Genomic DNA, 57,671 nt, shown 5'->3' with positions numbered 1-57,671 from the left:
GCGCACACCCGTATGTATCTGGAGGAAACGCCATGACCACCTTCGTGGACCGCGTCGAGCTGCATGTCGCCGCGGGTAACGGGGGCCATGGCTGCGCCTCCGTGCACCGGGAGAAGTTCAAGCCGCTGGGCGGGCCGGACGGCGGCAACGGCGGGCGGGGCGGCGACGTCGTCCTGGTGGTCGACCAGGACGTCACCACGCTGCTGGACTACCACCACAGCCCGCACCGCAAGGCCACCAACGGCAAGCCCGGCGAGGGCGGCAACCGCTCCGGCAAGGACGGCCAGGACCTGGTCCTGCCGGTGCCGGACGGCACGGTCGTGCTGGACGGCAATGGCAACGTGCTGGCCGACCTGGTGGGGGAGGGCACGTCCTTCGTCGCCGGGCAGGGCGGCCGCGGCGGCCTCGGCAACGCCGCGCTGGCCTCGGCCCGCCGCAAGGCGCCGGGCTTCGCGCTGCTGGGCGAGCCGGGTATCGCGCGCGACGTGGTGCTGGAGCTGAAGACCGTCGCGGACGTGGCGCTTGTCGGCTACCCGAGCGCGGGCAAGTCGTCGCTGATCTCGGTGCTGTCCGCGGCCAAGCCGAAGATCGCCGACTACCCCTTCACCACCCTGGTGCCGAACCTGGGCGTGGTGACCGCGGGCACGACCGTCTACACCATCGCCGACGTGCCCGGACTGATCCCCGGCGCGAGCGAGGGGCGCGGGCTGGGCCTGGAGTTCCTGCGGCACGTCGAGCGCTGCTCGGTGCTGGTGCATGTGCTGGACACCGCGACGCTGGAGTCCGACCGCGACCCGGTCTCGGACCTCGACGTGATCGAGGCGGAGCTGCGGGCGTACGGCGGCGGCCTGGAGGACCGGCCGAGGGTCGTCGTCCTCAACAAGATCGACGTGCCGGACGGGCGCGAGCTGGCCGGGATGGTCCGGCCCGACCTGGAGGCGCGCGGCTACCGGGTCTTCGAGGTCTCCGCGGTGGCGCACGAGGGGCTGCGCGAGCTGTCCTTCGCGCTCGCGCAGATCGTGGCCGAGACGCGCGCGGCGCGTCCGGTGCAGGAGTCGACCCGGGTCGTCATCCGCCCGCAGGCCGTCGACGACAGCGGCTTCACCGTGACGGAGGAGGACGGCCTCTTCCGGGTGCGCGGCGAGAAGCCGGAGCGCTGGGTGCGGCAGACCGACTTCAACAACGACGAGGCCGTCGGCTACCTCGCGGACCGGCTCAACCGGCTGGGCGTCGAGGACGAGCTGCGCAAGGCGGGCGCCAAGGCGGGCGACGGCGTGGCGATCGGCGCGGACGAGGACGCGGTCGTGTTCGACTGGGAGCCCACGATGGCCGCCGGCGCCGAGATGCTCGGCCGCCGCGGCGAGGACCACCGCTTCGACGCGCCCCGCGCGGCCGCCCAGCGGCGCAAGGACAAGCAGGCCGCGCACGACGAGGCCGACGACGAGTACCAGGGCTTCGACCCGTTCGCCTGAGCCGGTTCGCCCGGGCCCCGGGCTCAGAAGACGGTCGCCGGCGGCTTGTCCTCGGTGACCTCCCCGGCGGCCTCGCCGGGGACGTCACGGGTGAGGATCCGCCGGGACAGCATGTACGTGAACGGGATCGCTGCGGCCGCGGCGACCAGCGGGGCGATCTTGTCGTTCATCCCGACCCACTCGACGAAGACGTAGACGCCGATGCTGGTCACCACGTAGTTGGTGACGTTGGTCAGCGGGAAGAGGAAGAATTTCCGCCACGTCGGCCGGGTGCGGTAGGTGAAGTACGTGTTGAGGAAGAACGAGCCGATCATGCTCAGCACGAAGGCTGCCGAATACGCCGCGAAGTACGGCATCAGCGGGTGCAGCGCCAGATAGAAGCCGTAGAACGTGGCGGTGTTCACACCGCCGACGAGGGCGAACCGGACTATCTGGAGGAGTTGCGGCGACAGCTTGGGCACGCTCGAACCTAACCGATCCCCAGCGGGCCGGAGCGCTCGGCGGGCTCGGGCGGTTCCGCCGCCGCGGGCCGTTCGCGGCGCAGCTCGCCGTACGGCGCCCCCGCCTGGTCCCCGACCCGGAAGGCGCGCGGCGCGTTGGTCTCCTTGACCAGGAAGTGCGGGCGCCGCTTGGTCTCGTAGTAGATGCGGCCGATGTACTCGCCTATCAGCCCCAGCATGATCATCTGGAGCCCGCCCAGGCCGGTGATCGCGACGAGCAGGGTGACGTATCCGGGCGCGGTCGGGCCCTGGACGATGGCCTGCACGGTGATGACCGCCGCGTAGACGGCCGCGAGGGCGGCGAGGCCCAGGCCGGTGTAGATGGCGATCCGCAGCGGGCGGTTGTTGAACGAGATCAGCCCGTCCATGCCGTAGTTGATCAGCGAGCCGAAGCGCCACTTCGTCTCGCCGGCCTCGCGGGCGGCGTTGCGGTAGTCGAAGGTGACCGTGTCGAAGCCGATCCAGGAGAACAGCCCCTTGGAGAAGCGGTTGTACTCCGGCATCGACAGCAGCGCGTCCACCGCGGGGCGGGACAGCAGCCGGAAGTCGCCGACACCGTCGGTCAGCTCGACGTCCACCCATGAGTTGATCATGCGGTAGTAGAGCCGGCTGACCGCGGTGCGCATCCTCTTGTCGCCCTCGCGTGTGCGGCGCGCGATGACCTGGTCGTGGCCCAGACGGTAGAGCTCCAGCATGCGGCCGATCAGCTCCGGCGGGTGCTGGAGGTCGGCGTCCATGACGACGACCGCGTCACCGGTGGCCTCCCGCAGGCCGGCGAGCATGCCGGCCTCCTTGCCGAAGTTGCGGCTGAAGGACACGTAGCGCGTGCTGTCCGGGTTGTTCTTGGCCAGGGCGCGCAGCCGGTCGAGCGTCGCGTCCTTGCTGCCGTCGTCGACGTAGCACAGCTCGTAGCCGACGTCCAAGGTGTCCAGCGTCTCGCGGATCCGCTGGTCGAAGAGGTCGATCACGGCCTCTTCGTTGTAGCAGGGAACAACGATCGATAGTCGCATGGGGATCACTTTCGGCGCCGCATGTGGGTGTGGGGGAGTGGCGGCGGTGCCCGCACCATACCCCGTTCGATCAGCTTAGCCTCCCGCATTCACGAGTTGCGCCGCCCGGCCTTGAATGCAAAGAGAAAGTGAACCGAGGAATAACGAGGCGCTGCCGGGGGGATACTCGACCGTGGAGTACGTTCACCCCACTCGGTGCCGGCACCGAGTGGGGCGGGTGCGGCGCAGGTGCGGCGGTGTGCAGCGCGGCAGGGCGCGCTGCGACGGTGAATTCGGCGGGGCCCGACTGCCGCGCGGGCCGTGCGCCGGCGGTGAATGAGGAAAATCCCGCCGGCGCCGCCGGGGAAGTCCCGCGGGCGTTATTCAAGGCGGTGTCTTCATTCGGACGCCGGGAGTTCACTGAAGTGATCACGCGGGAAATCGCCGGGCAGCGCGCGTGATCCACTGTTCGGGGCCGTCCGGGCGGCCACGCGGCGGGTGCGGAATGCCGCACAGCCGGTCCGCACGGGCCGGTGCGATTTCGCACGTCGGGCCGCTGGAGCGACTGAGGACCCCTGGTACTGTAAGGGCGCCAGAGCACCCGCCGGCCGTGCTTCCGTGCCGCACGCCGGTACGACGATCGCGGCAGCGGGAGTCTGGAACCGAACGGTCGGTTGCCGTACAGCGCCCGGCCGCGAGGACAGCCGAGCGGCCCACGGGACCGGCCGCCGGAAGAAAACCACACCTCGGGTACGGCCTCCGGCGAGGCGTCCGCACCCGCCTTACGCAAAGTGCGGAAAGGGAGGGAACCATGTCAGGCGCTGAGCCGGCATTCGTACCCGCCGCTCGACCCGTCATCGGTGACGACGAGATCGACGCCGCCGTGCGCGTGCTGCGCAGCGGCAGCGTGGTGCAGGGCCCCGAAGTGGCCGCCTTCGAGCAGGAGTTCTCCGCGCTCGTCGCCGACCGGCACTGCGTGGCTGTGAACTCCGGCACCTCCGCCCTGCACCTGGCGCTGCTGGCACTGGGCATAGGCAGCGGCGACGAGGTGATCGTGCCGTCGTTCTCCTTCGCCGCCACCGCGAACGCCGTCCGCCTGGTGGGTGCCGAGCCGGTCTTCGTCGACATCGAGCCGGGCAGCTTCTGCGTCGACCCCGCCGCCGTCGAGGCCGCGGTCACCGCGCGCACCGCCGCGATCATGCCGGTGCACCTCTACGGGCACCCCGCCGCGATGGACAAGATCACCCCCATCGCCGAGAAGCACGGCCTCGCGGTCGTCGAGGACGCCGCCCAGGCCCACGACGCCGCCCTGCACGGCACCCCCGTCGGTGCCTTCGGTGCCGCGGCGTGCTTCAGCTTCTACCCGACCAAGAACATGCACGCCCTCGAAGGCGGCATGGTCAGCACCCCGGACGCGGAGACCGCCCGCACCCTGCGGCTGCTGCGCAACCAGGGCATGGAGCAGCGCTACGCCAACGAGATCGTCGGCGCCAACATGCGGCTGACCGACGTCGCCGCCGCGATCGGCCGCGTCCAGCTCGGCAAGCTCAAGGCCTGGACCGAGCAGCGCCGCGCGAACGCCGCCTTCCTGGACGCGAACCTCACCGGGGTCGTCGTCCCGCCGGTCGCCGAGGGCGCCCGGCACGTCTACCACCAGTACACGATCCGGGTCGCCGACCGGGACGCCGCGCAGAAGGCGCTCACCGAGCGCGGCATAGGCAGCGGCGTCTACTACCCGACGCCGATCCACCGGCTCAAGCCGTTCTGGGAGCCGGACCAGAAGATCAACCGGCAGTGGGACCTGCCGGAGACGGAGAAGGCCGCGGCCGAGGTGCTGTCGCTGCCGGTGCACCCGTCGCTGAGCCAGGACGACCTGGAGCGGATCGTCACCGCCGTCAACGCCCTGGGGGAGCAGCGATGAGCGAGTCCGCAAGGCTGCGCGCCGGCCTCGTCGGCCTGGGCGCGATGGGCCGCAACCACGCCCGTGTGCTGTCCGGCCTGGAAGGCGTCGACTTCGTCGGCGTCGTCGACCCGCTGGGCGACGTCAACGGCGCCGCGCAGGGCGCCCCGGTCGTCGGCACGGTCGCCGAGCTGCTGGAGATCGGTGTCGACTACGCCGTCGTCGCCTGCCCGACCGCGCTGCACGAGGAGGTCGGCCTGGCGCTGGCCGAGGCCGGTGCGGGCGCGCTCGTCGAGAAGCCGCTGGCGCACACCGTCAAGGCCGCGCAGCGGCTGGTCGAGGCCTTCGAGACGCGCGGCCTGGTGGCCGGCGTCGGCCACATCGAGCGCTTCAACCCCGCGCTGCAGAGCCTGCGGACGCGGCTCGCGGCCGGCGAGCTGGGCGACGTCTACCAGGTGGTCACCCGCCGCCAGGGCCCCTTCCCGCACCGCATCGCCGACGTCGGCGTGGTCAAGGACCTCGCGACCCACGACATCGACCTGACGTCCTGGGTCACCGGCAGCGACTACACCTCGGTGTCCGCGCGGACCGTCTCCAAGAGCGGCCGCGAGCACGAGGACATGGTCGCCGTCGTCGGCCAGCTCGCCGACGGCACGATGGTCAACCACCTGGTGAACTGGCTCAGCCCGCTCAAGGAGCGCACCACCGTGGTCACCGGTGAGCGCGGCTGCTTCGTGGCCGACACCCTCACCGCCGACCTGACGTTCTTCGCCAACGGCGTCATCACCACCGAGTGGGAGGCGCTGCGCGCCTTCCGCGGGGTCGCCGAGGGCGACATGGTCCGCTACGCCCTCGCCAAGCGCGAGCCGCTGCTGGTGGAGCACGAGCTGTTCCGGGACGCGATGCTCGGCAAGGACGCCGACATCGTCACCCTGCGCCAGGGCCTGCGGACGGTCGAGGTCTCCTCGGCGGTCATCGATTCCGCGCAGACCGGCGAGACCGTCCAGCTCGGCCCCGTGGCGGTGCGCGGGTGACCACCCCGGACGTCACCGTCGTGGTGGCTGTCTACAACACCATGCCGTACCTGACCGACTGCCTGACCTCGCTGGTAGAGCAGAGCATCGGCCTGGACCGGCTGGAGGTCGTCGCGGTGGACGACGGGTCCACCGACGACAGCCTGAAGGAGCTGGAGCGCTTCGCCAGTCTCCACCCGGGCACCGTGAAGGTTCTGCGGCAGCCGAACTCCGGCGGTCCGGCGGCGCCCAGCAACAAGGCGCTGGACGCCGCCACCGGCCGCTACGTCTTCTTCATCGGCTCCGACGACCGGCTCGCCCCGTACGCCCTGGAGCGGATGGTCGCGGCCGCCGACGAGCACGGCTCGGACGTGGTCGTCGGCAAGATGGAGGGCACCAACGGGCGCTACGTCCACCAGGAGCTCTACCAGGAGACGCGGCACGACGTCACCTTCACCAACTCGGCGCTGCCGTGGACCGTGGCCAACACCAAGCTCTTCCGGCGCGAGCTGGTCGAGCGGCACGGGCTGCGCTTCCCCGAGGACATGCCGGTCGGCAGCGACCAGCCCTTCACGATCGAGGCGTGCCTGCGCGCGTCCCGTATCTCGGTGCTCGCCGACGGCACGTACTACTACGCGGTCAAGCGCGAGGACGCCGGCAACATCACCTACCGCGCGAACCACGAGGCGCGCCTCGCGTGCGCGGCGCGCGTGATGGACCACGTCGCCGGCCTGGTCGAGCCCGGCCCGCTGCGGGACGCCGTGCTCATGCGGCACTTCCGCTGGGAGCTGGCCAAGCTGCTCCAGGACGACTTCCCGGCCCTCGACGCCGCCGTGCGCGAGCGCCTGGTCAAGGGCATCGCCGACCTCGCCGACCGCTACCTCACCGACGCGGTGCGCGACAGCATGGGCGTCAAGCAGCGGGTCCGCATCGGCCTCGCGCAGGCCGGGCGCACGGCCGAACTGTGCGCGCTCATCGAGGACGAGGCGGAGCACGGCGCCCCGCCGTTCGTCCTGGAGGGCGAGCACGCCTACGCCCGCTACCCCGGTTTCCGGGACGCGGACGCGGTCCTGCCGATGCGCTGGTTCGAGGTCGTCGAGGAGAGCGTCGCGGGCCGGCTCGCCGCCGGTGCCAGGGCGACCTCCGCGGTCTGGGGCCGGGCGTCCGGCCAGGGGCCCGTCCTGGACGTGACCGCGCGTATCGGACTGCTCGGCTCCTACGGGGCCGGTCCCGCGTTCGGCGCCTCGCTCGTGATGGAGGGGCCGGCGGACACCGCCGACGTCGCCGTCGACACCCGGGTGAAGGGCACGCCCAAGGGGGGTGCGGCCACGCTGGTTGCCGGACGCGTCCCGCTGCGGTCGCTGGTCGCCGCCGCACCGCGTACCGCGGTCCGGTGGAGGCCGGTGCTCGCGGTGACGCTCGCCGGCAAGCCCTACCGCGTACGGCTGCGCGCCGCGGGCGTCCAGCGGCAGCGCGTGCTGCTGCGGGGGATGCGCGCGTACGCGGTGTCCCTCACGTCAGACGACAAGGGGCGGCTGGTGTGCAAGGTCGCCCCCATCGGGCTGCGAGCCGTCGCAGCGCGACTGCTCCGACTCAGGAAGAAGTAGCACCCATGAACATCTGCGTCGTGGCCCTGGGCAAGATCGGGCTGCCGCTGGCCGTGCAGTTCGCGTCCAAGGGCCACCGGGTGATCGGCACCGACGTCAACGAGAAGGTCGTCGAGCTGGTCAACGCCGGTACCGAGCCCTTCCCCGGCGAGTTCGACCTCGACGTCAAGCTCAAGGAGGTCGTGGGCTCCGGGCTGCTGACCGCGACCACGGACACCGCGGCGGCCGTCGCCGAGTCCGAGGCCGTGGTCGTCGTCGTCCCGCTGTTCGTGGACGCGGAGGGCGTGCCCGACTTCGGCTGGATGGACGCCGCGACCCGCGACATCGCCCGCGGTCTGCGCCCCGGAACCCTGGTGTCGTACGAGACGACGCTCCCGGTCGGCACCACCAGGGGCCGCTGGGCGCCCATGCTCGCCGAGGGCTCCGGTCTGACCGCGGGCGAGGACTTCCACCTGGTCTTCAGCCCCGAGCGGGTGCTCACCGGCCGGGTCTTCGCCGACCTGCGCCGCTACCCCAAGCTCGTCGGCGGCATAGACGAGGCCTCGGCCGCGCACGGCGTGGAGTTCTACGAGGCGGTGCTCGACTTCGACGAGCGCCCCGACCTCACGCGCGCCAACGGTGTGTGGGACCTGGGCTCGGCCGAGGGCTCGGAGATGGCCAAGCTCGCCGAGACCACGTACCGGGACGTCAACATCGGCCTGGCCAACCAGTTCGCGCGCTACGCGGACAAGGCCGGGATCGATGTCAAGGCCGTCATCGAGGCCTGCAACACCCAGCCGTTCAGCCACATCCACCAGCCGGGCATCGCGGTCGGCGGGCACTGCATCCCGATCTACCCGCGGATGTACCTGTGGAACGACCCGGAGGCCACCGTCGTGCGCGCCGCGCGCGAGGCGAACGCGGCCATGCCGTCGTACGCCGTGGATCTGCTGGCCGCCGCCTACGGCGACCTGACCGGTGTCGAGGTGCTGGTGCTGGGCGCCGCCTACCGCGGCGGCGTCAAGGAGACCGCGTTCTCCGGCGTCTTCGGCACGGTCGCGGCGCTCGCCGAGCGCGGCGCGGTGCCGTACGTCTCCGACCCGATGTACACCGCCGAGGAGCTGTCCGCGCTGGGCCTCACGCCGCACACCGGGCAGCCGGTCACGGCGGCGGTGCTGCAGGCCGACCACGCCGAGTACCGCGATCTGGCGGCCGCCGACCTGCCGGAGGTGCGGGTCCTCGTGGACGGCCGCCGCACCACCGACCCGGCACGCTGGGAGGGCGTCCGCCGGGTCGTCATCGGCGGTTGAAGCTGCGGCACTATGGACCTGTACAACTCCGTACGGGTCCATAGCCACAGTCTTGCTCTCTTGGTGAAACAAAAGGAACAAAAGGAATCCGCATGACAACGCCCGCGCCTCGGCCCAAACTTGCCGTCATCGTGGCAAACCGAATCACCGGGGATTCCCGTGTGCAGAAGACCGCGCTTGCGGCGGCACGGGAGGGCTGGGACGTCACCCTCATCGGCCGTGCCACCGGCAAGCGAACCGAGCACGCGTGGTTCGGCCCTGTGAAGGTCATCCGGGTTCCGGTCGGCCAGCAGATGACGCGGCGGGAGGCCGTCCGCAGCCGGCACAGCACCGCGCGGGTGCGGCTGACGCAGTTCGGTATCAAGGACCGCAGCGAATTCCAGCAGTTGAGGTCGGCCCACCGCTCATGGGTGCGCGAGCAGTCCGCCCGGATCGGCTGGCTCAGCGACAACAGCGTCACCAAGATTCCCGCGGTCGGCCTCAAGGCATGGGTGCGCGCCCGCCGCCAGGCGCACAAGCTGCGCGTGCGCGCGTACGGCTGGGAGGAGCGCCGCCGTCCCGAGGAGCGTCCGAGCACCGGTGACTGGCGCCGCGACTGGCCCGCCCTGCTCGATCTGGATCTGGCGTTCGGCCCGGCCATCGAGAAGGTCGCCCCGGACGTCATCCACGCCAACGACATCACCATGATCCACGTGGCCGCCCGCGCCGCCGCCCGGTTGCGTGCGTCCGGGCAGCGCTGCAACTGGCTGTACGACTCGCACGAGTACGTGGCGGGCGTCGAGTGGCCCAAGCCGCTGATGCGCGCCGCGTACATCCAGCTGGAACAGGAGTTCATACGCAAGGCGGACGCCGTGGTGACGGTCTCGCCGGAGCTGGCCGAGATCCTGCGCAAGGACCACGGCCTGGCCAGGACGCCCCTCGTGGTGCGCAACGCGCCGGTGCGCGAATCCATCGGCGTCTCGCAGGGGCGGGTGTCGGTGCGGGCCGCGTGCGGTCTGGACGACAGTGTGCCGCTGCTGGTGTACGCGGGCTGGATCGACGCGATACGCGGCCTCGACACCGCGGTGGCCGCCCTTCCCGACCTGCCCGACCACCATCTGGCGCTGGTCTCGGGCCGGCGCAGCGCGGGCCTGACGGAACTGCTCGACCAGGCGGTGCAGCTCGGGGTCCGGGACCGGATCCACGTCGTGCCCTACGTCGAGCAGCACGAGGTGCCCGACTACCTGGCCAGCGCCGACCTGGGCGTGATCAGCTTCCGGCGCTCGCCCAACGTGGAGAACTCGCTGCCGACCAAGGCCGCCGAGTACCTGCACGCGGGCCTGCCGATCATCTCCAGCGATGTGCGCACGCTCAGCGCCTACGTCCGGAGCCACGACGTCGGCGAGGTCCACACCGCCGACGACCCGGCCTCCTTCGCGGCGGCCGTGCGGCGCGCGACGGGACGGCTGGCCGCGCTCAAGGCCAACATCACCGAGGAGATCCGGCAGGACCTGTCGTGGGAGTTCCAGTGCCAGGGCCTGATGACCCTGTACCAGGACATGTCGGGCCTGACCCCGCCGCCGCCGGCTGAGCCGGTGTCCTGGGAGGCCACCGAGCACGCGGCCGTCGAGGACGCCGAGGCGGCCCCGGCCGACCACGAGCTGCTGTGGACGCCGCTCACCAAGTCCACACCCGTCCGGCTCGGCATGGGTCCCGCCAACTACGCCGGGCAGCTGGCCACCTTCGCGCAGGCGGTGTGCCGCGACCGCACCGACGTGTCGGTCGAAGTGGTCATGCACAAGGCGCCCACCTCCTTCGACTACCCGGCCGACGTCTACGTGGACCGCGGGACGCTCAAGAACCTGGACGTGCAGCTCGACCAGGTCCACCGGGTCCTGCCGCGGTACACCCACGTCCTGGCCGACGCCTTCCTGCCGCTCTTCGGCGGGCTCAACGGCGACAGCATCGAGGGCGACCTGCCCGCGATGCACAAGGCCGGCATCAAGGTGGCCCTGCTGGCGCACGGCAGCGAGGTACGGCTGCCGCGTGAGCACATGGCGCGCAACCCCTACTCGCTCTTCTTCGACGCTCCCGAGGGCTACGCGGAGCGGCTCGGCGCCATCGCCGAGCGGAACGTCAGGACGGCGCAGGAGTGCGGGCTGCCGGTCTTCGTGACCACCCCCGACCTGCTCCACGACCTGCCGATGGCGACCTGGGCGCCGCTCGTCGTCGACGTCGACTCCTGGGCCTGCGACAGCCCCGTGATGGAGCGCAAGCGCCCGGTGGTGCTGCACGCCCCGTCCAAGCGCTGGACGAAGGGCACCGACCGGATCATGCCCGTGCTGGAGGATCTGCACGAGCGCGGCGCCATCGACTTCCAGCTGGCGGAGGGCGTCAGCTGGACGCGCATGCGCGAGATGGTGCAGAACGCCGACATCGTCGTCGACCAGTTCGCGGTGGGCAGCTACGGCACCTACGCGTGCGAGGGCATGGCGGCCGGCAAGCCGGTCGTGGCCTACCTCGACCAGCAGGTCGCGGACGCGATCGGCGAGGCCCCGCCGATCGTCAACTGCGCGCCCGACAAGCTCGGCGAGACGATGGAGCGGCTGCTGTCCGACCCGGTCGCGACGGCCCAGATCGGCGTGGACTCCGTGAAGTACGTGCGGACCTACCACGACGGCACGGCCACCGCCAGGGCGCTGCGGTCCTTCCTGTCCTCCTGACCGGACGCTCCGTACGCACCGGACGCATCAGAACGGCCCCGGACAGCTTTCGCTGTCCGGGGCCGTTCCCCGTGCGCGGGCCGGGCTACAGCCGCTTGCGCAGCCAGCCGTAGGCCGGGCGCTCCACCCAGCGCTGCACCACGTAGGAGAGCGCCAGCACGAGCACCACCGTGGTGGCGAGCGTCGGATAGGTGCCCATGTGCAGGCGCAGGTGCCGGATGAGGGCGAAGCCCAGCTCCTCGTGCAGCAGGTAGAGCGGGTAGACGGAGGCTCCGGCGACCGTCAGCCAGCGCCAGCTGACCCAGTCCAGCTTGTGCAGCGCGACCGCGAGGATCAGCAGGTAGAAGAGCGTGATGAGGCCGATCACGACGGTGTTGTTCTCGTGCAGGCCCTGGTGGCGGATCTTGAGCGTGTGCTGGCTCATGTCCTGCTGCACGGAGAGCCAGCTGGCGCCGAGCAGCAGCCACAGCTTGAGGTCGGCGCCGAAGCGGTACATCAGGTACATGGTGATGCCCGCCACGAACAGCGCGGTGTTGATCGCCGGGGCGAGGGTCGAGACGATCTGCAGCCCGGTGGGCTGCTGGAAGAGCATCGACGTCACGAGCCAGCCCCAGCAGAAGACGTAGACCCGCTGGAAGTCCAGCTTCTTCGTCAGGACCAGCAGGAAGACCAGGTAGAAGAGCAGCTCGGCGTAGAGCGTCCAGTACGAGCCGACCAGGTGCCGGGCGCCCATCGGGACCTGGAACATCGAGAGGTTCATCAGCGAGTCGCTGGTGCTCGGCGGGGTCCGGTTGTGGTCCGGGACCGCGTGCCACAGGGTGTACGCGACGATGATCGAGAACCAGTACGCCGGGAAGAGCCGCAGGAAGCGGGCCTTCACGAACTGCCCGGGGGTGCGGTTCCAGGCGGACATGCAGATCACGAAGCCGCTGATGATGAAGAAGAGCTGGACGCCGAGCGAGCCGTACTTGGTGAAGCGGAAGACCGTCGGGAAGAGGTGCTTCGGGTTCGCTCCCCAGACGGTGGGGCTGGCCCCGTCGATTCCGGTGTAGTGGAAGAGCATGACGGACAGCGCGGCCAGCACCCGCAGGCCGTCCAGCGCGTAGAGCCGCGTCGGGGCCTTCGCCCGGCCCGTGTCCTGCCCGGGGGTGCGCGGCGCCTCGGCGGGCAGCGTCTCGGGCTCCGGGCGCGGGGCCTGCGACGGTATTGCGGCATGCAGGGCGTCTCCGCCCGGCGGCGGCGGAAGTGCCTCCGCGTTCGTCTGAGTCATGTCGTGTCGATTCGATTCGCTGGAGTGGGGCGCGCGACCGGTCAGCCCGCGCGCTCGGTCAGCACGCCGTCGGCCTCGTCGTACAGTGCGCCGGTCTGCGGGCACTCCCACACGCCCGGCTCGTCCGCCCGCTCGGCCAGGCGCACGCCGGCCCGGCCGACCCAGCCGATGCGCTTGGCGGGGACACCCGCGACCAGTGCGAAGTCGGGTACGTCACGGGTGACGACCGCGCCCGCGGCGACGAGCGCCCAGCGGCCGACGCTGACCGGGGCCACGCACACCGAGCGGGCGCCGACCGACGCGCCCTCGGCGATCGTCACACCGACGGCCTCCCAGTCGCCGCCGCGCTTCTGCTTGCCCTCGGGGTCGACGGAGCGCGGGTACTGGTCGTTGGTGAGCACAGCGGCGGGGCCGATGAAGACGCCGTCGCCGAGCCGGGCGGGCTCGTAGACCAGGGCGTAGTTCTGCAGCTTGACGTTGTCACCGATGACCACGCCGGTGCCCACGTAGGCGCCGCGGCCGACGACGCAGTCGGTGCCGAGCACCGCCTGCTCACGGATCTGGGCGAGCTCCCAGACGCTGCTGCCGGCGCCGATCTGGGCGGTCTCGTCGACCTGGGCGGTGGGCTGGACCCTGTAGTTCACTGTGAGGCGCCTTCCGGTACGGGGATGCGGGAAAGCATACGATCGGCGAACGGAGGGAGACGCTCAGAGGTGGTCTGCCTTGCGACAGGGTTGCTGCCGGTGAGAGCATCGAGCATTCCCTCGTCGCACCGGGCAGGTTTTTCCGTTGTCGCAGCACACCGCCACACCCCGTACCACCGCAGTGATCCTTGCCGGTGGTACCGGTCAAAGGGTCGGACTCTCGATACCCAAGCAGCTGCTCAAGATCGCTGGCAAGTCCGTGATCGAGCACACACTGGCCATTTTCGAGCAGGCTGACTGCATCGACGACGTGCTGGTGCTGATGGCGCCCGGCTACGTGCCCGACGTGCAGAAGATCGTCGCGAAGGCCGGCCTGGCCAAGGTGACACGGATCATGGAGGGCGGGGCCACCCGCAACGAGACCACCGAGATCGCCATCCAGGTGCTCGGCGCCGACCTCGCCGAGGGCGAGGACCGCAACCTGCTCTTCCACGACGCCGTCCGGCCGCTGCTGTCGCAGCGCATCGTCGCCGACTGCGTGGCCGCCCTGGACCGCTACCAGGCCGTGGACGTGGCCATCCCGTCCGCCGACACGATCATCGTCACGCGCACCCACGGTGAGGACGGCGAGTTCATCACCGACATCCCGGACCGCTCCCGGCTGCGCCGCGGCCAGACGCCGCAGGCCTTCAAGCTGTCGACGATCCGCCGCGCGTACGAGATCGCCGGGAACGACCCGAACTTCCAGGCCACCGACGACTGCTCGGTGGTGCTGCGCTACCTGCCGGACGTGCCGATCCACGTCGTCGCGGGTGACGAGTACAACATGAAGGTCACCCAGCCCGTCGACGTCTTCATCGCCGACAAGCTCTTCCAGCTCGCGTCCACCGCCGCCCCGCACCCCGCCGACGCGGAGGCCTACCGTGCCGCGCTCACCGGGCGCACCATGGTCGTCTTCGGCGGTTCGTACGGCATCGGCGGCGACCTGGCGCGGATCGCCGAGGAGCACGGCGCCACCGTCTACGCGCTCGGCCGCTCCACCACCGGCACCCACGTCGAGGACCCGCAGCAGGTGGAGGACGCGCTCGCCCGCGCGTACCAGGAGACCGGGCGGATCGACTACGTCGTGAACACCGCGGGCGTGCTGCGGGTGGGCCGGCTCGCCGAGACCGACGGCTCGGTCGTCGAGGAGGCGCTGCGCGTCAACTACCTCGGCCCGGTGCTGATCGCCCGCGCGGCGCACAAGTACCTCGCCGAGACCGGCGGCCAGCTGCTGCTCTACACCTCCAGCAGCTACACGCGGGGACGGGCCGAGTACAGCCTGTACTCCTCGACCAAGGCCGCGATGGTCAACCTCACCCAGGCGCTGTCCGACGAGTGGGCCGCCGACGGCATCCGGGTCAACTGCGTCAACCCGGAACGCACCGCCACCCCCATGCGTACCAAGGCTTTCGGTCAGGAGCCCGAGGGCAGCCTGCTGTCCTCCGAGGCCGTCGCCAGGACCTCGCTGGACGTCCTGCTGTCCGCCATGACCGGGCACGTCATCGACGTGCGCCAGCAGGACCCCACCCGGGGCAGCGCGGCGGTGTCCGGCTTCGAGGCCGCGCTCGCCCGTACCCTGGCCGACAGCGGCGACGACACCGGGGCCGCGCGCACCTGAGGGGCCCGCCACCACCTCGTCCACGAGCGGCAGCGGGGGGTACTGCCGTTTCCGTGAACCGCAGCACATTGAGGCATCCGAGGAACTGAGGAGCAGCCACCCCGTGATCTCGAAGGTCATCCGCGTAGCCCGTGTGGGCTCCCGCACCGAACTCGCTGCGGCAGCGCTGATGCTGATCAGCTACCCCTGCCTGCTGGTGGCCGCACTGCTGCCGTCAGCCGGTTTCTTCGCGGTCGCGACCGCCGTCGGCTACCTCGCCGACCGGTCCCTGCACCAGCGCCGCAGCTACCTGGTCAACCGGCTGGCGCTGCTCGGCGTCGGACTGCCCGCGCGCTTCCTGGTCCGTGAGCTGACCGTCCTGCTGCTGCTGGCCCGCCTCGGCCTGGGCGGCACCGCCGTCTTCGCCTCCGCCGTCGTGGCCTTCGTCGTCTTCTACGGGCTCCAGGCCCCGCACGGCGCGCTCCTCACGCTCATCGGCAACCGCCGCCGGCTGCCGTACATGACCCGCAACATCGACCTGAGCCGGCTGCGCATCCCGGACGCCCCGCCGCGCCGGCTGGTCGCGCGCGGCCAGGAGAAGATGCTGCACCTGGACGTCTTCGCGATGGCCGGGCTGCTGGCCTACGCGCACGTCGAGACCGCCGCCTACGCCTGGACCGGCCTCGCCGTCACGATCGGCCTCGCGCTGCTGTACGTGCTGCTGGTCGCGCCCTACCTGCTGCTCAAGCGGCGTCTGCCGGCCGGCCGCCCGAAGGCGCTGGCCTTCATCGACACCTGGCTGCGCGAGTACCGGCCCACCACGGTGCTGTACTTCTCCGGGTCGCCGGACTCCGCGTACCAGGTCAACATGTGGCTGACGACGATGGAGCAGCTCAAGGAGCGCCCGCTGGTGATCCTCCGCGAGGAGGTGATCCTGTCCAAGCTCGCCCCGACCGACCTGCCGGTGCTGTGCGTGCCGGGGGCGGTGCACCTGATGAACATGGACCTGTCCAGCGTGCGGGTCGCGCTCTACCCGGCGAACGTCGGCAAGAACATCCACCTGCTGCGGGTGCCGACGATCAAGCACGTCTTCGTCGGCCACGGCGACAGCGACAAGATCGCCAGCGTCAACCCCTTCAGCAAGGTCTACGACGAGGTGTGGACCGCGGGCCGGGCCGGCCGCGACCGCTACGCGCTCGCCGAGGTCGGGGTCCGCGACGAGGACATCGTCGAGGTCGGCCGACCGCAGCTGGACCCGATCCGCACCTGGGACGGCGCCGCCCCCGACGGCATCCCCACCGTGCTGTACGCCCCCACGTGGGAGGGCTGGACCGACGACCCGGGCAACACCTCGCTGATCCTGGCCGGTGTCAACATCGTCCGCGGCCTGCTGGAGTCCGAGCCCCCGGTGCGCGTGCTCTACAAGCCGCACCCCTTCACCGGCACGGTCGACAAGCGCGCCAAGGCCGCCCACCGGAAGATCACCGCCCTGGTCGAGCAGGCCGCCGCCGCCCGCCGCGCCGACCCCGCGTGGGCCGCGCGGACCGGTGCCGGCCCGGACGCGGACGCGCGGGCCGCCGCCCGCGCCGAGGTCGCCCGGCTCGACGCGGAGATCGCCGCGCTCGCCGCGGGCCCGGGCGCGAGGGGCGACGACGAGGCCGTCGCCTCGCGGGACGCGCTGACCGACCCGGCGGCCGGTGAGCGGCTGGCCCGGCTGCGGGTCGAGCGCGACACCGCGTACTGGGCGTCCATCGCGCCGTGGGAGCACACCGTCGTCACCGGCCCCGCGCCGCACCTGTACGACTGCTTCAACCAGTCCGACGCGATGGTCTCGGACATCTCCAGCGTCGTGTCGGACTTCGTCGCGACCCGCAAGCCGTACGCCATCACCGACTCGGCCGGGCTCGGCGAGCAGGAGTTCATGCGGCAGAACACCGCCGCGCGCGCCGCGCTGATCCTCGACAACAGCGCCGCCCGGGTGGGCGAGCTGGTGGCCGCGGTCGTCCGCCCCGAGCAGGACCCGCTGGCCGACGCCCGGCGCGAGATACGCGAATACCTGCTCGGCCCGGACGAGCCCGCGTCGATCGAGCGCTTCGGGCAGGCCGCGCGCGAGCTGGCCGGCCGCGCCGACAGCCGTATCGCCCGGTTGGCGGCCCTCCAGATCGACCTGGCCCCGGAGGACGACGAGGGGGCGCGGGCGGACGGGCCGGAGGGCGCGGACGCCTCGGACGCCGAGGAGGCCTCGGAGGCCCGCGAGGAGGCCGGCGCGGCCTGACAGCAAGTCAGTCGGCACGGGCTCGGCGGCGGGCGATCCGCCGCCGGGTCGCTATGCTCGTGGCGAGGCCATCGGAAGTTGGGTTGGCCGACCACCGCCGTTCCCTTGACAAGGACGAGCAACGTGAAGGCACTTGTGCTCGCGGGAGGCGCCGGGACGCGTCTGCGGCCGATCACCCACACCTCGGCGAAGCAGCTCGTACCCGTCGCCAACAAACCCGTCCTCTTCTACGGCCTGGAGTCCATCGCGGCCGCCGGTATCACCGACGTCGGGATCGTCGTCGGGGACACCGCCGACGAGATCCGCGAGGCGGTCGGCGACGGCTCCGCGCTCGGCCTGGAGATCACCTACATCCGCCAGGAGGCCCCGCTGGGCCTGGCCCACGCGGTGCTGATCGCGCGGGATTTCCTCGGCGACGCGGATTTCGTGATGTACCTCGGCGACAACTTCATCGTCGGCGGCATCACCGCCCTGGTCGACAACTTCCGGGCCGAGCGCCCGGACGCGCAGATCCTGCTCACCAAGGTCTCCGACCCGCGGGCCTTCGGCGTCGCCGAGCTGGGCCCGGACGGGCGGGTGCGCACCCTGGAGGAGAAGCCGGACGTGCCGCGCAGCGACCTCGCGCTCGTCGGCGTCTACCTCTTCACGCCCGCCGTGCACGAGGCGGTGCGGGCGATCCGGCCGTCCCGGCGCGGCGAGCTGGAGATCACCCACGCCATCCAGTGGCTGGTGGAGGAGGGGCGGGACGTCCGCTCCACCACGATCTCCGGCTACTGGAAGGACACCGGCAACGTCACCGACATGCTGGAGGTCAACCGGTCGGTGCTGGAGACCGTGGAGCCGTGCCGCGAGGGCGAGGTCGACGCCGAGAGCGAGATCATCGGCCGGGTCAGGATCGAGGCCGGCGCCAAGGTCGCCGGCAGCCGGATCGTCGGCCCCGCCGTGATCGGCCCCGGCACCCTCATCGAGGGCTCCTACGTCGGTCCCTTCACCTCGGTGGCCGGCGGCTGCGTGATCCGGGACAGCGAGATCGAGTACAGCATCGTGCTGCGCGACTCCTCGGTGTGCGGGGTGGGCCGCGTCGAGGCCTCGCTCATCGGCCGCAACGTCGAGGTGACGCCCGCCCCCCGCCATCCGTCCGCGCACCGGCTGGTGCTGGGCGACCACAGCAAGGTGCAGATCTCCTCATGACCGACCGCGTCCTGGTCACCGGCGGCGCCGGCTTCATCGGCTCGCACTACGTGCGTACGCTGCTGGGCCCGGGCGGCCCCGCGGGCGGCCGCGGCATCGAGGTGACCGTCCTCGACAAGCTCACCTACGCGGGCAACCCCGCGAACCTCGACCCGGTGCGCGGCCACCCCGGCTTCCGCTTCGTCGAGGGCGACATCTGCGACGCCGAGCTGGCGGTCCGGCTGCTGGCCGGCCACGACCAGGTCGTGCACTTCGCCGCGGAGTCGCACGTCGACCGCTCCATCCTGGGCGCGGCCGACTTCGTCCGCACCAACGTGCTGGGCACCCAGACGCTGCTGGACGCCGCGCTGCGCACGGGCGTGCGCACCTTCGTCCACATCTCCACCGACGAGGTGTACGGGTCGATCGACGAGGGCTCCTGGCCCGAGACCCACCCGCTGCAGCCCAACTCGCCCTACTCGGCCTCCAAGGCCGCCTCCGACCTGCTCGCGCTCTCCTACCACCGCACCCACGGCCTGGACGTGCGGGTGACCCGCTGCTCCAACAACTACGGGCACCACCACTTCCCCGAGAAGGTCATCCCGCTGTTCGTCACCAACCTGCTGGACGGCCTGCCGGTGCCGCTCTACGGGGACGGCGGCAACGTCCGCGACTGGCTGCACATCGACGACCACGTCCAGGGCATCGACCTGGTGCGCACCGGCGGCCGCGCCGGTGAGGTCTACAACATCGGCGGCGGCACCGAGCTGTCCAACAAGGAGCTGACCGGTCTGCTGCTGGAGGCGTGCGGGGCCGGCTGGGAGAGCGTCGAGCACGTCGCCGACCGCAAGGGCCACGACCGCCGCTACTCCGTGGACTGCACCAAGATCCGCACCGAGCTGGGCTACCGCCCCACGAAGGACTTCGCCGAAGGCCTCGCCGAGACCGTGCGGTGGTACCGCGACAACCGGCAGTGGTGGGAGCCGCTCAAGGCGCGGGCCGCACTGTGAGCGACGCACGCGAGGCCGCCCGGGTGCGGGCGGGTGCGGGGGCGCGGTGTTGCCGGGCGGGCGGAGAAGCGAGCGGCGGGGTGCGGTGAGCGACGACAGTTCTCGGTGGCTGGTCACCGGTGCGGGCGGCATGCTCGGGCAGGACGTGCTGCGGCGGTTGCGCGCCGAGGCCGGTGCCCGGGCGGTCGGGCTGGATCGTGCGGCCCTGGACATCACCGACGCCGCCGCCGTACGCGCGGCGTTCGCCGAGCACCGCCCTGCCGTCGTCGTCAACTGCGCCGGCTGGACGGCCGTGGACGACGCCGAGGCGCGCGAGGCCGACGCGCTGCGCGTCAACGGCGACGGGCCCGCGCGGCTCGCCGAGGCGTGCGCCGCCGCGGAGGTCCGGCTGCTGCACCTGTCCACGGACTACGTCTTCCCCGGCGACGCCGCCGCCCCCTACGCCGAGGACGCCGCTCCCGGCCCGCGCAGCGCGTACGGCCGCGGCAAGCTCGCGGGGGAGCGCGCGGTCCTCGCGGCGGCGCCGGACACCGGCTACGTCGTACGCACCGCGTGGCTGTACGGCGCGGGCGGCGCGAACTTCGTCCGCACCATGATCAGGCTGGAGCGCAGCCACCCGACCGTCGACGTCGTCGACGACCAGCGCGGCCAGCCCACCTGGACCGCCGACCTCGCCGACCGCCTCGTCCGGCTCGGCTCCGCGGCGCTCGCCGGCACCGCCCCCGCGGGCGTCTACCACGGCACCAGCGGCGGCGAGACGACCTGGTACGGCCTGGCCCGCGAGGTCTTCCGGCTGCTCGGCGCCGACCCCGACCGGGTGCGGCCCACCACGACCGCCGCCTTCCCGCGCCCCGCGCCCCGGCCCGCGTACAGCGTGCTCGGCCACGACCGCTGGCGGGCCGCGGGCCTGGAGCCGATCCGCGACTGGCAGGCCGCGCTGGCCGACGCCTTCGGCACGCTGCGGGCGGCCGCCGATGACTGACGGCACAGGCACAGGCACAGGCACAGGCACAGGCGCGGGCACGGGCACAGGCACGGGCGCGGAGGCGGATACCGAGGCCGAGGCCGGCGCGGGCACCCGCACCCGTACCCGCACCGCGGTGCGGACCTCGCCCGCGCGGCTCGTGCGCGGCGCCGTCGCGATGCTGCCGCCGGGCACCGCGCTGGTCGGCGCGGGCACCGCGGTGCTGGGGCTGGCCGGATATGTGCAGCTCGCGGTCGCCGGGCACGTGCTCAGCTCGGACCGGATGGCCGGGCTGAGCGTGCTGTGGACGCTGGTCTTCTCCGTCGGGCTCGGGCTGTTCTTCCCGGTCGAGCAGGAGATCACCCGGCTGGTCGCGGCCCGGGTCGTGGTCGGCGGCCGGGTCGCGCCGGTGCTGCGCCGCGGGCTCGCCACCTCGCTGCTGCTGCTCGCCGTGGTGTGCGCGCTGTCCGCCACGCTGGCCCGGCCGCTCGCCGACCGGCTCTTCGACGGCGACCTCGCGCTGGTCGGCGCGCTGTGCGCGGCCTTCGCCGGGCTGTCGGTGGCGCACGTCACCCGCGGGGTGCTCGCCGGGACGGGCCGCTTCCGCGCGTACGGCTTCCAGCTCGCGCTGGACGGGACGCTGCGGGTCGTGCTGTCGGTGCTGCTCGCACTGGCGCACGTCCGCACCGTGCTGCCGTACGCGGCCATACTGGCGCTGCCCACGCTGGTGTCGGTGCTGCTCACCGGCCCGACGGTGATACGGGCGGCGGGGTCGTGGAAGGGCGGTGAGCGGCTGCCGTGGCGCGCGCTCGCGGCCGGACTGGCCGCGCTCGTCCCCTCCACGCTGCTGGCGCAGGCGCTCGTGAACGCCTCGGTGGTGAGCGCCAAGCTGCTGAGCGCCGCGGACGCCGAAAACGCGGCGTTCATCACCGCGCTGCTGTCGGCCGTGGTGCTGGCGCGGGTGCCGCTCTTCGTCTTCGGGTCGCTCCAGGCCTCGCTGCTGCGCGGACTGTCCTCGGCGGTGGCCGCGGGGGACCGGGCGACGTTCCGTCAGCTGCTGCTGCGCACCACGGCGTTCACCCTGCTGCTGGGCGGCGCGGGCGGGCTCGTCGCGGTCGTCGCCGGACCGTGGCTGGTGCCGCGGCTGTTCGGCTCGCCGCATCTGCTGGGCGCGGCCGACTTCGCGTGGCTGTCCGGCGGCACGCTGCTCTACATGCTGGCCTCCGTGCACGGCCAGGTGCTCCAGACGATGGGCGGTCACCGGCGCCAACTCGCCGCGTGGGCCTGCGGGATCGCCGCGCTGCTCGTCGTGACGGCGGCCCCCTTCGCGGTGCGCGACCGGGTGGAGATCGCGTACGCCGTTGGTGCGGCGGTCACCGAGGCGCTGCTCGCGGGCATGGCGTACGTCACCTGGACGCAACCGGAAGGCCGGCTTCTCCGTCAGACCAAGTGAGACGTTCGCGCGGCCGGGGGGGCCGGCACGAGCGCCGGAGCCCGTTCTGTGCGGAAGCAACACGAGAGGCTGCGGCATGACGGCAACTGTCACCACGCCGTTGTTGGCGGGGGAACGCGTCGAGGACGTCTGGCTCGTGACCCCGGTCTTCAACGAGGCCCAGGTCATCGGGGAGGTGATCCGCGAGGCGCGGAGCACCTTTCCCCATATCGTCTGCGTCGACGACGGCAGCACCGACGGCTCGGCGGCGCGGATCGCCGAGGCCGGTGCCCACCTGGTGCGGCACCCCGTCAACCTGGGCCAGGGCGCGGCCCTCCAGACCGGCATCGACTACGCGCTCGCGCAGCCCGGCGCCCGCTACTTCGTCACGTTCGACGCCGACGGCCAGCACCGCGTCGAGGACGCCCTCGCGATGGTCGCGCTGGCCCGCGAGAGCGGCGCCGACGCCGTTCTCGGCTCCCGCTTCCTGCGCGGCGAGGGAGAGGTGCCCCGGCTCAAGCGCATCGTGCTGCGCACCGCGGCGGCCGTCAGCCCCACCGCGCGCAAGCTGCGGCTGTCCGACGCGCACAACGGGCTGCGGGTCTTCAACCGCGAGGCGGCCACCCGCCTGGACATCACCATGAACGGCATGGCGCACGCCTCCGAGATCACCGGCTTCCTCGCCCGCTCCGAGCTGCGCGTCGTCGAGGCCCCGGTCGACATCCGCTACACCGACTACTCCCGGGCCAAGGGGCAGTCGCTCATCAACGGCGTCAACATCCTCTTCGACATCTCCCTGAACCGCAGGAGAGGCTGACCGTGCTCATCCAGCTGGTCCTCGTCGGCGCCGTCGTGGTCATGCTGGTGCTCTTCGCGCGTCGTTGGCACACCGCGGGAGTCCGCGCCTGGAAGCGACTGGCCTTTCTCGCGTTCTGCCTCATCAACGCCTACGCGGTGATCCGCCCGCAGGACACCACGCGCGCCGCGCACCTGCTCGGCGTCGGGCGCGGCACCGACCTCGTCCTGTACTTCCTCGTCGTCGGCGTCACCGGGCTCGCGCTCAACACCTACCTGCGCTTCCGCTCCCTGGAGCAGCGGCTCACCGAGCTCGCCCGCGACCAGGCCCTGCGCAGCGCGCACCGCCCGGAGGGCGCCGCGTACGTACCGGCCGGCGCCCCGCCCGCACCGCACACCCCCGAAGGGACCGCTCCCGGTGACCACGATTGACATCATGCTGCCGTACTACGGCGACCCGGAGCTGATGCGGCAGGCGGTGCGCAGCGTGCAGGCGCAGACCGACCCGCGGTGGCGGCTGACGGTCGTCGACGACGGCAGCGAGCCCGGCGTGCCCGAGTGGTTCGCCGGGCTCGGTGATCCCCGGGTCCGCTATCTGCGCAACCCCGTCAACCTCGGCATCACCGGCAATTTCCGCCGCTGCGTCGACCTCGTCGAGCACGACCTCGCGGTGCTGATGGGCTGCGACGACCTGATGTGGCCGCGGTACGTGGCCGTGCTGCGGGCGGCGGCCGAGGCGATGCCGGGCGCCGCGATGTACCAGCCGGGCGTGCGGGTGGTGGACGGCGCGGGCGAGCCGGTGCGGACGCTGGTGGACGCCGCGAAGAAGCGCATCGGCCCGCCCGCCCGCACCGAGCGCGCCCGGCAGTCCGGCGAGGCGCTCGCGGCGAGCCTGCTGCGCGGCAACTGGCTGTACTTCCCGGCGATGTGCTGGCGCTCGCGCACCCTCAAGGAGGTCAGCTTCCGGGAGGACCTGACGGTCGTGCAGGACCTGGCCCTCGTCATGGAGCTGCTGCTGCGCGGTGAGGAACTGGTCACCGACCCGGAGGTCTGCTTCGACTACCGGCGGCACGCGCTGAGCGAGTCGTCCGTCCAGGCCTTCTCCGGTACCCGTTTCGCCGAGATCCGCCGCTACCTGCTGGGCGTCGCCGCCGACTGCGACGCGGCGGGCTGGCACCGCGCCTCCCGGGTCGCCCGGCGCCATGTGACGACCCGGCTGCACGCCCTGACGATGGTGCCGCGCGCCCTGCGGCACGGCCGGTTCGGGGCCGCGCGCAGCCTGACCGGGCACGCCTTCGCACCCGTGCGGCGCCCGGAGCGCACGGGCCCGGCGGAGTCGCCGGAGCCCGCCGGCGCCGCGTCCCCGGCGTCCCCGGCGTCCCCGGTGTCTTCCGCGGTCCCGGCGTCCCCGGCGCCCTCCGCTTCCTCGGCGTCCTCCCCGTCCTCCGCCTCATGACCGCGCCCGCCCTTCGCCGGGTCGCCGCGCCGCTGCGCCGCATACCGCCCCGGCTGCGGCTGCCCGTCGCCGTCTACGCCGGCTGCCAGGCCGTGCTCCTGCTGTGGTGGGCCGCCTTCTACCCCGCCAGGACCAGCGCGGACAGCGTCACGTACACCTACGAGGTGACCGACGGGCCCTGGCGCTCCGACCACTCCGTCGCCTACGACGCCCTGGACTGGCTGTCGCTGCACCTCACCGGCGGGGTCGCGGCCCTCACGCTGCTCCAGACGGCCGCCACCGCCGCGGCCCTGGGCTACGTCTGCCACGCGCTGCGCGCGCTCGGCGTACGCGGCCGGTGGAGCGCGCCCGCCGCGCTGCTGGTCGTGCTGCTGCCCTCCAGCGGCAGCTTCGTGGTCTACGTGTGGAAGGACGTCGCCTTCGCGGTGGCCACCCTGGTCGCCTTCGGCGCGCTCACCTCGCTGACCGCCCGCCGGCTGCGGGCGGAGGGCCCGCTGCCCGCGGACCGGGGGCTGCGCCGCGACACCCTGGTGCTCGCGGCGGGATTCCTCGGTATCGGCCTCTTCCGCAACAACGGCTTCCCGGTGCTGCTGTGCGCCGGGGTACTGCTGGTGCCGCTGCTGCGCGGGATGCGCCGCCGTCTCGCGCTCGCCACCGCCGTACCGCTGGTGGTCACCCTGCTGCTGAACGGCGTCGTCTACTCCGCCCTCGGCGTCCAGAAGCCGCGAGCGGACGAGGCGTACGCCTTCAACTACGCCGACATCGGGGTCGCGTACGGCGAGCGCCCGGACACCTTCACCCCCGCAGACCTGGCCCTCATGCGGGAGGTCGCACCGCTGTCGCACTGGGCGGGACCGGGCGCCGACTGCCACGAGGCCGACGCGCTGATGCGCAAGCCGATGGACCGCCTCAAGGCCGGGCGGATCAATGACCAGCTGATGGACCTGTGGTTCCGCGTCCTCAAGCGCACCCCGGGGCTCGTCGTGCACGCCCGGCTGTGCCGCGCCGACATCGCCTGGAAGCCCTTCGGTACCCACACCGGCCTCTACGCGGCCTCACCGGTCAAGGCCCTCGACAAGTGGCGGGCCGCCGGGCACGACTCCGCGCGCAGCGTCCCGTACGGCGACAACCTCTACCCGCGCCCGCTGTCGTACAGGCTGCACCACCTGGCCGTCGGCCTGCTCCACCGCAGCGAGCGGCACTACGTCCAGCCGGCCGTGTGGCGCGGGGTCAACTGGACGTACCTGGGCTACCTGATCGTGCTGCTGGCGGCGGTACGGCGGCGGCGCCCGGTGCTGCTCGCGCTCGCCGCCCTGCCGGTCGGCCTCCAGCTCACGGTGCTGGTCGCGAACCCCTCGCCGCTGTGGCGGTACATGTCCGCGTCGCTGATCCTCGGGGTGCTCACGCTGCCCGTCGCCGCCCTGGCCTTCGCGCCGCGCCCCGAGGGCGGTGCCGGGACGCGTGCCGCGCCGCCGGATCAGCCCGCCGCGGCACCGGAGGAGGCGACCGCGGCGCGCAGCTCCTCGACGTAGCCCCGGCAGGTCTCGTACGACGGCAGCAGCCCCCGCTCCCGCGCCTGCGCGAGGGTGGGGGCCGCCGCGTCCTTCTCCGACAGCAGCGGCGGCACGTCCTGCGGCCAGCCGATGCCGAGCGCCGGGTCCAGCGGGTTGACGCCGTGCTCGCGGGCCGGCGCGTAGCCCTCCGAGCAGAGGTAGACCACGGTGGCGTCGTCGGAGAGCGCCATGAACGCGTGCCCGAGGCCCTCCGAGACGTAGACGGCGCGGTGCTCCACGTCGTCCAGCCGCACCGCCTCCCAGCGCCCGAAGGCCGGCGAGCCGGTGCGGAGGTCCACGACCACGTCCAGCACCGCGCCGCGCACGCACTTCACGTACTTCGCCTGGCCCGGCGGCACGTCGGCGAAGTGCAGCCCGCGCAGCGTGCCGCGCGCCGACACCGAGCAGTTGGCCTGCGCCAGCCGCAGCCGGTGGCCCGCGGAGGCGAGGAAGTCGCCCTCGGTGAACCACTCGTGAAAGCTTCCCCGCGCGTCGTGGAAGACCTTCGGCTCGTGCACCCAGGCACCGGGGACGGCAAGCTCCCGCATCAGCTCTCCTCTGGTGGCCGCGCAGCCGCGCGTGTCGGGCCGGACACGGCCCGCGCCGCCATCGTAGATCCCACGCCCGCCCCGCCCGCGTCTCGCTGGCCGAGATGATGCGGGGCTCCCGGCGGATTCGGGCCACACTGGGTGCGGCGGAACGGTCGACCCGAGGGACGGACGCAGGTGACGACGGCGGCACGGCAGGACGTGGTGCAGGCCCGCAGAGTCGTGGTGAAGGTCGGCTCGTCCTCGCTGACCACCGCCGCCGGCGGGCTGGACGCGGACCGGGTCGACGCCCTGGTGGACGTCCTGGCCAAGGCGCGTGAGGAGCGCGAGGTCGTCCTCGTCTCCTCCGGCGCGATCGCCGCCGGGCTCGCCCCCCTCGGCCTGCCCCGCAGGCCACGCGACCTGGCCCGGCAGCAGGCCGCCGCGAGCGTGGGCCAGGGCCTGCTCGTCGCCCGCTACGCCGCCTCCTTCGCGCGCTACGGCATCCGGGTCGGCCAGGTGCTGCTGACCTCGGACGACGTCAGCCGCCGCACCCACTACCGCAACGCCTACCGCACGCTGGACCAGCTGCTCGCGATGGGCGCGCTGCCGATCGTCAACGAGAACGACACCGTCGCCACCGACGAGATCCGCTTCGGCGACAACGACCGGCTCGCCGCCCTCGTCGCCCACCTCGTGCGCGCCGACCTGCTGGTCCTGCTCTCCGACGTCGACGGCCTCTACGACGGCGACCCGCGCACCCCCGGCACGTCCCTCGTCAGCGAGGTCAGGGGCCCGGCCGACCTGGAGGGCATCTCCATCGGCAGCGCCGGCCGCTCCGGCGTCGGCACCGGCGGCATGGTCACCAAGGTCGAGGCCGCCGCGATCGCGACCGGCGCGGGCGTCCCCGTCGTCCTCACCTCCGCCCCGCACGCCGCCGACGCCCTCGCGGGCCGCCCCACCGGCACCCACTTCCACCGGACCGGCAAGCGCTCCGCCGACCGGCTGCTGTGGCTCGCGCACGCCTCCGCGCCGCGCGGCTCGCTGCGGCTGGACGCCGGCGCCGTCCGGGCGGTCACCCAGCGGCACAGCTCGCTGCTGCCCGCCGGGCTCACCGGCGTCGAGGGCGACTTCGCCGCGGGCGACCCGGTCGACCTGGTGGACGAGTCCGGCGCCGCCGTCGCCCGCGGGCTGGTCAACTACGACGCCCGCGAGCTGCCCCGGCTGCTCGGCCGCAGCACCCGCGAGCTGGCCGCGGAACTCGGGCCCGCCTACGAGCGGGAGGTCGTGCACCGCGATGACCTGGTACTGCTGCGGCGCCAGGGGCGCGCGAGCTGATCTCGTCCGGGGCTTCTTGCGGAAAACGCCCCCGCGCCCTGCTCGAGCCTGGTCAACTTTGATGAGGATGCGATGCGCAGGTACGTCCCTGCTGCCGCTCCCGTCGCACTGGCGGGACCGGCCGCGGCGGGCGCAACCCACAGGGAGGCCGCCGGTGAAACGAGGGCGCCCGGGGCAACTGACCAGGACGTCGACGGAGCGAGCGCTGGTCAGCGTCGACCGCGCGGCACCGGACGGGAATGCCGTGCCGCACCAGGCCCGACCGCAGGAGCGGGCCGCAGCCCGGCTGTGGCACGTCACGCTCAGCGTCGCCGGACCCCACACGCCCCTGCCGGAGCTGCGGCGGGGCCTCGAACAGCTCGCGAACGACCACCCCTTCCTGCTGACCAGCCGCTACGCCCCGGACCACGCGGAGATCCGCTACTGGGAGGAGGCCAGGGACGTCCACGACGCCGCCGCCCTCGCCCTGCGCCTGTGGGGCGAGCACCGGTCCTCCGCGAAGCTGCCGCCCTGGGAGACGGTGGGCCTCGAGGTCATCGACCGGGTGACGTACCACCAGCGTCTCGCCGCCGGCGCTGTGCCCTCCCCCGTCCCGGCGGGCGTCCACCCGTTCTGACCTCCCTCGCGGGAAGCGGGGCTGCGCCGCGGGGCGAGCGCTTCCGGCGTGCGGCTGCACCGCGGGCCCCGCGCGGCGAGCGCGACCCGGAACGCCCGCGCGGCGAGCGCGACCCGGAACGCCCGCACGGCAGGGCATGCGCGCCGTCCCAGCGGCTGGGCTCGGGGGCGCGAGCCCCCACGGATTCAGTACCCTGCACGCATGGATGCGCTGACGCCAGGCGAAGAGTCCCCCGTCACCCGCGCGGCAACCCGCGCGAAGGCCGCGGCGGCGGAGCTGGCCCCACTGCCCCGCGCGGCGAAGGACGCCGCCCTGCTGGCGATCAGCGAGGCCCTCCGCAGCCGGGCGGCGGACATCGTGGCCGCCAACGCCGACGACGTGGCCCGCGCGGCGGACGCCGGGACGAGCCCGGCGATCATCGACCGGCTGACCCTCACGGCGGAGCGCGTGGAGGCGATCGCGGCCGACGTCGCGCACGTCGCGGGCCTGCCCGACCCGGTCGGCGAGGTGCTGCGCGGCTCCACGCTGCCGAACGGCCTGGAGCTGCGCCAGGTCCGTGTCCCCCTCGGAGTGGTCGGCATCATCTACGAGGCCCGGCCGAACGTCACCGTCGACGCCGCGGCCCTGTGCCTGAAGTCGGGCAACGCGGTGCTGCTGCGCGGCTCGTCCTCCGCGTACTCCTCGAACGCCGCCCTGGTCGAGGTGCTGCGGGAGGCCGTCGAGGGCGCGGGCCTCCCGGCGGACGCCGTCCAGCTCGTGCCCGGCGAGTCGCGCGACTCCGTCACGGAGCTGATGCGCGCCCGCGGCCTGGTGGACGTGCTGATTCCGCGCGGCGGCGCCTCGCTCATCCGTACCGTCGTCGAGGGCTCGACCGTCCCGGTGATCGAGACGGGCACGGGCAACTGCCACGTGTACGTCGACGCGGACGCCGACCTCGACATGGCCGTGGACATCCTGGTGAACTCCAAGGCCCAGCGCCCGAGCGTCTGCAACGCCGCCGAGACGCTGCTGGTGCACCGCGACATCGCCGACCGCTTCCTGCCGCGCGCGCTGGACGCGCTCGCCGACGCCGACGTGACCGTGCACGGCGACCCGCGGGTGCTGGCCGTCGCGAAGGAGTCCGGCACCAAGGCCTCCGTGGTCGCGGCGACCGCGGAGGACTGGGAGACCGAGTACCTGTCGTACGACATCGCCGCCGCGGTCGTGGAGTCGCTGGACGCCGCCGTCGCGCACATCCGGCAGTGGTCCTCGGGCCACACCGAGGCGATCGTGACGGCCTCGCAGCCCGCGGCCCGCCGCTTCACCCGGCTGGTGGACGCGGCCGCGGTGATGGTGAACGCCTCGACGCGCTTCACCGACGGCGGCCAGTTCGGCTTCGGCGCGGAGATCGGCATCTCCACCCAGAAGCTGCACGCGCGCGGGCCCATGGGCCTGCCGGAGCTGACGTCCACCAAGTACGTCGTCACCGGCGACGGCCACATCCGCTGACCTGGGCCGCCGCCCGGACGCCGGCGCACTGGGCCGTCCGGGTGCACAGCCGGTGCACAGGCGGCCCGGATTCCCCTGCCCAAAAGGCCAACTTCCGCATTACTCTGGACAGATGCCGGACGATGACGAGTTCGCCTCCCTAGTCCTCGACGAAGAATTCGTACGGTCTGCCCTGTTCCACGAGCCCTCGGCCCAGGAACGGATGCTCGCCGTCGCCGAAGGTCCCGCCGCAGCGCCCGGTTGGCCGGGGCGGCGCGGGACCGGCCGCCATGACGTCCCCGAGCTGGACGACGAGGCGGATCTCGCCCCCGACCCCCTCTATGCCGCGGGTCACCGCTACCGCGGCAGCAGCACCCGCTGGCACCGCCCGGTGGCCTGGGCCCTCGCCGTGGTCATGGGCATCGGAGTGGTCGCCCTGACCTTCGCCGCGGTCTACCGCGGAGCCGGTGCGGGCGCCCGCCGGCCGGCCGATGCACCGCCGTCCAGCGGCAGTCAGGTGGGGCGGCAGAGCATGCCGCCCGTCGTCGGCGCACCCGCGCCCTGATCCGATGTCAACTCGGCCGGTACGGGGGAGTTTATTCCCGCTCCGGCGGACATAACCTTGTGGTATGAGCGGGCCTGGAGACCCTCCTGAGGGCACGCCCGAGGGCGCCTCAGGAGGCGGTGAGGACGAATTCCGATCCGTCGTCTTCGACGAATCGTTCGTGAGGGCTGCCCGGATCCAGGAGTTTTCCGCGCGCGAGCGGCAGGACGAGGCCGGCCGTGCGGTCCGGGTGCGCCACGCGCTGCCCGGCGGGCTCGCCCGCCAGGCGGTGGCCCTGGTGCTGCTGATCGTGCTGGCCTTCGCCTTCGCGGTCTACATGGGGGTGCGCCACCCCTACCGCTCGCACGACGCGGCCTCCGGCACCGAGCTGCAGGTCACCGTGACCCCGCTGGTGCCCGCGGGGCCGGTGCGCGCGGTGTCGCCCGACGCGCCCTTCACGGGCACCCCCGCCGCGGGGCCCGACTTCCACAGCCGTGAGGAGGGCCTGGCGCTGCCGGAGCACGTGGAGCCGGTCGGCGGCTTCGACGCGGACGACGTGACGGCCGGCTACCTGACCGTCCGGCGCTTCCTCGACGACTCCGGGCTCAAGGAGCAGACGGTCACCGGCGGCGACACCCGGGCCGTGCAGGCGCTGCTGGAGCCCGAGCAGCTCGACCTGTTCAACGGCAGCCTCAGTGCCCCGGAGGCGGACGGTGTGCACGAGGCCACCGGCTGGCTGGTGCGCTTCGACCCGGACCCGGGGGACCGCGTCGAGCTGGCGACCGACGACATCCGCGTGCGCGGCTCGTACTCCGCCCTCCAGACGGCGGACGGCCGGCTGGAGGTCGTCGCGGACCACACCTACGTCTACGCCATCAGGGACGCCTCCGACCCCGACGGCCCGGTGTCGCTCTTCACCGTCCGGCGCCGGATGGCCTTCCACTTCACCCACGGCCAGCTCCGCGAGCACCGCCTGGAGGTCGTGCGCTCCGACGTCACGGCGGGCCCGCTCGCGTGCTCGGCGGAGGTGCAGAGCTACTTCCAACCGATACTGGCCGGCCACTCCGCCCCCGACACCGTCAGCGGCGTCAACCCGTACGAGACGGCCCGCCCGCCCGGCGCACGCTGCGCCCCGCTCACCGGGGTGGACCCGACGGCGGGCACCGGAGCCGCCGCGAACCCGGACACACCGGCGGCCCCGACCGCCACGGGCTCCGCGGCCCCGGCCGCGACGGGCTCCGCGACCGCTACGGACTCCGCCGCCGCTACGGCAGCGGGCTCTCCGGCTGCCCGCCCTCGGGACCGGGATCCGGCTGCGACTCCGAGTCCGCTGCTGACTCCTGCGGGTGTTCCGCGGTCGCCTGCGAACCGGAGCCTGTGAAGCGGTCGCGCAGCCGCCCGCCGACGTCGGTCGCCCCGTTGGTGATGTCGCGTATCAGGCCCATCAGCGGGTCCTTGCTGCGCTTCATCGAGTCGGAGTAGTGGCTCGCGGTGTCCCGGAAGGCGTCGGAGACCGAGGCGTCCTTGTCGGCCGTGCGCTTGGGGTAGTGGCCGTCCATCAGCCGCTGGTATTCGCGGGTGGTGGCCCAGCGGCGCAGCTCGGAGGCCCGGATGGTGGTGAAGGGGTGGCTGCGCGGCAGCACGTTGAGGATCTTCAGGACGGAGTCGCGCAGGTCGCCGCCCGCCTCGTACTCGTCGGCCTGCTTGAGGAACGCCTCGACGTTCATCTCGTGCAGGTGGTTGCCGCCGGCAATCTTCATCAGGCCGCGCATCGACGCCTGGAGGTCCTGGCCGACGAGCAGCCCGGCGCGGTCCGCCGACAGCTCCGACTTGCGGAACCACTCGCGCAGCGCGGTGATGATCGCCAGCACCGCCAGGTTGCCCAGCGGGATCCACGCGATGCGCAGCGCGAGGTTGGTCAGGAAGAGCAGTATCGTGCGGTAGACCGAGTGGCCGGACAGTGCGTGGCCGACCTCGTGGCCGATGACCGCGCGCATCTCCTCCTCGTCGAGCAGCTCGACCAGGCCGGTGGTCAGGACGATGACCGGGGCGTCCATGCCGATGCACATCGCGTTGGGCTGCGGGTCCATCGTCACGTACATCGCCGGGACCTTCTCCAGGTCCAGGATGTAGCAGGCGTCCCGCAGCATCGCGTTGAGGTGGGCGAACTGCTCGTCGCTCACCCGGACGGAGTCCGACAGGAAGAGCAGTCGCAGGCTGCGCTCGGGCAGCAGGCCGCTGAGCGACTTGAAGACCGTGTCGAAGCCGCTGAGCTTGCGCAGCGCCACCAGGGCGGAGCGGTCGGCGGGGTGCTCGTAGGCCCGTGACGAGATGTCAGGGAACCTTCTGCGGGTGCGTCCCGGGAGCTTCTCCGTGCTCACCCGGTCGTCCCCTGATGCGTGCGACTCGGACATACTGGCCCAACCCCCTGGTAGCCCACCGGTACACAAAGCTGGACGCGCGGAGCCTGCGCGAAGTTCCCACGGGCACGCCCGTACCATGTGCCGAGAGTCTTGCCGCCCGTCCCCGACTTCGCAAAGGGTTCCGCTGACATGTCGCCCGCCGCAGTCTCCGCACTGACCACGCTCGCCGAGGAGAACGGGGGCAATCACCCCAGCCTCAGCCCGTACCTGACCGGCTTCGGCGCACTGGGTGCGCTGCTCGTCCTGCTGTGGCTGGTCACCCGCTTCAACCGCGACTAGTCTCGCCATGTCCGACGCCAAACGCCGCATCGGTGTGATGGGCGGCACGTTCGACCCCATCCACCACGGGCACCTGGTGGCCGCGAGCGAGGTGGCGAGCCTTTTCCACCTCGACGAGGTCGTTTTCGTCCCCACCGGGCAGCCCTGGCAGAAGAGCGAGCGCGCGGTGTCACCTGCCGAGGACCGGTATCTGATGACGGTGATCGCCACCGCGTCCAATCCGACGTTCTCGGTCAGCCGCAGCGACATCGACCGCGGGGGTGCGACATACACCATCGACACCCTGCGCGACCTGCGTGCCGAGCACCCCGACGCGGACCTCTTCTTCATCACCGGGGCCGACGCCCTGTCGCAGATCTTCTCCTGGCGCCATGCCGAGGAGCTTTTTGCGCTCGCACATTTCATCGGAGTGACCCGTCCGGGGCATACGCTGTCGGACCCGGGCTTTCCCGAGGGCGGTGCCTCGCTGGTGGAGGTCCCGGCCCTGGCGATCTCCTCGACGGACTGCAGGCAGCGGGTGGCCAAGGGCGACCCGGTCTGGTACTTGGTTCCGGACGGCGTCGTGCGGTACATCGACAAGCGTGCGCTCTACCGGGACGCCTCCGGATAACACGCACCGCGAACCACAGCAGGTGAAGGGGTTCCTCGTGAACGACGCAAACCCCCGTTGGCAATATGCCGAGGGCGGACCAGACGACGAGAGGGACCAGAACCGGCAGGAGCCCTACTACGGGCAGCAGTCCTACGGTTACGAGGGGTACGGCGACCAGGGCGGATACGACGAGTACGGCCGCCCCCGCCCGCAGCCGCCCCGGCAGCCCGTCCAGCAGGCCCGCCCCGTCCCCCCGCAGCAGCAGGCGCCGCCCGGGCAGGCCGGTTACCAGGACCCCTACCAGACCTACGGCGGCGGCTCCGCGCCCCCGCCCCCCGGCCGGCAGCCCGGCGGCTACATCCCCCAGCAGCCGTACTACGAGCAGCCCCCGCAGCCGCAGTCCTACGACACCGGCCAGCACGCGACGTACCAGACCGGCCAGATGCCCGTGTACGACACCGGGCAGCAGCAGGCCTACCAGACGGGCCAGATGCCGGTGTACGACACCGGCCAGCAGCCCGTGTACGAGACGGGTCAGCACCCCGTCTTCGACACCGGCCGGCAGCCCGTGTACGAGACGGGCCAGACGCCTGTGTACGAGACAGGCCAGACGCCTGTGTACGAGACGGGGCAGCACCCCGTCTTCGACACCGGCCGGCAGCAGGCCTACGAGACCGGGCAGATGCCCGTGCAGACCGAGCCGCCGGCCGGGCCGCGGAGCGGGACGCAGGCGGGACCGGGCAGGCCCGACGGGCGTGGCGGCTACCAGACCGAGATGTTCGCCTTCGTCGACGAGGAGTCCGAGCAGTCGGAGGAGGTCATCGACTGGCTCAAGTTCTCCGAGTCGCGCACCGAGCGGCGCGAGGAGGCCCGGCGCCGTGGCCGCAACCGCAAGGCGGGCCTGGTGCTGGTGCTGGTGCTCGCTCTCATCGGCGGCGCAGGCTACCTGTGGCAGGCCGGCAAGCTGCCGGGACTGGGCAAGGACAAGGCCGCGGCGGCGGCGGCGAGCGGCCCGCAGAAGCGGGACGTCATCGTCGTGCACTTCATCCCGGTCGACGGCGGCCCCAGCGACACCGCGCTGCTCGTGGACAACGCCACCAAGAAGCGCGGCACCACCGTCCTGCTGCCGAACACGCTGTCGGTCACGTCCGACGACGGCGGCGCCACCACCCTGGACAAGTCCGTCGACGACGGCATAGGCCCGACGCGGGACTCCCTGAACACCCTGCTCGGCGCCGACATCAAGGGCAGCTGGCGGCTGGACAGCCCCTATCTGGAGCTGCTGGTCGACGCGCTCGGCGACGTCTACGTGGACACCGACACCGCGGTCAAGGGCACCGGCAAGGACAGCGGCAAGACGGTCGTCGCGCAGGGCAAGCAGCAGGAACTGTCCGGGCAGGCGGCCGTCGCGTACGCCACCTACCGGGCCTCCGGGGAGCCGCAGAGCAAGCAGCTCGCCCGCTTCGGGCAGGTCTTCCAGGCGGTTCTGAAGAAGATGCCGAGCGACGCCGAGGGCGCCACCAGGACCGTGCAGTCCCTCAGCCAGATCCTCGACCCGTCGCTCACCGACAAGCAGCTCGGCGCGTCCCTCGCGCAGCTCGCCGACCTCGCGAAGACCGGCCAGTACGACACCACCGTGCTCCCGGTGCAGACGGACGGCACCCTCAGCGCGGACGCCACCGACTCCGTCAAGGAGCTGCTGGGCGGCACCGTCAAGCAGTCCGAGGGCACCGCCCAGCCGCGGGTGCTGATCACCGACGCGACCGGTGACAAGTCCGCCGCCTCGATGGCGCAGGCCGCGATCGTCAACGGCGCCACGTACACCTACGTCGCCGGCGGCAAGGCGAGCGCCACCAAGAGCGCCTCCCAGGTCCTCTACGCGGACGCCGCGCGGCTGGAGGCGGCCAAGGACGTCGCCGCCACCCTGGGCCTGCCGCCGACCGCGGTCGCCAAGGGCAAGGTGCCGTCCAACGCCGACATCGCCGTGACGCTCGGCAAGGACTACAAGCCCGACGTCTCCTGACGGGCGCCGTACCGGCCCGTACCGGCCCGCACCGGCTCGCGCGGGCCGGTGCGGGCCGTGAAACCGGACACCCGGTCGAAAATCCGGTCGGGGGCTGTCGGAGGGTCGTGAGACCCTGGAGGCAGTAGACCCCCGACCGGAAAGCCGTATCTGTGACCGCCACTGACCGCTCCATCGAGCTGACCCGCGCCGCCGCGCAGGCCGCCGCCGACAAGCTCGCGCACGACGTCATCGCCTACGACGTCAGCGACGTGCTCTCCATCACCGACACCTTCCTGGTCGCCTCCGCCCCGAACGACCGCCAGGTGCGGGCCATCGTCGACGCCGTCGAGGACAAGCTGCGCGACGAGCTGGACGCCAAGCCGGTGCGCCGGGAGGGCGAGCGCGAGGGCCGCTGGGTGCTGCTCGACTACGTCGACATCGTCGTGCACGTCCAGCACTCCGAGGAGCGGGTCTTCTACGCGCTGGAGCGGCTCTGGAAGGACTGCCCCGAGATCCCGCTGCCCGAGGACGCGGTGGCCACCCGCGGCAAGGGCAAGGAGCACGCCGGGGCGGCCGACGACGGGATCGACAGCTGAACGGCCGGCGCAGCGGCCGGGGCCGCCGGATCGTGCTGTGGCGGCACGGCCAGACGGAGTGGAATCTGGAGCAGCGTTTCCAGGGCACCACCGACATCCGGCTCACCGCGACCGGTGTCGCCCAGGCCCGCCGTGCCGCCCGGCTGCTCGCCGCCCTCGAACCGGACGCGATCATCGCCTCCGACCTGAGCCGGGCCGCTGCCACCGCCGTCGAGCTGTCCGCCCTCACTGGCCTGCCCGTCACCCACCACAAGGCCCTCCAGGAGACCTACGCCGGCCACTGGCAGGGCCTCACCCACGAGGAGATCGTCGGCCGCTACGGCGAGCAGTACGCCGCGTGGAAGCGCGGCGAGCCCGTCCGCCGCGGCGGCGGCGAGCTGGAGACCGAGGTCGCCGACCGCGCCGCCCCCGTCGTCCTCGCCGCCGCCGACGAGCTGCCCGACGGCGGAGTCCTCGTCGTCGTCAGCCACGGCGGCACGATCCGCACGACCATCGGCCGCCTCCTCGGGCTCGCGCCCGAGACCTGGGAGTCCCTCGGCGGCCTCTCCAACTGCTGCTGGTCCGTCCTCGGCGAGGGCGCTCGCGGCTGGCGCCTGACGGAGCACAACGCGGGCACCCTGCCCGAGCCCGTCCTGGGCGACGACACATAGCCCTCGCCGGGCGGGCGTGTGCACCTTGCGCCTGGGCCGCGGGGCGCCCCCGGGGCGCGGGGGAGCATGCGCGTGCCGCGCCGGGCGAGCGTTTTCGGGGGCGCGTGGGGGGACCGCCCAGGCGAAGCTCTGGGGGAGAACTGCCCGCCCAGCCCCCCGCCGGCCGGCGGTCCTGGGAGGTACCCCCACGCGCCCCTGAGGGGCACCGCCCTGCGCGGCAGAAAGCCGATTTCGTTCCGGTCCGACGACCGGCTATGATTCTGACGTCGCAAGGGGCTGTAGCTCAGTTGGTAGAGCGCTTGCATGGCATGCAAGAGGTCCGGGGTTCAATTCCCCGTAGCTCCACAGCAGCAGGACATGAGGGCGGTGCCCTCCCGCACGAGTGCGGGGGAGCACCGCCCTTCGTGCGTGCGGCTCAGAGTTCGTGGGGGCACTTCGCGGGGCGGCCCGCAGCCTCGCGCTCGGCGAGGATGACGGAGAGCCGGCGCCCGTGGACGGTGCAGCCCACGACGGGGTCGGGGATGGCCCGCAGCGTCTCGATGCGCTGCCGTTCCTCCTCGGTGGCCGGGGTGTACACGACGTAGCGGTGCTCGGCCATGCCGTCGATGCTGAGCGACATCGAGGTCATGGTGATCGTGCCCACGGCCGGGTGCCGGATGGACTTGACGCGGGTGCCGGGCGCGGCGACGTCCCCGCTGGCCCACATCTGCGCGAAGTCCGCGCTGGACTTGATCATGAGCGCGACGAACGACTCCCACGCGGGCTCCCCGACGTGCCGCCCGTAGCTGCGCCGCACCTGCGCGACCATCCACGGCAGTTCGTCCGCGCTGTTGACGAAGGTCTGGCAGCAGCCGGGCACGGTGAAGAGCTTGTAGAGGACGTTGCGCTCCCAGCGCTCCACGAGCGAGGTCATCGGCCACAGCGTGCGGTAGGTCGCGTTGGTGGCCCGGACGTCGTAGCGGCTGTTGTAGATCGCGGCGGGCAGCGGGTCGAGGGCGTCGAGGACGCCCTGGAACTCCTCGCCGACCGCGTCGGTGTCGGCGGCCGGCTCGCGGACGAAGGGGATGCCGGCCAGCCGGTAGAGGTGCTCGCACTCGGTGGCGTCGAGCATCAGCACCCGGGCGACGGCGTCCAGCACCTGGACGCTGGCGTTGATCGGGCGGCCCTGTTCGAGCCACGTGTACCAGGTGACGCCGACCCCTGCGAGCTGCGCGACCTCCTCGCGGCGCAGCCCGGGGGTGCGCCGCCGCAGCCCGGGCGGCATGCCGACGTCCTGCGGGGTGATCCGGGCACGGCGGCTGCGCAGGAAGGCGGCCAGCTCGGTGCGGCGGGCTCCGCCGGCGCGCCGTGACCCGGTGGGGTCCCGGGGCTCGGTCAGGGGAGGGGGCGCTGCCGGTGACTGGGGCATACGCTCATCGTCCCGAACACGCCCGGCGGCTGCCAGGTGCTGGCAGTACCCGTATCACGGGGCTCTCGTTACCCGTATCGCCGCGACCGCAGGCTCGGGCCATGACACCTTCCTCGTCGAACGGCGCGACCGTGACCGGCGCCACTCCCCGTCCCCCCGCGACCGCGGCGGCCGGATCCGTACCCGATACCGGGACAAGCCGCGCGGGCCGGGCGGGTCCGCCGCCCGGGCTGCTGCTCGCGACCGTCCTGACGGGCCAGTTCATGGCCCTGCTCGACGTCTTCATCGTCAACGTGGCCGTGCCGACCATGCGCGACGACCTGCACGCCTCGGGCGCGCAGCTCCAGCTCGTCATCGCGGGCTACTCGATCAGCTACTCCGTGCTGCTGATCACCGGCGCCCGGCTCGGCGGACTGCTGGGCCACCGGCGGCTCTTCACGGCCGGGCTCGCGGTCTTCACCGCGGCCTCGCTCGCGTGCGGCCTGGCACAGGGCACCGGCGAGCTGATCGGCTTCCGCTTCGTGCAGGGCGCGGGCTCGGCCCTGATGATCCCGCAGGTGCTGAGCCTGCTCCAGCTCAACTTCAGCGGCGAGGCCAGGACGCGCGCGATGAGCGTCTACTCCGCGGTGCTGTCGTCGGGCGCCGCGCTCGGCCAGATGCTGGGCGGCGTGCTGGTGAGCGCGGACCTCTTCGGGACGGGCTGGCGGCCGGTCTTCCTGGTCAACGTGCCCATCGGCCTGGCGATGCTGGTGATCGCGCCGCGCGTGCTGCCCGCGGACGGGCCGCGCGACCAGGCCCGCGCCCGCGGCCTGGACCTGCCGGGGCTGGTCGTGCTCGCCGCGGCCGTGACGCTCTTCACCGTGCCGCTGGTGCTCGGGCAGGAGGAGGGCTGGCCGGCGTGGGGCTGGGTGTGCCTGGTGCTGAGCGCGGTGCTCCTCGCGCTCTTCGCGCTGCTGGAGCTGCGGCTGGCGCGGCGCGGCGGCGCCCCGCTGATCGCGCCGCGGGTGCTGCGGGCGCCCGGCATGGTGCGGGCGAGCCTGGTGATCATGGCCACGATGGGCTCCAACGGGGGCTTCCTGTTCGCCATCGCCCTGCACCTGCAGAGCGGGCTCGGTTTCAGCGCCCTGCGCACCGGGCTGACCTTCGCGTTCGCCGCGGTCACCTTCGGCGCCGTGGGGCTGAACTGGCGGCGGCTGCCGGTGTCCTGGCGGCCCTGGCTGGCCGGGGCGGGCCTGCTGCTCGCCGCGGTGTCCTTCGCGGGCCTGGGCCTGGCGCTGCGCGGCGGCGGGGACGGCGGCGCCGCCCTCTACCTGTGGCTGCTGGTGCTGGGCGCGGGGCTCGGCCTCGGCTTCAGCCCCACCCTCACGACGGCGCTGGGCACGATAGCGCCGCAGGACGCGGCGGACGCCTCCGGCTTCCTGTCGACGGTCACCCAGATCGCCCAGCTGCTGGGCGTCGCGGCGCTCGGCACGCTCTTCCTCAGCCGGGTCAGCGGCCCCGGCGCCCACGCCTCGGCGCACGCCTACGCCGTCCTGAGCGTCGCGATGACCGCGGTGTGTGTCGCGGGCGCGGTGGTGGGCCTGGCGCGCGGCCGGGCCCGCAAGGCGGCCTGAGAGCCGCCCGCGGCCGGGGCGCCCGCCTTCCGGAGGGGCACCCGGCCGCGCGGCCTGCGGGCCGCTCAGCCGCCGAGGGCCGGGTAGTCGGTGTAGCCGCGGTCGTCGCCGCCGTAGTACGTCGCCCGGTCCGCGGTGTTGTACGGGCCGCCGTTGCGGAGCCGGGCGGGCAGGTCGGGGTTGGCGACGAAGAGCGTGCCGTACGAGACCATGTCCGCGGTGCCGTCCTCGACGAGTGCCAGCTCCTGCGGGCCGTTGTGGCGCCCGGAGGCCCTGGCGTTGAGGACGAGCACGCCGGGGAAGCGCTTGCGCAGCTCCAGCGTCAGCGCCCGGTCGCCGGACTCCACGACGTGCAGGTAGCCGGGGCCGACCGGCTCCAGGGCGCGCAGCAGCGCGAGGTAGGCCGGCTCCGGGTCGGGCTCGTCGATGTCGCCCAGCGTGTTGCCCGGCGAGATCCGCAGGCCGGTGCGCTCGGCCCCGATCGCGTCGGCGACCGCCCGGACGACCTCGGCGGCGAAGCGGGCCCGGCCCTCCGGGGTGCCGCCCCAGCCGTCGGTGCGGCGGTTGGTGTTGGGGGCCAGGAACTGGTGGGCCAGATAGCCGTTGGCGGCGTGCACCTCCACCCCGTCGAAGCCGGCCGCGACCGCGTTGCGCGCGGCGGCGGCGTGCTCCGCGACGATGCGGGCGATGCCGCTCTCGTCCAGCTCGGCGGGCTCCTCGAACTCCTGCGGGCCCGCCGCGGTCCAGACGCTGCCCTTGGCCCGCACCGGCGAGGGAGCCACCGGCCGCAGCCCGTCCGGCAGCAGCGAGCGGTGGCCGATCCGCCCGGTGTGCATGAGCTGCACGAAGATCCGTCCGCCCGCCTCGTGCACGGCGTCCGTCACCCGCCGCCATCCGGCCACCTGCTCGGCGCTGTGCAGCCCCGGGGTGTCGGGGTAGCCCTGCCCGCCCGCGGAGGGCTGGGTGCCCTCGGTCACGATGAGCCCGGCGGAGGCCCGCTGGGCGTAGTAGGCGGCGGTGCTCGCAGTCGGGCTGAGCCCCGGGCCGTACGCCCGGCTGCGGGTCATGGGCGCCATCACGATCCGGTTGGGCAGCCGCCGGCCGCCCAGGTCTATCGGGTCGAACGCGGTGGTCACAGCGGTCGTCTCCCCTCTCGGCGGGCCCGGCCCTCACCTCGGCCGCCGCCACCGTAACCCGGGGTCGGCCGCCCGATTGTTGCCGCTCCATGAACTTCCCCGCGGCCGCGGATTTGCTCCGGCCACCGGGGGAGCGTGTAAAGTAACCCCAGGTCGCCGGGGGATCCCGGCGGTGTCGCGGGGCTGTAGCTCAGTTGGTAGAGCGCTTGCATGGCATGCAAGAGGTCCGGGGTTCAATTCCCCGTAGCTCCACTCGTCGGACCCTCCGAAGACCGTCGAGGGTCGTCGAAGATCATCTGAAGGCGGGGCCCGGATGCGTAGCGCATCCGGGCCCCGCCTTCGTCGTTTCCGGTGATTGTCGTACCGCCGGGCGTGGGACCGACCGGTCATGGCTGCGTGCGCGGGCGGGGGCGGCGTAGTAGGTCTGGGGTGTCCGTCTGAGGTTCCGTCAGCGAGTGGCGCCTTAGAGGTTTTCCAGCTCCGGGAGGTTCCAGCAGGGACGTTTCCTTGACCTGCTCTTGGGGAAATCGTGGTCCTGGCATGAACTGATCAGCGAAAGAGTGTCGCTTTGCGGTGCGGTGTGTACGCATAGCGGCGACACCGCACGGTCCGCTCCCACCAGGGACAGCCCGACAACGCGACAACTCGCTTCGCATGGGGGTTTCATGAGATTTGAGCGCAAGAGAACGCGCATGGCGCTCGTGGCGGCCACCGCGCTGCCGCTGGTCGCCGGCGCGCTCGCGCTTTCGACCCAGTCCGCGTCGGCCGACCAGCCTTCCGGACGCCAGCTCCTGACCGGCACCAAGCCGCAGTGGGCCACCGCGCAGGCGGACCGCGGTGCCACCGCGGACTCCGCCGCGGTGACCGTGCGGGTCTACCTCGCGGGCAAGGACGCCAAGGGCCTCGCCGCCTACGCGAAGTCCGTGTCGGACCCGAACTCCGCCGACTACGGCCACTACCTGACGGCCGCCCAGACGAAGGCCGCGTACGGCCCGACCACGGCGCAGGTCTCCGAGGTCACCGCCTGGCTGCAGTCGGCGGGCATGAAGGTCACCGCCTCCAACCAGCACTACCTCACCGTCACCGGTGACGTGGCCGCCGCGGAGAAGGCCTTCGGCACCGAGCTGCACAACTACAGCAAGTCGGGCCACGTCTACCGCGCCCCGACCGGCACCGCCACCGCGCCCGCCTCGCTGGACGGCGCGGTCCTCACCGTCACGGGCCTGGACACGGCACCCAAGAAGTCCACCCACGACGACGAGCTGCCGCCCCCCGGCGAGGTCTTCAAGAACGCCGGACCCTTCTCCACGTACTACGGCTCGAAGATCGCCGACCAGTACCCGACCGCGTACGGCGACAAGGCGCCCTACGCGATCCAGGGCTACACCGGCGACCAGCTGCGGGCGGCGTACGGCGCGGGCTCGTACACCGGCAAGGGCGTGACCGTCGCGATCACCGACGCGTTCGCCTCGCCGTACATCGCGCAGGACGCGGCGCGCTACGCCAAGGACACCGGCGGCCAGAAGTACAAGAAGGGCCAGCTCAGCCAGGTCCTGCCGAGCGACTACAACAGCACCGAGGACTGCGACGCGGGCGGCTGGTACGGCGAGGAGACGCTCGACGTCGAGGCCGTGCACGCGGTGGCCCCGGACGCGAACATCGTCTACGTCGGCGGCGCCTCCTGCTTCGACGACGACCTGCTCGACGCCCTCAACAAGGTCGTCGACGGCCACCTCGCCGACATCGTCTCCAACTCCTGGGGCGACGTCGAGGCCAACGAGACGCCGGACATCGCCGCGGCCTACGACCAGGTCTTCCAGACCGGCGCGGTCGAGGGCATCGGCTTCTACTTCTCCTCCGGCGACTCGGGCGACAACGTCGCCTCGACCGGTGTGAAGCAGGCCGACACGCCCGGCAACTCGCCGTGGGCCACGTCCGTGGGCGGTACCTCGCTCGCGGTCGGCAAGAACGACAAGTACCTGTTCGAGACCGGCTGGGGCACCCTGCGCGCCCCGCTGTCCGCGGACGGCAAGAGCTGGACCGGCTTCCCCGGCCCGTACACCTCGGGCGCCGGCGGCGGCACCAGCAAGTACTACGACCAGCCGTTCTACCAGCGCGGTGTGGTCCCGGACTCGCTGGCCCTGGCCAACGGCGGCGGCGTCAAGCAGCGTGTCGAGCCCGACATCGCGGCGGTCGCCGACCCGAACACCGGCTTCCTGGTGGGCCAGACCCAGTCCTACCCGGACGGCTCCCTGCAGTACAGCACCTACCGCATCGGCGGCACCTCGCTGGCCGCGCCGGTCATCGCCGGTGTCCAGGCGCTCGCCGAGCAGGCCCGGCACGGCATCGCCATCGGCTTCGCCAACCCGCTGATCTACTCCCAGTACGGCACGTCGTCCTACCACGACGTGACCGACCACCCGCTGGGCCAGGGCAAGGGCCTCGCCGTGGTCCGCGTGGACTACGCGAACACCGTCGACGACTCCGACGGCACGATCGTGTCGCTGCGTACGCTCGGCGCCGACGCGTCGCTGCACGCCACGGTCGGCTACGACGACGTCACCGGCGTGGGCACGCCCGCGAAGGGGTACATCACCTCCTCGCTGCCGCCCAGGCACGGGCAGTAACGGCATCCGCCACGGCTTCGGCCCCGCACTGGCCACGGTGCGGGGCCGAAGCGCTGTCCGGCGCCCTCCGCGGCCCGGCCGTACCACCGTGCGTCCGGACGGGCCGCTGCGGTAATCTGGGCCCATGCGACGAGCCATGAGCCTCCTGCTTAGCGAGCCGCGCTGACCACGAACCACGTCAGTGCGGCACCCCTCCTGCGCGAGGGGCTTTTTTGTTTGTCCCGTCAATTCGCTCCGCGCGTGACGGGACCGCGTCGCAGGCAGGACCACCAGGCAGCGATGGCCGTAGCAGCCGTCATGACATCGATGGAGTACCGAGGACGATGAGCGACACCACCCCGGCCGCCGAGACGGCTGCGCCGCACCGCTACACCGCACAGCTGGCCGCCGAGATCGAGAGCCGCTGGCAGGAGCACTGGGACGAGCACGGAACGTTCGCCGCCCCCAACCCCACCGGCACCCTGGACGCCGATCCGGCAGTGGCCGCGAAGCCCAAGCGCTTCATCATGGACATGTTCCCGTACCCCTCGGGCGCGGGACTGCACGTCGGCCACCCGCTGGGCTACATCGCCACCGACGTCTCCGCCCGGTACCAGCGCATGACCGGGCACAACGTCCTGCACACCCTGGGCTTCGACGCGTTCGGCCTGCCCGCCGAGCAGTACGCCGTGCAGACCGGCACCCACCCGCGGGTCTCCACCGAGGCCAACATCGTCACCATGCGCGCCCAGCTGCGCCGGCTGGGCCTGGGCCACGACCGCCGCCGCTCCTTCGCGACGATCGACCCCGACTACTACCGCTGGACGCAGTGGATCTTCCTGCAGATCTACAACTCCTGGTACGACGCCGCCGCCGACCGCGCCCGCCCCATCGCCGACCTGGTCGCGCAGTTCGAGGACGGCACCCGCGCCACCCCCGACGGCCGCCCCTGGGCCGAGCTGACCGCCGCCGAGCGCTCCGACGTGCTGGGCGGCCACCGGCTGGCCTACGCCGCCGAGTCGCCCGTCAACTGGTGCCCCGGCCTGGGCACCGTGCTGGCCAACGAGGAGGTCACGGCGGACGGCCGCTCCGAGCGCGGCAACTACCCTGTCTTCAAGGCCAAGCTGCGCCAGTGGATGATGCGCATCACCGCCTACGCCGACCGGCTGCTGACCGACCTGGACGCGCTGGACTGGCCCGAGGCGATCAAGCTGCAGCAGCGCAACTGGATCGGCCGCAGCGAGGGCGCCCGCGTCGACTTCCCCGTGCACGGCACGGCCGAGGACGCCGCGATCACCGTCTTCACGACCCGCCAGGACACGCTGTTCGGCGCCACGTACATGGTGCTGGCGCCCGAGCACGACCTGGTCGACGCGATCGTCCCGGCCGCCTGGCCCGAGGGCACCCGCGAGGCCTGGACCGGCGGCCACGCCACGCCCGGCGACGCCGTCGCCGCCTACCGCAAGCAGGCCGCGTCGAAGTCCGACGTCGAGCGGCAGGCCGACGCCAAGGAGAAGACCGGCGTCTTCACCGGCGCCTACGCCGTCAACCCGGTCAGCGGCGAGCCCGTCCCGGTCTTCGTCGCCGACTACGTCCTGATGGGCTACGGCACCGGCGCGATCATGGCCGTCCCCGCCCACGACAGCCGCGACTTCGCCTTCGCGCGCGCCTTCGACCTGCCCATGCGCTGCGTCGTGCGGCCCACCGACGGCCGCGGCGAGGACCCGGCCGAGTGGGAGGACGCCTTCGCCTCGTACGACGCGGCCATCGTCAACTCCGCCAACGACACGGTCTCGCTGGACGGCCTGGGCGTCACCGAGGCCAAGGCCGCGATCACCCGCTGGCTGGCCGAGCGCGGCATCGGCGAGGGCACCGTCAACTACCGGCTGCGCGACTGGCTGTTCAGCCGCCAGCGGTACTGGGGTGAGCCCTTCCCGATCGTCTACGACGAGGACGGCGTCGCGCACGCGCTGCCCGACTCGATGCTGCCCGTCGAGCTGCCCGAGGTCGACGACTACACCCCGCGCACCTTCGACCCGGACGACGCCGACACCTCGCCCGAGACCCCGCTGTCCCGCAACGCCGAGTGGGCGACCGTCGAGCTGGACCTGGGCGACGGCCCGCGCACCTACCGCCGCGAGACCAACACCATGCCCAACTGGGCCGGTTCCTGCTGGTACGAGCTGCGCTACCTGGACCCGTTCAACACCGAGCGGATCGTCGACCCGGCCGTCGAGGCGTACTGGATGGGCCCGCGCGAGGGGCAGCCGGCCGGCGGCGTCGACCTGTACGTCGGCGGCGCCGAGCACGCCGTGCTGCACCTGCTGTACGCGCGCTTCTGGCACAAGGTGCTGTTCGACCTGGGCTACGTCTCGTCCTTCGAGCCCTTCCACAAGCTGTTCAACCAGGGCATGATCCAGGCCTACGTCTACCGCGACGCGCGCGGCATCGCCGTCCCCGCGGCCGAGGTCACCGAGGAAGACGGTGCGTACTACTACCAGGGCGAGAAGGTCAGCCGGCTGCTGGGCAAGATGGGCAAGTCGCTGAAGAACGCCGTCACGCCCGACGAGATCTGCGCCGAGTTCGGCGCCGACACGCTGCGGCTGTACGAGATGGCCATGGGCCCGCTGGACGTTTCCCGGCCGTGGGACACCCGGGCCGTCGTCGGCCAGTACCGGCTGCTGCAGCGGCTGTGGCGCAACGTCGTCGACGAGACGACCGGCGAGGTCACCGTCACCGACGCCGAGCCCGACGAGGAGACGCTGCGCGCGCTGCACAAGGCGATCGACGGCGTCAGCGGCGACATGGCGGGCCTGCGCTTCAACACCGCCATCGCCAAGATCACCGAGCTGAACAACCATCTGACGAAGGCAGGCGGCCCCGTGCCGCGCTCCGTCGCCGAGCAGCTGGTCCTGCTGATCGCGCCGCTGGCTCCGCACATCGCCGAGGAGCTGTGGTCCCGGCTGGGCCACACCGCCTCGCTGGCCCACGCCGACTTCCCCGTGGCCGACCCGGCGCTGGCCCAGGACCCGGCGGTGACCTGCGTCGTCCAGATCAAGGGCAAGGTCAAGGCCCGCCTGGAGGTCCCGCCGACCATCTCGGACGCCGACCTGGAGACCCTGGCCCTGGGCGACCCGGCCGTCACCGCGGCGCTGAACGGCGCGGCGGTGCGCAAGGTGATCGTGCGGGCCCCGAAGCTGGTCAACATCGTGGTCTGAGCTGCGGCCGTCATCCCCTAGGGGCAGGTCTGCGGGATCCACCGGATCCCCGGCCTGCCCCTTGCCGTTACGGTGGAGGTACGCGTTCTTGCCCTTGCCCCCAGGAGGAGCGGCCTGTGGAAACCGCCGGGATCGTCGTTCTCCTGCTCGTGCTGGCCTTCCTGGTGCTGGCGGGCGTCGTGGCGATACGCACCGTGCGCGCCGTCAAGCGCGGAGTGGCCCGCGGGACCGCGCAGGCCCGCAGGGTCGTCGAGGACACCCAGCTCAAGGCCCGCCGCTTCACCACGCCCGGCCCCGGCGGCGAGGTGGCGCAGCTGCGGATCGACCTGCGGGCCGCGATCGACAGCACCTTCGCCGCACTCGACGCGCGCCGCGCCGACGACGCCGCCCTCGCGGAGGCGGCGGCCCTGCTCTCCCGGCTCAACGACCACGCCCGCGCCCTCGACGGCGAACTCAAGCTGCTCGAACGCGAGCCGGACAAGTCGCGCGTCGCGACCCGCCTGCCCGAGCTGGCCACCCGCGTCCGCCAGATCACCCACTCCGCGGACTCCCTCCGCTGGGCGGCCCAGGACCGCGCCGAACACGCCACCACCGACGACCTGGCCTCCCTGGCCGACCAGATCGCCATGGAGTCCGCCGCCCTCCGCCACTGGACCCCGACCGAGCCCCCGAAGCTGCCGTCATCGGGGGAGTGAGGGTCCTCCGCCTCGCCGGCGGGGGGTGTCCGGCGGGGTGCGCGGCGGGGCGAGGTGCTTGTGCGTGCCCCGCGGGGGGCGGCGCGGCGGGGTGGGGGCGCTCCGTGTGGCCCGGCGGGGGCGCGTGCGGTGCGGCGTGCGCGGCCGGGCGTCGGCTGAGTCGCGGGACCGCGGTGTGGGGGGTGGCGTGTCCGGAGGGCCGGGCGTCGGCCTCGTCGGCGGGGGCGCGGCGGGGGCCGTCCGGCGGGCGGCGCGGGCCAAGCTGTCGCCCCGGCGTGTGCCCCGGGTAATCTCCCGGACATGCCCCCGCACGTCGCCATCGTCACGGACTCCACGGCCTACCTCGGCCGGGACGCCCTGATCCGCCACCACATCACCATCGTTCCCCTCACCGTGGTGATCGGCGACGAGGCCCTGGAGGAGGGCACCGAGATCTCCGCGCCCGCGGTCGCGCGGGCGCTGCAGCGGCGCCGCCCGGTGACCACGTCCCGGCCCGCGCCGCTGGAGTTCACCGCCGCGTACGAGGCCGCCGCCGCGTCCGGCGCGTCGGCGATCGTCTCGCTCCACCTCTCCGCCGACTTCTCCGGCACGTACGACGCCGCGCTCGTCGCCGCGAAGGACGCGCCCGTGCCCGTGCGGGTCGTGGACACGGGGGTGGTCGCGATGGCCCTCGGCTTCACCGTGCTCGCGGCCGCGGAGGCGGCGGGGGCGGGCGGTACGGCCGACGAGGTGGTGGCGGCGGCGGAGAAGCGGGCGGCGGACACGTCCGCGTACTTCTACGTCGACACCCTCGACTACCTCCGCAGGGGCGGCCGGATCGGCGCCGCCCAGGCCCTCTTCGGCTCCGCGCTCGCGGTGAAGCCGCTGCTGCGGCTGGCGGACGGCCGGATCGAGCTGCTGGAGAAGGTCCGCACCGCCTCGAAGGCGATCTCCCGCCTGGAGGAGATCGTCGTCGAGCAGGCCGGCAACCGCACGGTCGCCCTCGCGGTCCACCACCTCGCCGCCGCCGACCGCGCGGCCACGCTCGCGGACCGCCTCCGCGAGCGCGTCCCGGGCCTCGACGATCTCGTCGTGAGCGAGGTGGGCGCGGTGATCGGTGCCCACGCCGGGCCGGGGCTGCTGGGCGTGGTGGTCTCCCCGCACTGAGCGCGGCGGCCCGCAGGCGTCGGGGGCGGCGTGGGCGCCGGCGTCGGCTTCGGCGGGAGAGTTATCCACAGGCTGCGGACCAAGATCATCGCGGGGTGTGCGGACCGGTCCACGATGATCGGTATGAACGTGATGAGCGCGACGCGCGCGACGAAGACGAAGGTGCCCCGGGAAGCGTCCGAGGCGGAGGCACGCACGAGGGAGCGGGCGTCCGCGATCTTCCCGGCGGCGGGACCGCCGCCACCGCCTCCCACGGCGGAGAGCCCACCGGGCGCGCGGTTCACCGGTGTCCGGACATGGCTGCTGCTGCGCTGCGGCCTCGAACTGCGCACGGTCGCCGCGCTGACGGTGGTGCTGCTGGCGGCGACCGGGCTGGCGGTGCGCCATTACATGACGGGCCGTCCGCACACGGTACGGGTCCCGGCCGCCCTCCCGCCGCCCGTCCCCGCTCCCGGCCCCTCACCGGCCCGCCCCGCCCTGACGGTCGACATCGCCGGCAAGGTCGCGAGCCCGGGCCTGCGCCACCTCCCGCCGGGCTCCCGCGTCGCCGACGCCCTCACGGCGGCCGGCGGCCCCCTCCCTGGCACCGACACGACCTCCCTCAACCTCGCCCGCCCCCTGACCGACGGCGAACAACTCCTCGTCGGCCAACCCCCGCCCCCAGCCTCCGCATCCTCCCCACCCCAACCCGGCACCCCCGCAACCCCCCTGAGCCTCAATTCCGCCACGGCCCCCCAACTCGACGCCCTCCCCGGCGTCGGCCCCGTCCTGGCCCAGCACATCCTCGACTACCGCACCCAGCACGGCGCCTTCACCACCCTCCAGCAACTCCGCCAAGTCCCCGGCATCGGCGACCGCAAATTCACCACCCTCAAACCCCTGGTCCACCCATGACCCCGCCCCCCGCCCCCGAAGAGGGGACAGCCACCGCCCCACGCCAAGAGCCGGCGCCCCGCAGCCGCGCGAGAACCCCCACGCCCGGCCCCAACGGCGGAGGGCCGGCGCCCTTCGGGGGCGCGGGGAGCTGCGCGCCTGGCCGGGAGGGCGGAGGGGGCGTCGACTCACGGCGAAGGTCAGCGCCCTTCGGGGGTGCGGGGAGCTGCGCGCCAAGCCACGACGAGGCCGGCTGCCGAGGACCGCGGAGCAAGGGGGAGGCCCGAGCGGACGAAGCCCCCCACACGCGGCGCAGCCCCAAAGCAGCGGTGCACGCCGCAGCGAAATCGCGGCTCGGCGCGGCGAATCCGCGACAGGAAGGACCGCCGGATCTGCGGCTCGTGCCGCCGGCCCTGGCGGCGTGGGCGGCGGCAGCGCTGACACCCACCGCGGGGTGGAGGCCCGTGCTGTACACGGCCGCCGCCGCGGCAGCGGCATACGCGGTCGCGGCGGCGGCCGCAAGGCGGCTCGGGACCGCCCGCCCCCGAAGAAGCACGCTCACCGCCGCGGCAGCGGCAACGCTGCTGAGCCTGGTGGCGGCAGCCACCACCGCGGCTCTCGCGGCGGCGGACCTCCACCGCGGCCCCCTCCCGGAGCTGGCCGCCCGCCGGGCACGGGCGGAAGTGGTGCTCCGGATCACGGGCGACCCGTTCACTACCCACCCCCGAACCCCCGGAGGGCAGGGCGCGGCAAGGGGCCCGACCGTGGTGGTCCCCGCGGTAGCGATCCGCGTCGGCGCCACGAGCACCCGCACGCCCGTCGTGGTGCTGGCGCAGGCGAGCCCGCCGGCGTGGCTGCGGCTCGTCCCGTCAACAACCGTGCGGGTGGCGGCCCGCATCGCCCCCTCCGCCCGCCGCGGCGAGTCAGCGGCGGTAGTGCGCCCGACGGGCCCGCCCCGCGTGCTGAGCCCGCCGAGTACGCCCCAGCGCATCGCGGCCCGGCTGCGCGGCGGCCTGCGCACGGCGAGCGCCGGCCTGCCCGCGGACGCCCGCGGACTGCTCCCGGGCCTGGTGACGGGCGACACCAGTGCGCTGCCCCCGACCCTCAAGGAGTCCTTCGAGGCGACGGACCTGGCGCATCTCACCTCCGTGTCGGGAGCGAACCTCACGATCATCCTGCTGCTCCTGATCGGCCCCCCGGCCGAAGCCGTGCTCGCCGAACGCCGCGGCCTGGCAGCGGCGTTGGGCGTGCCGCTGCGGCTGACAGCCGTGCTGGGCGCAGCCCTGACCGCGGCGTTCGTGCTGGTGTGCCGTCCAGGGCCGAGCGTGCTGCGGGCGGCGGCGTGCGGGCTGATCACCCTGCTGGCGATCGGCACGGGCCGCCGCAGGTCCCTGCTGCCCGCGCTGTGCGGCGCGGTGCTGCTGCTGGTGCTGTGCGATCCGCAGGTCGCCCGGTCGTACGGCTTCGCCCTCTCCGTGCTGGCGACGGGCTCGCTGCTGACGCTGGCGCCGCGGTGGAGCGCGGCCCTGCGGCGGCGGGGGGTGCCGCCGCGGCTCGCGGAGGCGCTGGCGGCGGCGGGCGCGGCGCAGGCGGTGTGCGGCCCGCTGCTGGTGGTGCTGTCGGCGCGGCTCAGCCTGGTGGGCGTGCCGTGCAACCTGCTGGCGGAGCCCGCGGTCGCGCCGGCGACGGTGCTGGGGTTCTGCGCGCTGGCGGTGGCGCCGCTCTCCCCGGCCGCGGCGGCGGCCACCGCGTGGGCGGCGGGCTGGCCGGTGCGGTGGATCGCGGCGGTGGCCCGGCACGGCGCCGCGCTGCCGGGCGCGCAGGTGGGCTGGCCCGGCGGCTGGGCGGGCGCGGCGCTGCTGGCGGGGCTGACGCTCGCCGTGGCGGTTCGCGGGGCCCGCCTGCTGCGGGGGCTCGCGGGCCGCCCGTGGACCGCGGCGGCAGCGGCCCTGCTGGTGCTGCTGGCGCTGACCCGCCCGCTGCCGCTGCCCGTTCCGCTGCCGGGGCAGGCGACACGGTGGCCGCCCGCGGGCTGGCGGTTCGCGATGTGCGACGTGGGGCAGGGCGACGCGCTGGCGCTGCCCGCGGGTCCGGGCAGCGCGGTGGTCGTGGACACCGGCCCGGACCCGGCGCTCGCCGACCGCTGCCTGCGCGATCTGCGGGTCAGCTCCGTGCCGCTGCTGATCCTGACGCATTTTCACGCCGACCACGCGGACGGCCTCAGCGGCGTGCTGCGCGGGCGCGCGGTCGGCGCGATCGAGACGACGGTGCTGGACGAGCCGGCGCCGGAGGCGGCGCGGGTGCGGCGGGAGGCCGCGGCCGCGGGCGTGCCGGTGCTGCGGGCGGCGGCGGGGGAGCGGCGCGCGGTGGGCCCGCTGTCGTGGCGGGTGCTGTGGCCGCCGCCGGACGCGGAAGGGTTGCCGGACGACGATCCGAACGACGCGAGCGTGGCGCTGCTGGTGAGCACGGGCGGCCTGACGCTGCTGCTCGCCGGGGATCTGGGCCCCGAGGCGCAGGCCGAGGTGCTGGCGGCGACGCCGGATCTGCCGCGGGTGGACGTGCTGAAGGTCCCGCACCACGGCAGCGCGTTCCGGGACGACGAGTTCTTCGCCCGGCTGCATCCGCGGCTGGCGCTGATCTCGGTGGGGGCGCGCAACACGTACCACCACCCGGCGCCGGGGACGGTGGCGGCGCTGCGCGCGCTGGGCGCCACCGTCTTCCGTACGGACCGGGACGGCCCCGTCGCCGTCACCGCCGGCCCGGGGGGCCTGCGCGCCGCGATGCCCCGCCGCGGGGGCGGTGGGTTGCTCGCGGCGGGGGAGGGGCGGCGTGCGGTCAGGCGCCGAAGATCGCGGTGGGGTCCCCGGTGTACCAGGCGTTGTCGATGCGCATCCGGCGGATCACCCAGCGGTCGCCGTCGCGGACGAGGTCCACCGCGTAGGGGTTCTTGAGCAGGGCGAAGGTGCCGTGGTCGGCGGTCAGCAGGTGCTGGGCCTCGACGAGGGCGGTGAGCCGCGCGGTGTCGCCGTCGATCGCGATGCGCGGGTTGGTCACCTGGTGGGTGGTGTCCACACGCCCGGCGAAGAGGCCGAGGATCGTGGTGACGATCGTGTCCCGCCCGGCCAGCAGCGGGGCCGTGCCGCCCCACTTGGCGGAGGCCGGGGCGAAGTCCACCTCGGCGTCGGGGGCGAAGGCGGAGGCGAAGAGGGCGGCGTCCCCGAGGTCCTGGCCCAGGCCGAAGCGGAGGAGCGAGTCGAGGATCTCCGTGCGGTCGCGCAGTTCCCGCAGGACGGCCGCGGCGTCGGCGGCGGGGGCGGTGAGGGCGTGGGGTCCGGTGACGTACATCGTGTGCTCCTGGTGCGGGTCGGTCGGGGGCGGTGCTGGTTCGACCCTCGCCGGGTGCGGCGGCCGGATCAATGCCGGGCTGTGCAACGATCGTCAAGGCGGGCTTGACGATGCGGGGGCGGCGCGATGCTGGAGCGGCACGAGCTGGAGGCGTTCCTCACGCTGGCCGAGGAGCTGCATTTCGGCCGGACCGCGGAGCGGCTGCACCTCTCCACCGCACGGGTCAGCCAGACGGTCGCGAAGCTCGAACGCCGGGTCGGCGCCCCGCTGTTCGCGCGTACCAGCCGCCGGGTGGAGCTGACGCCGGTCGGCCGGCGGCTCGCGGAGGAGGTGCGGCCGGCGTGGGCGCGGATCGCGGCGGCGTACGAGGCCGCGGTCGAGGCAGGCCGCGGGCTCACGGGCACGCTGGGCGTCGCGTTCGCCGGCGCCGCGGGTGGCCAGCTCCTGGCGGGCGCGGCCGAGCTCTTCCGGGAGCGGGCGCCCGGCTGCGAGGTCCGGATCCGCGAGGTGCAGCCCGCGGACGTCGTGGTGTGGCTGCGCGACGGCGAGGCCGACCTCGTGCTGGCGGGCCTTCCGGTGGACGCCCCCGGCATCGCCTCCGGGCCGGTGCTGATCGGCGAGGCGCGCATGCTCGCCGTGGCCGCGGGGCACCCTTTCGCCCGCCGCGAGTCGCTGTCCCTGGAGGACCTGGCCCGGGTGACGCTGCTGCGGCTGCCCGACCACGCGCCGCAAGCCCTCCAGGAGGACCGCGCGCCCCGCACCACCCCGGCCGGGCGGCCGGTCGAGCACGGCCCGGCGGCGGCGACGTTCCACGAGCTGCTCACCCTCGTCGGCGCGGGCCGGGGCGCCCTCGTCGTCGGCGCCCAGACCCGTCGCTACTACGCGCGCCCCGACGTCTCCTACGTCCCCTTCCGTGACGCCCCGCCCGTGGAGTGGGCCCTGCACTGGCGCGCCGACGCCGCCACCGCCCGCGTCCGGGCCTTCGCCGACGCCGTCCGTGCGCTGCTCGACCGCTGACCCGGGGCCGCCGCCCTCGCACCCGCCGCCCTCGCCCAGATGCTAAAGGTATCTTGCTAAAGAAGTCTTTAGAAAGCTATCGTGAGATACATGCCCGACAAGCCGCTCGACCACCAGATCCACCTCAGCGACCCCCGAGCCCTGCGCGCGTACGCCCATCCGACGCGGATGGCGCTGGTCGGACTGCTCCGCATGGAGGGGCCGTTCACGGCGACGCGGGCGGCCGAACTGACGGGGGAGTCCGTCGCCAGCTGCTCCTACCACCTGCGGATACTGGCGAAGTACGGCCTCGTCGAGGAAGCGGAGCCGGGCGCGGCGGGGCGGGAGAAGCCGTGGCGGGCCACGGCGTCCTACACCGACTGGCCGACCTACTCCACGGACCCCGCGGTCGCGGACGCCGCCGAGGCGCTGAGCGTGGCCGTGGCCGAGTCGCAGTTCAACCGCCTGATGCGGGCCCGTGAGCTGCGGCACAGGCTGCCCCCCGAGTGGCAGCAGGCCGAGACGTACTCCGACGCGATCCTCTACCTCACCCCCGAGGAGCTGTCCGCGCTGGGGGAGCGGATCAACGAGGTGATCGCGGAGTACGCGGAGCGCGGCCAGGACCCGGCGCACCGTCCCGAGGCCGCCCGCCGTGTGGCGTACCTGCACACCGGCTACGTCGCCCCCGAGCAGCCGAACCCGCCCGCCGGCCCGGCCCCGGCCCCGGCCCCGGCCCCGGCCCGCGGGGAGGAGCCGTGAGCACCGCCACCGCCGTCCGCGCGCTCGCCGCCCGGGCTCCCGCGCTGCTGCACGAGACGCAGTTCCGGCGCTACTGGACCGGCCAGACGGTCTCCCTCTTCGGCGACGAGGTGACCTACCTCGCGGTGCCGCTCGCCGCCGTCCTGGTGCTGCACACGGGGCCCACCGGTATGGGCTGGCTGCGCTTCGCCGGGCTGCTGCCCGCCCTGCTCTTCTCGCTGCACGGCGGGGTCTGGGCGGACCGCCGCGGGCGCCGCCGCCAGGCGATGATCGCCGCCGACCTCGGTCGCGCCGCGCTCATGGCGTCCGTCCCGCTCGCCTACGCCCTCGGTGTGCTGACCTTCGCCCAGCTCTGCGTCGTCGTCTTCGCCGTCGGCACCCTCGCCGTGGCCTTCGACGTCTGCAACGCCACGCTCTTCGTGTCGCTCGTCGACCGCGAGAGCTATGTCACCGGCAGCTCGCTGGTCAGCGGCAGCCGGGCCTTCTCCTTCATGGCCGGGCCCAGCGCCGGCGGCCTGCTGGTGCAGCTGCTCGCCGCCCCGCTGGCGCTGCTGGTGGACGCCGCCTCCTACGTCGTCTCCGCCTGGCAGCTCGCCCGGATAGCGCCTGAGGAGCCGCCCGCCGTGCCGCGCGGCCGCGGCCGGCTCACCGAGGGGCTGCGCTTCGTCGGGCGCTCCGCGCTGCTGCGCCCGATGCTCGCCTGCGTCGCCACGATCAACCTCTTCAACTTCGCCTTCAGCACCCTCGTCGTCCTCTACGCCGTCGACGGCCTGGGCCTCAACACCGGGACGCTGGGCCTGGTCATCGGCGCCGGGGCGCTCGGCGGCCTGCTCGGCTCGGTGATCAGCGGGCGGATCGTGCGGGCGATCGGCATCGGCCCGGCCCTCACGCTGGGCGCGGTCGCCTTCCCCGCCCCGCTGGTGCTCGTCCCGATGGCGGGCGGCCCGAAGCCGCTCGTACTGACCGCCTTCTTCGCTGCGGAGTTCGCAGCCGGGCTCGGCGTGATGCTGCTCGACATCACCGCCGACACGCTCAAGGCCGCCGTCATCCCCAACGCCCTGCGCTCGCGCGTCTCCGGCGCCTTCCGCATGGTCAACTACGGGGTGCGCCCGCTGGGCGCGCTCGGCGGCGGACTCCTCGGCTCCGCGATCGGGCTGCGCCCCGCGCTGTGGGCGGTGACCGTCGCGGCCGCGCTCGGCGCGCTGTGGCTGCTGCCGTCCCCGATACCGCGGCTGCGCCATCTGCCGAAGCCCGAGGAATCCTTGCAGCCCGAGCAGCCCGAGCAGCCCGCCCGGCCCGTCTGACAAGGCCCCGCCGCAGGTCAGCAGGGGTGCGATGGCATACTTCCGGCATGAGCGCCATCCCGTCGTCCCGCATCCCGGCACAGCTGCCGTCCTGGCATCTGCGCCCGTCGACCGACGCGGACCTGGAGCCGCTCGCGGACCTGCGTGCCGTGGTCATGCGCCCGGATCTGGAGCGCCTCGGCCGCTACGACGAGCACCGGGTGCGGCAGCGGCTGCGCGACTCCTTCTCGACCGCGCACACCGCGATCATCGTGGTCGGCGACGACTTCGCGGGCTCCGTCACGCTGCGCCCCGCCGAGGGCGACGGGCAGTGGCTGGAGCACTTCTACCTCGCCCCGCGCCACCAGGGGCGCGGCCTCGGCTCCGACGTGCTGCGGGCGGTGCTGGCGCAGGCCGACGCACGCGGGCAGACCATGCGCCTGAACGTGCTCCAGGGCAGCCCCGCCCGCCGGCTCTACGAACGGCACGGCTTCACCGTCGAGTCCCAGGACCCGGTGGACGTCTTCATGACCCGCCCCCCGGCCACGGTCCCCGCGGTCTGACGGGCGCGACCGGGCGCCGCGCCCGTCCGTACCGGCTCCGAACCGTCCAGCCGTCCACCGGCACGCACCTCGCGTGTCGGTGTTTTTCGCGACCGCACAAACAACCGGAACTTTTACGAAAATTTCGAGAGCGAAAGCTCCGATCATGCGGTCGGATCTCTGCCCACCCTGGGCGCACTCGTCGCTGATTCCTCCTCAGATCGCTGTGGCCAGGCGCAACACTGTGCCACGCCGACTCCCATCAATCGAAGGTTTCGCAAACTTCGCCGAAACTGTTGACAGTCGACGGGAGTCGATCCAACACTGTTCGCCGTTGAGACCGCACCACCCGTCACCCGGGCCGCACCGCGGCACGGGCTTTCCGGACCCTCCCGCACGAGCCGCCGAGCGGGGTGTCCGAGCCATCCCCCACAAGTGACCCGCCCCTGCCACGGGGGCCATGTCGCGCTGCCCGACCCCTCGGGCACTCCTCCAGGAGGACACCTGTGAACCGTCCCCCCACCAAGGGCCGACTGCGCCTGCTGCTCAGCGGACTTCTGACGACCGTGCTCGTGGGCGGCGCCGCCCTGCTCGTACCGGGCACGGCCAACGCCGACACCACGGTCAACCAGAACAGCACCGGCACCAACAACGGGTACTTCTACTCGTTCTGGAGCCAGAACAGCGGCCAGGCATCGATGACGATGGGCTCCGGCGGCCAGTACAGCACCCAGTGGAACAACGTTGAGAACTTCGTCGCCGGCAAGGGCTGGAACCCGGGCAACACCTCGCCCGTGACCTACTCGGGCTCGTGGAACTGCAGCGGCAACTGCTACCTGTCGTTGTACGGCTGGACCACGAACCCGCTGATCGAGTACTACATCGTCGAGAACTACGGGAACTACAACCCCAGCACCGGCGCCACCCGCCTGGGCTCGGTCAACAGCGACGGCAGCACGTACGACCTGTACCGGACGCAGCGCGTCAACCAGCCCTCCATCCAGGGCACCGCGACGTTCTACCAGTACTGGGCCGTCCGCCAGGCCAAGCGCACCGGCGGCACCATCACCGTGTCCACCATCTTCAACGCGTGGTCGCAGGCGGGCCTGAACCTCGGCACCCCGAACTACGAGATCCTGGCCACCGAGGGCTACCACTCCTCCGGCAGCTCCAACATCACCGTCGGCTCCAGCAGCGGCGGCAGCACCGGCGGGACGACCGGTGGCACCACCGGCGGGACGACCGGCGGGACCAGCGGCGGGACGGGTGGCAGCTGCACGGCCAATGTCACGGCCGGTGACCAGTGGTCGGACCGCTACAACCTGAACGTCTCG

Annotated in this window: 47 protein-coding genes and 2 tRNA genes; 40 read left to right on the top strand and 9 right to left on the bottom strand. The window is 73.1% G+C overall.

Going from position 1 to position 57,671, the window contains the following annotated elements:
• Nucleotides 1–32 precede the first annotated feature (32 nt).
• On the top strand, nt 33–1,472 hold the full coding sequence (gene obgE, locus IH54_RS0108665) for a GTPase ObgE (RefSeq protein WP_031514531.1): 1,440 nt from the start codon (nt 33–35) through the stop codon (nt 1,470–1,472).
• 23 nt (nt 1,473–1,495) lie between these two features.
• Here obgE and IH54_RS0108660 read toward each other — a convergent pair whose 3' ends face one another.
• Entirely contained in the window at nt 1,496–1,933 is a 438-nt protein-coding gene (locus IH54_RS0108660) for a GtrA family protein (RefSeq protein WP_043180258.1), read from the bottom strand.
• Nucleotides 1,934–1,941: 8 nt separating this feature from the next.
• A complete protein-coding gene (locus IH54_RS0108655; RefSeq protein WP_052397222.1) occupies nt 1,942–2,982 on the bottom strand; it encodes a glycosyltransferase family 2 protein in 1,041 nt (346 codons plus the stop codon).
• A gap of 790 nt (nt 2,983–3,772) precedes the next feature.
• Here IH54_RS0108655 and IH54_RS0108650 point away from each other — a divergent pair.
• The 5 genes from IH54_RS0108650 (at nt 3,773) to IH54_RS0108630 (ending at nt 11,472) form a co-directional block, all read left to right on the top strand.
• Entirely contained in the window at nt 3,773–4,882 is a 1,110-nt protein-coding gene (locus tag IH54_RS0108650; protein ID WP_031514526.1) for a DegT/DnrJ/EryC1/StrS family aminotransferase, read from the top strand.
• Nucleotides 4,879–5,895, top strand: a complete 1,017-nt coding sequence (locus tag IH54_RS0108645) for a Gfo/Idh/MocA family protein (RefSeq protein WP_031514524.1) — start codon at nt 4,879–4,881, stop codon at nt 5,893–5,895. The genes IH54_RS0108650 and IH54_RS0108645 overlap by 4 nt, the downstream gene beginning before the upstream one ends.
• On the top strand, nt 5,892–7,481 hold the full coding sequence (locus tag IH54_RS0108640) for a glycosyltransferase family 2 protein (RefSeq protein WP_031514522.1): 1,590 nt from the start codon (nt 5,892–5,894) through the stop codon (nt 7,479–7,481). The genes IH54_RS0108645 and IH54_RS0108640 overlap by 4 nt, the downstream gene beginning before the upstream one ends.
• A 5-nt stretch (nt 7,482–7,486) precedes the next feature.
• Nucleotides 7,487–8,770 carry a nucleotide sugar dehydrogenase gene (locus IH54_RS0108635; RefSeq protein WP_031514520.1) on the top strand — a complete coding sequence of 428 codons (1,284 nt, stop codon included), beginning with the start codon at nt 7,487–7,489 and terminating at the stop codon, nt 8,768–8,770.
• A gap of 161 nt (nt 8,771–8,931) precedes the next feature.
• Nucleotides 8,932–11,472, top strand: coding sequence for a glycosyltransferase family 4 protein (locus IH54_RS0108630; RefSeq protein WP_234343421.1), 2,541 nt, complete (start codon nt 8,932–8,934; stop codon nt 11,470–11,472).
• A gap of 85 nt (nt 11,473–11,557) precedes the next feature.
• Here IH54_RS0108630 and IH54_RS0108625 read toward each other — a convergent pair whose 3' ends face one another.
• Nucleotides 11,558–12,742: an acyltransferase family protein gene (locus IH54_RS0108625; RefSeq protein ID WP_078862042.1), complete on the bottom strand. Its 1,185-nt coding sequence runs from the start codon at nt 12,740–12,742 to the stop codon at nt 11,558–11,560.
• A 41-nt stretch (nt 12,743–12,783) separates the two neighbouring features.
• Nucleotides 12,784–13,386 (bottom strand): acyltransferase, encoded by a 603-nt coding sequence (locus tag IH54_RS0108620; protein WP_031514514.1) that lies wholly within the window; start codon nt 13,384–13,386, stop codon nt 12,784–12,786.
• A 145-nt stretch (nt 13,387–13,531) separates the two neighbouring features.
• Between IH54_RS0108620 and IH54_RS0108615 the strand changes: the two genes are divergently transcribed.
• The 10 genes from IH54_RS0108615 (at nt 13,532) to IH54_RS0108570 (ending at nt 25,659) form a co-directional block, all read left to right on the top strand.
• The gene (locus IH54_RS0108615; RefSeq protein WP_031514512.1) at nt 13,532–15,046 is read left to right on the top strand and encodes a bifunctional cytidylyltransferase/SDR family oxidoreductase; all 1,515 of its coding nucleotides are present in this window, start codon (nt 13,532–13,534) and stop codon (nt 15,044–15,046) included.
• 103 nt (nt 15,047–15,149) lie between these two features.
• The gene (locus IH54_RS0108610; protein ID WP_063762266.1) at nt 15,150–17,300 is read left to right on the top strand and encodes a hypothetical protein; all 2,151 of its coding nucleotides are present in this window, start codon (nt 15,150–15,152) and stop codon (nt 17,298–17,300) included.
• A 123-nt stretch (nt 17,301–17,423) separates the two neighbouring features.
• A complete protein-coding gene (locus IH54_RS0108605) occupies nt 17,424–18,491 on the top strand; it encodes a glucose-1-phosphate thymidylyltransferase (RefSeq protein ID WP_031514508.1) in 1,068 nt (355 codons plus the stop codon).
• On the top strand, nt 18,488–19,480 hold the full coding sequence (gene rfbB, locus IH54_RS0108600; RefSeq protein ID WP_031514505.1) for a dTDP-glucose 4,6-dehydratase: 993 nt from the start codon (nt 18,488–18,490) through the stop codon (nt 19,478–19,480). Before IH54_RS0108605 ends, rfbB begins: the two co-directional genes overlap by 4 nt.
• 85 nt (nt 19,481–19,565) lie before the next feature.
• Entirely contained in the window at nt 19,566–20,462 is an 897-nt protein-coding gene (gene rfbD, locus IH54_RS0108595) for a dTDP-4-dehydrorhamnose reductase (protein ID WP_031514503.1), read from the top strand.
• Nucleotides 20,455–21,897: a lipopolysaccharide biosynthesis protein gene (locus tag IH54_RS0108590; protein WP_063762265.1), complete on the top strand. Its 1,443-nt coding sequence runs from the start codon at nt 20,455–20,457 to the stop codon at nt 21,895–21,897. Before rfbD ends, IH54_RS0108590 begins: the two co-directional genes overlap by 8 nt.
• A 76-nt stretch (nt 21,898–21,973) precedes the next feature.
• Complete coding sequence (locus tag IH54_RS0108585) at nt 21,974–22,693, top strand: glycosyltransferase family 2 protein (RefSeq protein ID WP_052397221.1); 720 nt, start codon at nt 21,974–21,976, stop codon at nt 22,691–22,693.
• 2 nt (nt 22,694–22,695) lie between these two features.
• A complete protein-coding gene (locus IH54_RS0108580) occupies nt 22,696–23,103 on the top strand; it encodes a DUF2304 domain-containing protein (protein ID WP_052397220.1) in 408 nt (135 codons plus the stop codon).
• Entirely contained in the window at nt 23,090–24,127 is a 1,038-nt protein-coding gene (locus IH54_RS0108575) for a glycosyltransferase family 2 protein (protein WP_063762264.1), read from the top strand. The genes IH54_RS0108580 and IH54_RS0108575 overlap by 14 nt, the downstream gene beginning before the upstream one ends.
• On the top strand, nt 24,124–25,659 hold the full coding sequence (locus IH54_RS0108570; RefSeq protein ID WP_031514495.1) for a DUF6020 family protein: 1,536 nt from the start codon (nt 24,124–24,126) through the stop codon (nt 25,657–25,659). The genes IH54_RS0108575 and IH54_RS0108570 overlap by 4 nt, the downstream gene beginning before the upstream one ends.
• On the opposite strand, the gene rfbC is transcribed toward IH54_RS0108570, so the two are convergent.
• A complete protein-coding gene (gene rfbC, locus IH54_RS0108565; RefSeq protein ID WP_031514493.1) occupies nt 25,605–26,228 on the bottom strand; it encodes a dTDP-4-dehydrorhamnose 3,5-epimerase in 624 nt (207 codons plus the stop codon). The genes IH54_RS0108570 and rfbC overlap by 55 nt on opposite strands.
• A 201-nt stretch (nt 26,229–26,429) precedes the next feature.
• On the opposite strand from rfbC, the gene proB reads away from it, so the two are divergent.
• From proB to IH54_RS44355, 5 genes are all read left to right on the top strand, one after another.
• Nucleotides 26,430–27,545 carry a glutamate 5-kinase gene (gene proB, locus IH54_RS0108560; RefSeq protein ID WP_031514491.1) on the top strand — a complete coding sequence of 372 codons (1,116 nt, stop codon included), beginning with the start codon at nt 26,430–26,432 and terminating at the stop codon, nt 27,543–27,545.
• A 154-nt stretch (nt 27,546–27,699) separates the two neighbouring features.
• Nucleotides 27,700–28,161, top strand: a complete 462-nt coding sequence (locus IH54_RS0108555) for a hypothetical protein (RefSeq protein ID WP_031514489.1) — start codon at nt 27,700–27,702, stop codon at nt 28,159–28,161.
• A gap of 201 nt (nt 28,162–28,362) precedes the next feature.
• Nucleotides 28,363–29,649 carry a glutamate-5-semialdehyde dehydrogenase gene (locus IH54_RS0108550; RefSeq protein WP_031514488.1) on the top strand — a complete coding sequence of 429 codons (1,287 nt, stop codon included), beginning with the start codon at nt 28,363–28,365 and terminating at the stop codon, nt 29,647–29,649.
• A 112-nt stretch (nt 29,650–29,761) separates the two neighbouring features.
• Nucleotides 29,762–30,193, top strand: a complete 432-nt coding sequence (locus tag IH54_RS0108545; RefSeq protein WP_052397219.1) for a hypothetical protein — start codon at nt 29,762–29,764, stop codon at nt 30,191–30,193.
• Between the two features lie 64 nt (nt 30,194–30,257).
• Nucleotides 30,258–31,553, top strand: a complete 1,296-nt coding sequence (locus IH54_RS44355; protein WP_199923358.1) for a hypothetical protein — start codon at nt 30,258–30,260, stop codon at nt 31,551–31,553.
• Here the strand turns inward: IH54_RS44355 and IH54_RS0108535 are convergent.
• Nucleotides 31,438–32,586: a M48 family metallopeptidase gene (locus IH54_RS0108535; RefSeq protein ID WP_031514481.1), complete on the bottom strand. Its 1,149-nt coding sequence runs from the start codon at nt 32,584–32,586 to the stop codon at nt 31,438–31,440. The two genes, IH54_RS44355 and IH54_RS0108535, sit on opposite strands and share 116 nt — an antisense overlap.
• A gap of 138 nt (nt 32,587–32,724) precedes the next feature.
• On the opposite strand from IH54_RS0108535, the gene IH54_RS46105 reads away from it, so the two are divergent.
• The 6 genes from IH54_RS46105 (at nt 32,725) to IH54_RS0108505 (ending at nt 37,062) form a co-directional block, all read left to right on the top strand.
• On the top strand, nt 32,725–32,874 hold the full coding sequence (locus tag IH54_RS46105) for a hypothetical protein (RefSeq protein WP_031514480.1): 150 nt from the start codon (nt 32,725–32,727) through the stop codon (nt 32,872–32,874).
• 7 nt (nt 32,875–32,881) lie between these two features.
• On the top strand, nt 32,882–33,484 hold the full coding sequence (nadD, locus tag IH54_RS0108525; RefSeq protein WP_031514477.1) for a nicotinate-nucleotide adenylyltransferase: 603 nt from the start codon (nt 32,882–32,884) through the stop codon (nt 33,482–33,484).
• Between the two features lie 37 nt (nt 33,485–33,521).
• On the top strand, nt 33,522–35,489 hold the full coding sequence (locus IH54_RS39495) for an LCP family protein (protein WP_078862060.1): 1,968 nt from the start codon (nt 33,522–33,524) through the stop codon (nt 35,487–35,489).
• A 152-nt stretch (nt 35,490–35,641) separates the two neighbouring features.
• Entirely contained in the window at nt 35,642–36,067 is a 426-nt protein-coding gene (rsfS, locus tag IH54_RS0108515; RefSeq protein ID WP_031514473.1) for a ribosome silencing factor, read from the top strand.
• Nucleotides 36,064–36,717 (top strand): histidine phosphatase family protein, encoded by a 654-nt coding sequence (locus IH54_RS0108510; RefSeq protein WP_031514471.1) that lies wholly within the window; start codon nt 36,064–36,066, stop codon nt 36,715–36,717. Before rsfS ends, IH54_RS0108510 begins: the two co-directional genes overlap by 4 nt.
• Nucleotides 36,718–36,989: 272 nt before the next feature.
• Nucleotides 36,990–37,062: transfer RNA gene (locus IH54_RS0108505), tRNA-Ala, on the top strand.
• 70 nt (nt 37,063–37,132) lie between these two features.
• On the opposite strand, the gene IH54_RS0108500 is transcribed toward IH54_RS0108505, so the two are convergent.
• Nucleotides 37,133–38,125 carry a helix-turn-helix transcriptional regulator gene (locus tag IH54_RS0108500; protein WP_078862040.1) on the bottom strand — a complete coding sequence of 331 codons (993 nt, stop codon included), beginning with the start codon at nt 38,123–38,125 and terminating at the stop codon, nt 37,133–37,135.
• Between the two features lie 101 nt (nt 38,126–38,226).
• Between IH54_RS0108500 and IH54_RS0108495 the strand changes: the two genes are divergently transcribed.
• Complete coding sequence (locus IH54_RS0108495) at nt 38,227–39,738, top strand: MFS transporter (protein ID WP_199923357.1); 1,512 nt, start codon at nt 38,227–38,229, stop codon at nt 39,736–39,738.
• Between the two features lie 65 nt (nt 39,739–39,803).
• On the opposite strand, the gene IH54_RS0108490 is transcribed toward IH54_RS0108495, so the two are convergent.
• On the bottom strand, nt 39,804–40,874 hold the full coding sequence (locus tag IH54_RS0108490) for an alkene reductase (RefSeq protein ID WP_031514464.1): 1,071 nt from the start codon (nt 40,872–40,874) through the stop codon (nt 39,804–39,806).
• Between the two features lie 179 nt (nt 40,875–41,053).
• On the opposite strand from IH54_RS0108490, the gene IH54_RS0108485 reads away from it, so the two are divergent.
• From IH54_RS0108485 to IH54_RS42935, 7 genes are all read left to right on the top strand, one after another.
• Nucleotides 41,054–41,126: transfer RNA gene (locus IH54_RS0108485), tRNA-Ala, on the top strand.
• Nucleotides 41,127–41,539: 413 nt separating this feature from the next.
• A complete protein-coding gene (locus IH54_RS0108480) occupies nt 41,540–43,501 on the top strand; it encodes a S53 family peptidase (RefSeq protein WP_078862039.1) in 1,962 nt (653 codons plus the stop codon).
• A gap of 323 nt (nt 43,502–43,824) precedes the next feature.
• Nucleotides 43,825–46,698: a leucine--tRNA ligase gene (gene leuS / locus IH54_RS0108475; RefSeq protein ID WP_031514460.1), complete on the top strand. Its 2,874-nt coding sequence runs from the start codon at nt 43,825–43,827 to the stop codon at nt 46,696–46,698.
• Nucleotides 46,699–46,814: 116 nt separating this feature from the next.
• Nucleotides 46,815–47,393, top strand: a complete 579-nt coding sequence (locus IH54_RS0108470; RefSeq protein WP_031514457.1) for a hypothetical protein — start codon at nt 46,815–46,817, stop codon at nt 47,391–47,393.
• Between the two features lie 300 nt (nt 47,394–47,693).
• Entirely contained in the window at nt 47,694–48,539 is an 846-nt protein-coding gene (locus IH54_RS0108465) for a DegV family protein (RefSeq protein ID WP_031514455.1), read from the top strand.
• A gap of 123 nt (nt 48,540–48,662) precedes the next feature.
• Complete coding sequence (locus IH54_RS47595) at nt 48,663–49,433, top strand: ComEA family DNA-binding protein (RefSeq protein WP_267965171.1); 771 nt, start codon at nt 48,663–48,665, stop codon at nt 49,431–49,433.
• Between the two features lie 443 nt (nt 49,434–49,876).
• A complete protein-coding gene (locus tag IH54_RS42935) occupies nt 49,877–52,363 on the top strand; it encodes a ComEC/Rec2 family competence protein (RefSeq protein WP_420711724.1) in 2,487 nt (828 codons plus the stop codon).
• On the opposite strand, the gene IH54_RS0108450 is transcribed toward IH54_RS42935, so the two are convergent.
• On the bottom strand, nt 52,248–52,757 hold the full coding sequence (locus IH54_RS0108450; protein WP_031514449.1) for a nuclear transport factor 2 family protein: 510 nt from the start codon (nt 52,755–52,757) through the stop codon (nt 52,248–52,250). The two genes, IH54_RS42935 and IH54_RS0108450, sit on opposite strands and share 116 nt — an antisense overlap.
• A 126-nt stretch (nt 52,758–52,883) precedes the next feature.
• On the opposite strand from IH54_RS0108450, the gene IH54_RS0108445 reads away from it, so the two are divergent.
• From IH54_RS0108445 to IH54_RS0108425, 5 genes are all read left to right on the top strand, one after another.
• Nucleotides 52,884–53,774 (top strand): LysR family transcriptional regulator, encoded by an 891-nt coding sequence (locus tag IH54_RS0108445; RefSeq protein ID WP_031514447.1) that lies wholly within the window; start codon nt 52,884–52,886, stop codon nt 53,772–53,774.
• Nucleotides 53,775–53,864: 90 nt separating this feature from the next.
• Nucleotides 53,865–54,512 (top strand): winged helix-turn-helix domain-containing protein, encoded by a 648-nt coding sequence (locus IH54_RS0108440; protein ID WP_052397218.1) that lies wholly within the window; start codon nt 53,865–53,867, stop codon nt 54,510–54,512.
• The gene (locus IH54_RS0108435; RefSeq protein WP_052397217.1) at nt 54,509–55,816 is read left to right on the top strand and encodes an MFS transporter; all 1,308 of its coding nucleotides are present in this window, start codon (nt 54,509–54,511) and stop codon (nt 55,814–55,816) included. Before IH54_RS0108440 ends, IH54_RS0108435 begins: the two co-directional genes overlap by 4 nt.
• A gap of 47 nt (nt 55,817–55,863) precedes the next feature.
• Nucleotides 55,864–56,358, top strand: a complete 495-nt coding sequence (locus IH54_RS0108430) for a GNAT family N-acetyltransferase (RefSeq protein ID WP_052397216.1) — start codon at nt 55,864–55,866, stop codon at nt 56,356–56,358.
• A 485-nt stretch (nt 56,359–56,843) separates the two neighbouring features.
• Nucleotides 56,844–57,671: glycoside hydrolase family 11 protein (locus IH54_RS0108425; RefSeq protein ID WP_043180254.1), on the top strand; the 828-nt coding region annotated here is incomplete at its 3' end.

The organism is Streptomyces sp. NRRL F-5123 (assembly GCF_000721495.1).
Taxonomy (GTDB): Bacteria; Actinomycetota; Actinomycetes; order Streptomycetales; family Streptomycetaceae; genus Actinacidiphila.
This window is presented reverse-complemented; position numbering and strand designations above follow the sequence as displayed.

Bases quoted from the DNA above. Each gene is read 5' to 3' on its own strand.
- obgE (WP_031514531.1), top strand. From the start codon at position 33: ATGACCACCTTCGTGGACCGCGTCGAGCTGCATGTCGCCGCGGGTAAC.
- IH54_RS0108655 (WP_052397222.1), bottom strand. From the start codon at position 2,982: ATGCGACTATCGATCGTTGTTCCCTGCTACAACGAAGAGGCCGTGATC.
- IH54_RS0108650 (WP_031514526.1), top strand. From the start codon at position 3,773: ATGTCAGGCGCTGAGCCGGCATTCGTACCCGCCGCTCGACCCGTCATC.
- IH54_RS0108645 (WP_031514524.1), top strand. From the start codon at position 4,879: ATGAGCGAGTCCGCAAGGCTGCGCGCCGGCCTCGTCGGCCTGGGCGCG.
- IH54_RS0108635 (WP_031514520.1), top strand. From the start codon at position 7,487: ATGAACATCTGCGTCGTGGCCCTGGGCAAGATCGGGCTGCCGCTGGCC.
- IH54_RS0108625 (WP_078862042.1), bottom strand. From the start codon at position 12,742: ATGACTCAGACGAACGCGGAGGCACTTCCGCCGCCGCCGGGCGGAGAC.
- rfbB (WP_031514505.1), top strand. From the start codon at position 18,488: ATGACCGACCGCGTCCTGGTCACCGGCGGCGCCGGCTTCATCGGCTCG.
- IH54_RS0108590 (WP_063762265.1), top strand. From the start codon at position 20,455: ATGACTGACGGCACAGGCACAGGCACAGGCACAGGCACAGGCGCGGGC.
- IH54_RS0108585 (WP_052397221.1), top strand. From the start codon at position 21,974: ATGACGGCAACTGTCACCACGCCGTTGTTGGCGGGGGAACGCGTCGAG.
- IH54_RS0108570 (WP_031514495.1), top strand. From the start codon at position 24,124: ATGACCGCGCCCGCCCTTCGCCGGGTCGCCGCGCCGCTGCGCCGCATA.
- rfbC (WP_031514493.1), bottom strand. From the start codon at position 26,228: ATGCGGGAGCTTGCCGTCCCCGGTGCCTGGGTGCACGAGCCGAAGGTC.
- IH54_RS0108550 (WP_031514488.1), top strand. From the start codon at position 28,363: ATGGATGCGCTGACGCCAGGCGAAGAGTCCCCCGTCACCCGCGCGGCA.
- IH54_RS0108545 (WP_052397219.1), top strand. From the start codon at position 29,762: ATGCCGGACGATGACGAGTTCGCCTCCCTAGTCCTCGACGAAGAATTC.
- IH54_RS44355 (WP_199923358.1), top strand. From the start codon at position 30,258: ATGAGCGGGCCTGGAGACCCTCCTGAGGGCACGCCCGAGGGCGCCTCA.
- IH54_RS0108535 (WP_031514481.1), bottom strand. From the start codon at position 32,586: ATGTCCGAGTCGCACGCATCAGGGGACGACCGGGTGAGCACGGAGAAG.
- IH54_RS46105 (WP_031514480.1), top strand. From the start codon at position 32,725: ATGTCGCCCGCCGCAGTCTCCGCACTGACCACGCTCGCCGAGGAGAAC.
- nadD (WP_031514477.1), top strand. From the start codon at position 32,882: ATGTCCGACGCCAAACGCCGCATCGGTGTGATGGGCGGCACGTTCGAC.
- IH54_RS0108500 (WP_078862040.1), bottom strand. From the start codon at position 38,125: ATGCCCCAGTCACCGGCAGCGCCCCCTCCCCTGACCGAGCCCCGGGAC.
- IH54_RS0108495 (WP_199923357.1), top strand. From the start codon at position 38,227: ATGACACCTTCCTCGTCGAACGGCGCGACCGTGACCGGCGCCACTCCC.
- IH54_RS0108480 (WP_078862039.1), top strand. From the start codon at position 41,540: ATGAGATTTGAGCGCAAGAGAACGCGCATGGCGCTCGTGGCGGCCACC.
- leuS (WP_031514460.1), top strand. From the start codon at position 43,825: ATGAGCGACACCACCCCGGCCGCCGAGACGGCTGCGCCGCACCGCTAC.
- IH54_RS0108465 (WP_031514455.1), top strand. From the start codon at position 47,694: ATGCCCCCGCACGTCGCCATCGTCACGGACTCCACGGCCTACCTCGGC.
- IH54_RS47595 (WP_267965171.1), top strand. From the start codon at position 48,663: ATGAACGTGATGAGCGCGACGCGCGCGACGAAGACGAAGGTGCCCCGG.
- IH54_RS0108450 (WP_031514449.1), bottom strand. From the start codon at position 52,757: ATGTACGTCACCGGACCCCACGCCCTCACCGCCCCCGCCGCCGACGCC.
- IH54_RS0108445 (WP_031514447.1), top strand. From the start codon at position 52,884: ATGCTGGAGCGGCACGAGCTGGAGGCGTTCCTCACGCTGGCCGAGGAG.
- IH54_RS0108440 (WP_052397218.1), top strand. From the start codon at position 53,865: ATGCCCGACAAGCCGCTCGACCACCAGATCCACCTCAGCGACCCCCGA.
- IH54_RS0108430 (WP_052397216.1), top strand. From the start codon at position 55,864: ATGAGCGCCATCCCGTCGTCCCGCATCCCGGCACAGCTGCCGTCCTGG.